The sequence below is a fragment of the Luteimonas sp. Soil_C_16 genome, assembly GCF_057657295.1.
Genome location: NZ_JBDGIS010000004.1, coordinates 222,888 through 279,220 on the forward strand (window position 1 = coordinate 222,888; position 56,333 = coordinate 279,220).

At 61.0% G+C, this 56,333-nt stretch carries 56 protein-coding genes, 1 tRNA gene and 1 pseudogene (1 of these 58 only partly in view); 34 read left to right on the forward strand and 24 right to left on the reverse strand.

What is annotated here, in order from left to right; genetic code table 11:
- Positions 1-15 precede the first annotated feature (15 nt).
- Positions 16-420 (forward strand): DUF4124 domain-containing protein, encoded by a 405-nt coding sequence (locus AC3A5T_RS09675; RefSeq protein WP_487628379.1) that lies wholly within the window; start codon positions 16-18, stop codon positions 418-420.
- Between the two features lie 169 nt (positions 421-589).
- Here the strand turns inward: AC3A5T_RS09675 and AC3A5T_RS09680 are convergent, their stop codons facing one another.
- Entirely contained in the window at positions 590-1,597 is a 1,008-nt protein-coding gene (locus AC3A5T_RS09680) for an NADP-dependent oxidoreductase (protein ID WP_487628380.1), read from the reverse strand.
- Between the two features lie 66 nt (positions 1,598-1,663).
- The gene (locus AC3A5T_RS09685) at positions 1,664-2,452 is read right to left on the reverse strand and encodes an SDR family NAD(P)-dependent oxidoreductase (RefSeq protein ID WP_487628381.1); all 789 of its coding nucleotides are present in this window, start codon (positions 2,450-2,452) and stop codon (positions 1,664-1,666) included.
- A gap of 220 nt (positions 2,453-2,672) precedes the next feature.
- Here AC3A5T_RS09685 and AC3A5T_RS09690 point away from each other — a divergent pair, with 220 nt between their 5' ends.
- The 3 genes from AC3A5T_RS09690 to AC3A5T_RS09700 all read left to right on the forward strand — a co-directional run bounded on the left by AC3A5T_RS09690 (position 2,673) and on the right by AC3A5T_RS09700 (position 4,570).
- Positions 2,673-2,993: a DUF2523 family protein gene (locus AC3A5T_RS09690; protein WP_487628382.1), complete on the forward strand. Its 321-nt coding sequence runs from the start codon at positions 2,673-2,675 to the stop codon at positions 2,991-2,993.
- Entirely contained in the window at positions 2,990-4,183 is a 1,194-nt protein-coding gene (locus AC3A5T_RS09695; RefSeq protein WP_487628383.1) for a zonular occludens toxin domain-containing protein, read from the forward strand. The genes AC3A5T_RS09690 and AC3A5T_RS09695 overlap by 4 nt, the downstream gene beginning before the upstream one ends.
- A gap of 105 nt (positions 4,184-4,288) precedes the next feature.
- Complete coding sequence (locus AC3A5T_RS09700) at positions 4,289-4,570, forward strand: hypothetical protein (RefSeq protein WP_487628384.1); 282 nt, start codon at positions 4,289-4,291, stop codon at positions 4,568-4,570.
- Between the two features lie 447 nt (positions 4,571-5,017).
- Here the strand turns inward: AC3A5T_RS09700 and AC3A5T_RS09705 are convergent, their stop codons facing one another.
- Positions 5,018-5,332: a DUF3653 domain-containing protein gene (locus AC3A5T_RS09705; RefSeq protein WP_487628385.1), complete on the reverse strand. Its 315-nt coding sequence runs from the start codon at positions 5,330-5,332 to the stop codon at positions 5,018-5,020.
- A 346-nt stretch (positions 5,333-5,678) separates the two neighbouring features.
- Complete coding sequence (locus AC3A5T_RS09710) at positions 5,679-6,671, reverse strand: DNA-binding protein (protein WP_487628386.1); 993 nt, start codon at positions 6,669-6,671, stop codon at positions 5,679-5,681.
- Positions 6,672-6,775: 104 nt separating this feature from the next.
- Here AC3A5T_RS09710 and AC3A5T_RS09715 point away from each other — a divergent pair, with 104 nt between their 5' ends.
- The 3 genes from AC3A5T_RS09715 (at position 6,776) to AC3A5T_RS09725 (ending at position 15,170) form a co-directional block, all read left to right on the forward strand.
- Complete coding sequence (locus AC3A5T_RS09715; RefSeq protein ID WP_487628387.1) at positions 6,776-7,858, forward strand: site-specific integrase; 1,083 nt, start codon at positions 6,776-6,778, stop codon at positions 7,856-7,858.
- A 348-nt stretch (positions 7,859-8,206) separates the two neighbouring features.
- Positions 8,207-14,641, forward strand: a complete 6,435-nt coding sequence (locus tag AC3A5T_RS09720) for a hypothetical protein (RefSeq protein WP_487628388.1) — start codon at positions 8,207-8,209, stop codon at positions 14,639-14,641.
- Between the two features lie 40 nt (positions 14,642-14,681).
- Positions 14,682-15,170, forward strand: a complete 489-nt coding sequence (locus AC3A5T_RS09725; RefSeq protein ID WP_487628389.1) for a hypothetical protein — start codon at positions 14,682-14,684, stop codon at positions 15,168-15,170.
- 220 nt (positions 15,171-15,390) lie between these two features.
- Here the strand turns inward: AC3A5T_RS09725 and AC3A5T_RS09730 are convergent, their stop codons facing one another.
- On the reverse strand, positions 15,391-15,660 hold the full coding sequence (locus tag AC3A5T_RS09730) for a hypothetical protein (protein ID WP_487628390.1): 270 nt from the start codon (positions 15,658-15,660) through the stop codon (positions 15,391-15,393).
- A 119-nt stretch (positions 15,661-15,779) separates the two neighbouring features.
- On the opposite strand from AC3A5T_RS09730, the gene AC3A5T_RS09735 reads away from it, so the two are divergent.
- The 3 genes from AC3A5T_RS09735 to cho all read left to right on the forward strand — a co-directional run bounded on the left by AC3A5T_RS09735 (position 15,780) and on the right by cho (position 18,326).
- Positions 15,780-16,259 carry an ABC transporter substrate-binding protein gene (locus AC3A5T_RS09735; protein WP_487628391.1) on the forward strand — a complete coding sequence of 160 codons (480 nt, stop codon included), beginning with the start codon at positions 15,780-15,782 and terminating at the stop codon, positions 16,257-16,259.
- On the forward strand, positions 16,256-17,227 hold the full coding sequence (locus AC3A5T_RS09740; protein ID WP_487628392.1) for a cation efflux transmembrane domain-containing protein: 972 nt from the start codon (positions 16,256-16,258) through the stop codon (positions 17,225-17,227). The genes AC3A5T_RS09735 and AC3A5T_RS09740 overlap by 4 nt, the downstream gene beginning before the upstream one ends.
- A 238-nt stretch (positions 17,228-17,465) precedes the next feature.
- On the forward strand, positions 17,466-18,326 hold the full coding sequence (gene cho / locus AC3A5T_RS09745; RefSeq protein WP_487628393.1) for an excinuclease Cho: 861 nt from the start codon (positions 17,466-17,468) through the stop codon (positions 18,324-18,326).
- Between the two features lie 156 nt (positions 18,327-18,482).
- Here the strand turns inward: cho and AC3A5T_RS09750 are convergent, their stop codons facing one another.
- The 7 genes from AC3A5T_RS09750 to AC3A5T_RS09780 form a co-directional block, all read right to left on the reverse strand.
- Positions 18,483-18,821: a hypothetical protein gene (locus AC3A5T_RS09750; protein ID WP_487628394.1), complete on the reverse strand. Its 339-nt coding sequence runs from the start codon at positions 18,819-18,821 to the stop codon at positions 18,483-18,485.
- Between the two features lie 471 nt (positions 18,822-19,292).
- Positions 19,293-19,715, reverse strand: coding sequence for a hypothetical protein (locus AC3A5T_RS09755; protein WP_487628395.1), 423 nt, complete (start codon positions 19,713-19,715; stop codon positions 19,293-19,295).
- Positions 19,684-20,001, reverse strand: coding sequence for a hypothetical protein (locus AC3A5T_RS09760; protein WP_487628396.1), 318 nt, complete (start codon positions 19,999-20,001; stop codon positions 19,684-19,686). Before AC3A5T_RS09760 ends, AC3A5T_RS09755 begins: the two co-directional genes overlap by 32 nt.
- 8 nt (positions 20,002-20,009) lie before the next feature.
- Complete coding sequence (locus tag AC3A5T_RS09765; RefSeq protein WP_487628397.1) at positions 20,010-20,468, reverse strand: hypothetical protein; 459 nt, start codon at positions 20,466-20,468, stop codon at positions 20,010-20,012.
- On the reverse strand, positions 20,468-20,731 hold the full coding sequence (locus AC3A5T_RS09770; RefSeq protein WP_487628398.1) for a hypothetical protein: 264 nt from the start codon (positions 20,729-20,731) through the stop codon (positions 20,468-20,470). The genes AC3A5T_RS09765 and AC3A5T_RS09770 overlap by 1 nt, the downstream gene beginning before the upstream one ends.
- A gap of 43 nt (positions 20,732-20,774) precedes the next feature.
- Positions 20,775-23,342, reverse strand: coding sequence for a DNA ligase D (gene ligD / locus AC3A5T_RS09775; protein WP_487628399.1), 2,568 nt, complete (start codon positions 23,340-23,342; stop codon positions 20,775-20,777).
- An 8-nt stretch (positions 23,343-23,350) separates the two neighbouring features.
- On the reverse strand, positions 23,351-23,527 hold the full coding sequence (locus AC3A5T_RS09780; protein WP_487628400.1) for a DUF3606 domain-containing protein: 177 nt from the start codon (positions 23,525-23,527) through the stop codon (positions 23,351-23,353).
- Positions 23,528-23,701: 174 nt separating this feature from the next.
- Between AC3A5T_RS09780 and AC3A5T_RS09785 the strand changes: the two genes are divergently transcribed.
- On the forward strand, positions 23,702-23,938 hold the full coding sequence (locus AC3A5T_RS09785; protein ID WP_487628401.1) for a hypothetical protein: 237 nt from the start codon (positions 23,702-23,704) through the stop codon (positions 23,936-23,938).
- On the opposite strand, the gene AC3A5T_RS09790 is transcribed toward AC3A5T_RS09785, so the two are convergent.
- The 3 genes from AC3A5T_RS09790 to AC3A5T_RS09800 form a co-directional block, all read right to left on the reverse strand.
- Positions 23,935-24,909: an SOS response-associated peptidase family protein gene (locus AC3A5T_RS09790; RefSeq protein WP_487628402.1), complete on the reverse strand. Its 975-nt coding sequence runs from the start codon at positions 24,907-24,909 to the stop codon at positions 23,935-23,937. The genes AC3A5T_RS09785 and AC3A5T_RS09790 overlap by 4 nt on opposite strands.
- A 2-nt stretch (positions 24,910-24,911) precedes the next feature.
- Positions 24,912-25,346, reverse strand: coding sequence for a hypothetical protein (locus tag AC3A5T_RS09795; RefSeq protein ID WP_487628403.1), 435 nt, complete (start codon positions 25,344-25,346; stop codon positions 24,912-24,914).
- Between the two features lie 121 nt (positions 25,347-25,467).
- Positions 25,468-25,716, reverse strand: coding sequence for a hypothetical protein (locus AC3A5T_RS09800; protein WP_487628404.1), 249 nt, complete (start codon positions 25,714-25,716; stop codon positions 25,468-25,470).
- A 255-nt stretch (positions 25,717-25,971) separates the two neighbouring features.
- On the opposite strand from AC3A5T_RS09800, the gene AC3A5T_RS09805 reads away from it, so the two are divergent.
- The 18 genes and pseudogenes from AC3A5T_RS09805 to glgX all read left to right on the forward strand — a co-directional run bounded on the left by AC3A5T_RS09805 (position 25,972) and on the right by glgX (position 41,667).
- The gene (locus tag AC3A5T_RS09805) at positions 25,972-26,565 is read left to right on the forward strand and encodes a hypothetical protein (RefSeq protein WP_487628405.1); all 594 of its coding nucleotides are present in this window, start codon (positions 25,972-25,974) and stop codon (positions 26,563-26,565) included.
- 78 nt (positions 26,566-26,643) lie between these two features.
- The gene (locus tag AC3A5T_RS09810) at positions 26,644-27,300 is read left to right on the forward strand and encodes an RES family NAD+ phosphorylase (protein WP_487628406.1); all 657 of its coding nucleotides are present in this window, start codon (positions 26,644-26,646) and stop codon (positions 27,298-27,300) included.
- A 106-nt stretch (positions 27,301-27,406) separates the two neighbouring features.
- Positions 27,407-27,670: a hypothetical protein gene (locus tag AC3A5T_RS09815; protein ID WP_487628407.1), complete on the forward strand. Its 264-nt coding sequence runs from the start codon at positions 27,407-27,409 to the stop codon at positions 27,668-27,670.
- A 118-nt stretch (positions 27,671-27,788) separates the two neighbouring features.
- Positions 27,789-28,553 carry a response regulator transcription factor gene (locus AC3A5T_RS09820; protein ID WP_487628408.1) on the forward strand — a complete coding sequence of 255 codons (765 nt, stop codon included), beginning with the start codon at positions 27,789-27,791 and terminating at the stop codon, positions 28,551-28,553.
- A gap of 160 nt (positions 28,554-28,713) precedes the next feature.
- Positions 28,714-29,484, forward strand: coding sequence for a response regulator transcription factor (locus AC3A5T_RS09825; protein WP_487628409.1), 771 nt, complete (start codon positions 28,714-28,716; stop codon positions 29,482-29,484).
- Positions 29,485-29,610: 126 nt separating this feature from the next.
- On the forward strand, positions 29,611-30,351 hold the full coding sequence (locus AC3A5T_RS09830; RefSeq protein WP_487628410.1) for a DUF4142 domain-containing protein: 741 nt from the start codon (positions 29,611-29,613) through the stop codon (positions 30,349-30,351).
- Between the two features lie 32 nt (positions 30,352-30,383).
- Positions 30,384-30,578, forward strand: a complete 195-nt coding sequence (locus AC3A5T_RS09835) for a hypothetical protein (RefSeq protein WP_487628411.1) — start codon at positions 30,384-30,386, stop codon at positions 30,576-30,578.
- Between the two features lie 246 nt (positions 30,579-30,824).
- Positions 30,825-31,049 carry a hypothetical protein gene (locus AC3A5T_RS09840; protein WP_487628412.1) on the forward strand — a complete coding sequence of 75 codons (225 nt, stop codon included), beginning with the start codon at positions 30,825-30,827 and terminating at the stop codon, positions 31,047-31,049.
- A gap of 295 nt (positions 31,050-31,344) precedes the next feature.
- Entirely contained in the window at positions 31,345-32,019 is a 675-nt protein-coding gene (locus tag AC3A5T_RS09845; RefSeq protein WP_487628413.1) for a hypothetical protein, read from the forward strand.
- Between the two features lie 617 nt (positions 32,020-32,636).
- Entirely contained in the window at positions 32,637-33,038 is a 402-nt protein-coding gene (locus AC3A5T_RS09850) for a LexA family protein (protein WP_487628414.1), read from the forward strand.
- A gap of 99 nt (positions 33,039-33,137) precedes the next feature.
- Positions 33,138-33,941, forward strand: a complete 804-nt coding sequence (locus tag AC3A5T_RS09855; protein ID WP_487628415.1) for a hypothetical protein — start codon at positions 33,138-33,140, stop codon at positions 33,939-33,941.
- Between the two features lie 12 nt (positions 33,942-33,953).
- On the forward strand, positions 33,954-35,216 hold the full coding sequence (locus AC3A5T_RS09860; RefSeq protein WP_487628416.1) for a Y-family DNA polymerase: 1,263 nt from the start codon (positions 33,954-33,956) through the stop codon (positions 35,214-35,216).
- A gap of 277 nt (positions 35,217-35,493) precedes the next feature.
- Positions 35,494-36,225, forward strand: a complete 732-nt coding sequence (gene gntA / locus AC3A5T_RS09865; protein WP_487628417.1) for a guanitoxin biosynthesis heme-dependent pre-guanitoxin N-hydroxylase GntA — start codon at positions 35,494-35,496, stop codon at positions 36,223-36,225.
- Positions 36,222-36,854, forward strand: a complete 633-nt coding sequence (locus AC3A5T_RS09870) for a DUF1989 domain-containing protein (RefSeq protein WP_487628418.1) — start codon at positions 36,222-36,224, stop codon at positions 36,852-36,854. The genes gntA and AC3A5T_RS09870 overlap by 4 nt, the downstream gene beginning before the upstream one ends.
- Before the next feature lie 147 nt (positions 36,855-37,001).
- Positions 37,002-37,187, forward strand: coding sequence for a hypothetical protein (locus tag AC3A5T_RS09875; RefSeq protein ID WP_487628419.1), 186 nt, complete (start codon positions 37,002-37,004; stop codon positions 37,185-37,187).
- Between the two features lie 235 nt (positions 37,188-37,422).
- Positions 37,423-39,345, forward strand: a pseudogene (gene treY, locus AC3A5T_RS09880) (malto-oligosyltrehalose synthase); the annotation flags it as partial.
- Position 39,346: 1 nt separating this feature from the next.
- The gene (locus AC3A5T_RS09885; RefSeq protein ID WP_487628420.1) at positions 39,347-39,523 is read left to right on the forward strand and encodes a DUF2934 domain-containing protein; all 177 of its coding nucleotides are present in this window, start codon (positions 39,347-39,349) and stop codon (positions 39,521-39,523) included.
- Positions 39,523-41,667, forward strand: a complete 2,145-nt coding sequence (gene glgX, locus AC3A5T_RS09890) for a glycogen debranching protein GlgX (protein ID WP_487628421.1) — start codon at positions 39,523-39,525, stop codon at positions 41,665-41,667. The genes AC3A5T_RS09885 and glgX overlap by 1 nt, the downstream gene beginning before the upstream one ends.
- Before the next feature lie 51 nt (positions 41,668-41,718).
- On the opposite strand, the gene AC3A5T_RS09895 is transcribed toward glgX, so the two are convergent.
- The 4 genes from AC3A5T_RS09895 to AC3A5T_RS09910 form a co-directional block, all read right to left on the reverse strand.
- Positions 41,719-42,228, reverse strand: coding sequence for a ferritin-like domain-containing protein (locus tag AC3A5T_RS09895; protein WP_487628422.1), 510 nt, complete (start codon positions 42,226-42,228; stop codon positions 41,719-41,721).
- 64 nt (positions 42,229-42,292) lie between these two features.
- Positions 42,293-42,520 carry a hypothetical protein gene (locus AC3A5T_RS09900; RefSeq protein ID WP_487628423.1) on the reverse strand — a complete coding sequence of 76 codons (228 nt, stop codon included), beginning with the start codon at positions 42,518-42,520 and terminating at the stop codon, positions 42,293-42,295.
- 82 nt (positions 42,521-42,602) lie between these two features.
- Positions 42,603-43,100 carry a YciE/YciF ferroxidase family protein gene (locus tag AC3A5T_RS09905; RefSeq protein WP_487628424.1) on the reverse strand — a complete coding sequence of 166 codons (498 nt, stop codon included), beginning with the start codon at positions 43,098-43,100 and terminating at the stop codon, positions 42,603-42,605.
- A 104-nt stretch (positions 43,101-43,204) separates the two neighbouring features.
- Positions 43,205-44,101 carry a manganese catalase family protein gene (locus AC3A5T_RS09910; RefSeq protein ID WP_487628425.1) on the reverse strand — a complete coding sequence of 299 codons (897 nt, stop codon included), beginning with the start codon at positions 44,099-44,101 and terminating at the stop codon, positions 43,205-43,207.
- 286 nt (positions 44,102-44,387) lie between these two features.
- On the opposite strand from AC3A5T_RS09910, the gene AC3A5T_RS09915 reads away from it, so the two are divergent.
- Positions 44,388-45,128 (forward strand): DUF4142 domain-containing protein, encoded by a 741-nt coding sequence (locus AC3A5T_RS09915; RefSeq protein ID WP_487628426.1) that lies wholly within the window; start codon positions 44,388-44,390, stop codon positions 45,126-45,128.
- A gap of 197 nt (positions 45,129-45,325) precedes the next feature.
- Here the strand turns inward: AC3A5T_RS09915 and AC3A5T_RS09920 are convergent, their stop codons facing one another.
- The gene (locus AC3A5T_RS09920) at positions 45,326-46,489 is read right to left on the reverse strand and encodes a YbhB/YbcL family Raf kinase inhibitor-like protein (protein ID WP_487628427.1); all 1,164 of its coding nucleotides are present in this window, start codon (positions 46,487-46,489) and stop codon (positions 45,326-45,328) included.
- A 21-nt stretch (positions 46,490-46,510) separates the two neighbouring features.
- On the opposite strand from AC3A5T_RS09920, the gene AC3A5T_RS09925 reads away from it, so the two are divergent.
- Both AC3A5T_RS09925 and AC3A5T_RS09930 read left to right on the forward strand, forming a co-directional pair.
- On the forward strand, positions 46,511-46,963 hold the full coding sequence (locus AC3A5T_RS09925) for a transporter substrate-binding domain-containing protein (RefSeq protein ID WP_487628428.1): 453 nt from the start codon (positions 46,511-46,513) through the stop codon (positions 46,961-46,963).
- Positions 46,960-47,949: a cation efflux transmembrane domain-containing protein gene (locus AC3A5T_RS09930; protein WP_487628429.1), complete on the forward strand. Its 990-nt coding sequence runs from the start codon at positions 46,960-46,962 to the stop codon at positions 47,947-47,949. Before AC3A5T_RS09925 ends, AC3A5T_RS09930 begins: the two co-directional genes overlap by 4 nt.
- A 731-nt stretch (positions 47,950-48,680) precedes the next feature.
- Here AC3A5T_RS09930 and AC3A5T_RS09935 read toward each other — a convergent pair.
- Together AC3A5T_RS09935 and AC3A5T_RS09940 are read right to left on the reverse strand one after the other, a co-directional pair.
- Positions 48,681-49,184: a hypothetical protein gene (locus tag AC3A5T_RS09935; protein WP_487628430.1), complete on the reverse strand. Its 504-nt coding sequence runs from the start codon at positions 49,182-49,184 to the stop codon at positions 48,681-48,683.
- Between the two features lie 14 nt (positions 49,185-49,198).
- Positions 49,199-49,301 (reverse strand) — tRNA-Ile (locus AC3A5T_RS09940).
- A 636-nt stretch (positions 49,302-49,937) separates the two neighbouring features.
- On the opposite strand from AC3A5T_RS09940, the gene AC3A5T_RS09945 reads away from it, so the two are divergent.
- Both AC3A5T_RS09945 and AC3A5T_RS09950 read left to right on the forward strand, forming a co-directional pair.
- A complete protein-coding gene (locus AC3A5T_RS09945; RefSeq protein WP_487628531.1) occupies positions 49,938-51,524 on the forward strand; it encodes a Mu transposase C-terminal domain-containing protein in 1,587 nt (528 codons plus the stop codon).
- A 6-nt stretch (positions 51,525-51,530) separates the two neighbouring features.
- Entirely contained in the window at positions 51,531-52,445 is a 915-nt protein-coding gene (locus tag AC3A5T_RS09950; protein ID WP_487628431.1) for a TniB family NTP-binding protein, read from the forward strand.
- 1,135 nt (positions 52,446-53,580) lie between these two features.
- Here AC3A5T_RS09950 and AC3A5T_RS09955 read toward each other — a convergent pair.
- A complete protein-coding gene (locus AC3A5T_RS09955; RefSeq protein ID WP_487628432.1) occupies positions 53,581-54,408 on the reverse strand; it encodes a copper resistance protein B in 828 nt (275 codons plus the stop codon).
- 395 nt (positions 54,409-54,803) lie between these two features.
- Positions 54,804-56,333, reverse strand: the 3' portion of a protein-coding gene (locus AC3A5T_RS09960) for a copper resistance system multicopper oxidase (protein WP_487628433.1). Its footprint extends 324 nt past the window's final position; the window shows 1,530 of its 1,854 coding nt (coding positions 325-1,854); the start codon falls outside the window, past its right edge — the gene reads right to left on this strand; its stop codon occupies positions 54,804-54,806.

Here is a 56,333-nt window from a genome sequence, read left to right on the forward strand (position 1 = left end):
CAACGAATGGATTCGATGTCGAAGCGGCTTGCGCTGCTCGTCGTGCTGGCGTGGTCCGGCCCGGCAGCCGCACAGCACGTGTACAAATGCGTCAACTGGCAGGGCGCGGTGACCTACCAGTCCGAGCGTTGCAGTGATCGCGACCGGATCGATCGCGTATACGACACGAACCGCGAGATCGAGGTCGACGGCCGCGTCGTCCGCAACTTCGTGCCCAGCACGGCCGCAAACGATCCCGGACTGTCGCGGCGCTACGGCAGCCCGCAGAACGCCGATGGCAGCTACAAGTCGGATGCGCTGTGCAGTGTTGTGACCGCAGCGACCAATGGCCACCGGCGTTACCGGAACATCGAAACACTCGCGGGAGATGCGCGGCTGCGTTCCGCGCATTGCAATCACACGCGCGGCCCGGGCGGCTGAAAGTCCGCGAAGTCGGCACGCTCGCTCGCAACAGGTGCAGCCGTGCAGCGATCCAGCCTTCGTCCATCGAACGCCGATGTCCGGAGCTGGATCGGGACTGCCGCGCGGGTAGTCGACGGACGTCTTCAATCGTGTCGTGCCGCGAGACGGCAACTGTGCGGATGCCGCGTCAGTCCTGTTTCACCTGCACGACGACCTTGCCTCTCGCGCGGCTCTTGCCCAGATGGACGAGGGCCGCGTGCGCCTGGTCGAACGGGAATACCCGGTCGACGACGGGCCGGATCCGGCCGGATTCGAGCAGCGCGGCGATCTCCGTGAGTTGCGCGCCATCCGGGCGCACGAACAGAAACGAGTAGGCGAGACCACGCTGCTTCGCGAGGCGCCGGATCTTCCGGCTCATCCATCCGAACACCAGCGCCAGCAGACCATTGAGCTTGCGCGCACGGGCGAACGCCGGGTCGAGCGGCCCGACCAGCGAGACGATGCGGCCACCGGATTTCAGAATGCCGACGGACTGTTCGATCACGTCGCCACGCAGCGTGCCGAGTACGACGTCGTAATCGCGCAGCACCGTGTCGAACGTGTCCCGCCTGTAATCGACGATTTCATCCGCGCCCAGGTCACGCACCAGCGACACATTGCCGGTGCTGGTGGTCGTGCCGACGTGTGCGCCCAGATGCTTCGCCAGCTGGATCGCGAACGTGCCGATGCCGCCAGACCCGGCGGGCACGAACACCTTCTCGCCAGGTTCCAGATTCGCCCGCTCGCGCAGCGCCTGCCAGGCGGTCAGGCCGACCATCGGGATCGACGCGGCCTGCACGAAATCGAGATTGGCCGGTTTATGGGCGGCGACGCGCTCGGGCACCGCTGCGAACTCCGCGAGTGACCCCTTGCCCAGATCGAACAGACTCGCGTAGACCGCATCGCCCGGCTTGAAGCGCGTCACGCTCCGGCCGACCTTCACCACGGTGCCCGACAGATCGCTGCCGAGCGTCGCCGGCAGATCGAACTTCAACACGGCCTTGAAGGTGCCGGTCGGTATCACGTTGTCGATCGGGTTCAGACCCACCGCGTGGATCTGGACCAGCAGTTCGTCCGGGCCGGGGACCGGGCGCGGCACATCGCTGAACCCGATGTCCGGCGACTTGCCGTAACGCTTGAACGTGAGTGCCTGCATCGTGGTGCGTCCTTGAACTTGCGTGGGTCCGGCCGCTCGCGAGGCCCCGGCCGAATCGGAAGTGGATCAGCGCGTGGCGTGATACCGCTCGGCGGCATGCGCCTGGCGCAGATCCGACATCAGGCCCACACGCGCGCCTTCCAGCGCATCCCAGCGTTCGGCCACGTGCAGCGGCGGAATGGTCACGGCTTCGCGCCGGTCGAACCCCACGAGCGCGGCATCCACCAGTTCGGCGGTGTCCATCAGATCGGGGAGGGTAGTGGGATCGACGCCTGCCCGCTCCCAGATCTCGGTGCGCGTGCCGGCGGGCAGCACCGCCTGCACGTAGACGCCCTTCGGGCCGAGTTCCAGACGTAGTCCCTGCGACAGGTACAGCAGGAATGCCTTGGTCGCGCCGTAGACCAGCGCGCCGAATTCCGGTGCGAAGCCGACCACCGATCCGATGTTGACGACCGCGCCTGCACCCGCCTGGGCGAGGCGGGGCGCGATGGCCGCCGCGAGTTGCGTCGGCGCCGTCGTATTGAGCGCGATCAAGCGCGCGACGCTGTCGCTCGACTGGTCGAGAAAACCGCCGGACTGGGCCGCGCCTGCGTTGTTGATCAGGATGCCGATGCGTGCGTCGATGCGCAGGCGCGCGGACACCGCTTCGAGATCCTGCGGATGCGTCAGATCGGCACGCAGTACGTCGATCTTGACCCCGGTTTCGGTGTGCAGACGGGCAGCCAGTGCTTCGAGGCGGGACTGGTCGCGCGCAACCAGCACGAGATCGTGGCCCCGCTGTGCGAAGCGTTCGGCGTAAACGGCACCGATGCCACTGGAGGCGCCGGTGATCAGAACTGCGGGAAGGTCATTCATGGCATCGGCTTCGCTTTGATTGATCGATCGAGGTCGGCCCGTTCCGGGTCGGTTGAGCCGCTCATGCCCAAGGTTCGGTGTGCTCGATTTCGGCATTTTCGGCACCGTCGATATCGACGCGTTTCCTTGGTTCTGCGACTTCATCTACATAGCCGGCGGAACAATTCTGTTCATGGCTGCCTTCACCGCGCTCTGCATTCTTCTTCCGCGAGGCTGACCCGTGCCCGAGATCATCATCAAATTCGTCGGCCATCTTCTGGCCGGCTTGAAGCTCGCCGCCGCCACCATCGTCGCTCGCACCATGGTCGGACTCGGCCTCACGTGGGTCAATTTTGCGGTGGCTCTACCGAGTCTCAAAGGATGGCTCCAGCAACAGCTGAGCGGCCTCGGCGCACAGACGCTCGAGATCATCGGCGCATTCCAAGTCGATAAAGCAATGGTCATCGTGCTGTCCGCGATCGCGGCACGCGTTGGCCTTCGTACCTTCATGGCCGTGACCGCTTCGCTCAGCGGCCTCATCAGTCAGGAGCAGGGGACTTGATCTACTTCTACACAGGCCAGCCCGGTCACGGAAAGACGCTGCACGCGCTCGATAGGCTCCTCGAATTCAAGGAGCAGGGCAGAGCGGTCTTCGCCTGCAACGTCCGCGATCTGCAGTACGAGAAGCTCGGCATCCAAGAGATGACGCCGGAGCAATTCAAGACGTGGCCTGAAACCCTTCCCGGCGGTGCTGTCGTGCTCGTCGACGAGTGCTATGAGCACGGCATGCTTCCCAAGCGCGCACCTGGACAGAAGGTTCCGCACTGGGTCGAGCAGCTCGCCAAGCATCGCCATAGCGGCATCGATTTCATTCTGGTCTGCCAGTCTCCGACCAAGCAGGTCGACAGCTTCGTCCACGACCTGTGTGAGCGACACATCCACGTCCGCCGTCGATTCGGCACCAAGTTCGTGCACCTGCGCGAGTTCGATCGATTCGAGGCCAAGCCCGAGAAGGCGCACCCTCTCGTTCTCAAGCGCACTACGCTGCCAACGCGTCCGATGGGTTCCTACACGTCGACGGTGCTCGACACCACCGAGAAGCGTGTTCCTTGGTACTACTACGCGGCCGCCGTCATCGTCATCGGCGTCGTCGGCGGCATCGTCTACTCGGTGACGGGCGTGAACCGCGTGCTCGATACCGACGCACTCCCAGCAGCGAGAGGGCCGGGGCCGGACGGAGCGTCAGCGACGGCTGGCACCGGCCCATTCGTGTCGGGAGAAAGGAGCCTCGGAACACCGGAGGACTACGCCCGGCTCCACACCCCGCGGTTCGCCACCGCGCCGTGGACCGCACCGGTGTACGACGGCCGCGGCGTCACTGCCGATCCGATCCTTATGTGCATGTCTAGCCTCGGCGGTCTCGATGCACAGGGCGAAATGAAGGAACCGTCGTGCACCTGTCGAACCGAGCAGGGCACCATCTACGACGAGCTGCTCAGCCTTGAGCAGTGCCTATCCGTCGCCAAGCGTGGCATGCCCTACAACCCGTACAGGGCACGCGAGGAGCGTCAGCTAGCCCAGCGCTCTGACGAAGCCGGAGATCCGCAGCACCGGCCGCTCAGCGGCCCTCAGCGCTCCGCCCGCGCCGTTGGTGTCGGACAGGGAGCCGGGGGGTACGAAATCGCGTCCTACGGCGACTACGGCGTGCAGACCGGCAGCTATAAGGGACAGGGCGTCTCCATGGGACGCTGAAACAAAATGCCAGCTGAATATCACGCCCTGTTTCCGGGGTGAAGCTCGCGTGGATCAGCATTACCGTGCGCTTGCACACTCCGTGCAACGAATGGAACTCACGCTATGGCCGTCTATGTCGTCACATGGAATCTCAATAGAGAGCCAAACTACGCAGCCAAGGAGAGAGCTTTCAAAGAGAGGCTCAACAGACACGACAACATCTACGACACGGGTTTAGAAACAGTTCGTTTTGTGGATACGAATGTTTCTCTGGTGCAGCTCGACAATGAGCTGAAAGAAGTCCTCGACGGAAATGATCGGCTGTTTATCACTCCGCTCAGGAATGGTTATGCCGTAGGCATTCTTGCCGAAGAGGTTTGGGCTTGGATCAACGCGAGGAGCTGACGCACTTTGCTAACAGCTGCCCATACTTGACCACGCGCTCGCTCGCCTAACCATGAGTGTCGAGCCGTAGCAGCGGACGTTTGCCTTCCCGTATTCCGCCTCGGCGTGCTCGAGCAGCAAAGCACCGTTCGCTCGAGCACGCTGTTCCCGCAAATCTGCTAACCCAGCTGCCGCTTCGGCCTGCATGTTCGCGTCCCTGTAGACCACTCGCTCTTCGACTCGCACAGCCGGCGGAGTCTGTGCCGCCTTTAGCGCGGCCGCGTTATCGTTTGCTGTGATTCTGCTCGAAAGGAACCACGCTGAGTTGGTCAGGGCCAGCAAGCCGGCGAGGGCATATGTCCAGGCCTGATATCCGTTTCCTTGCTGCTTCCGTGCCATGGCTTCCGCTCCTTTGAACTGCGCCCGCATCGTACACCGGGTGCAGGGCAGCGCCCTGCGGATACGCTCCTACGCCGCGCCCGTTCCGAAGTGACGCCGGCGCCAATCCCCGAGATCCACGACCACGACCTTGACCAGCTCACGGTGACGCCGTTCCTCTCGAGCGTTCCGCGCTCGAGCGCGCTCGAGTCTCGCTTCGGCTTCGAGCCGGAACAGGACGCCACGCATCCGCGTTGGTGATACTCGAGTACCGTCCGGAGCAACGAGGTCTTTGCCGGCCATCCGCCAGCCTGCCCATGGCCCATGCAGTGGCGTCTTGTTGTGGACCACGCGTTCGTGGTGCTCGATGTCCGTCTCGATCTCACAATGCCGGCAGCGGGGCATGATGGCCTCCGATTCGGTGGGCCAATGTCACAAAGTGCCGCGCAAGGTCACGTAGATATTGACGGAACTTCGCATAATGTACATTATGTAAGAAATGGAGTGATGCTGCGGAGTCGCAGGCGGCGCCCATTCCGGGCGCCACTGTCGGTAGTACCCAAACTCCGTCGTCTGATCCCTAACCATGACATGACCCGTAACCGTGTCATCTCCCTACAACCGCTTCTAGGTCGATCAACCACTTAGAGCTGAAAGCATCCAATGACTGTACAGCCCGCTTCGGGCAACATTTCCTTTAACCATGTCGTGCTCCGATACGACGGCGCGTCCCGACAAACCTACAGCTGCATCAATCGGCCACTTTGGTAAGACGTCGGATTGGTTCTGGCGGTTTCGGCTGCTTCTTTGGTTCGGTCTGTTTCGCGGCCGCAACTTTGGCTCGACGGCGTGGCTTCCGAGCCGTTGGGTGAGCATCAGAGCGTCGGATTGCCGCTTCAAGCGCCGCGGGTAGATCGCCCAACGCGCCCAATTGGCCCTCAAGCGCGTCCGCACGAGCCCGCTGGGCTACAGCATCCCGAGACGCTTCCACCGCCCTCAAGTTGGCTTGGTCGATCAACTCACGCAGCGACTTCTCGGCAGCCGACGATTGGCGGGAGGACGCAAGCAGTCGCCCCTTCACTTCCTTGGTTTCCTGACGTGCTCGGTCAATCTCGCTGAGGGCTCGATCCTCAACTGCACGGACATGCTGGCTAAGTGACTCGCGCTCGGCCTGAGCAGCGTCCTGCAACGACTGGATCCGCGCCTCCAGGACTTGCCGGGTGGTTTCGCCATCCGCCGCCTGGGCGATGGCCGCATCGCGCTGCCGGCCGACTTCATTGAGCTGCTCCTCAAGCCGAACCGCCAAACGCTGAAGTTCGGCGGTCTGGGCGATAGCCAGCTCCGCCTTGTGGTTCGCTCCCGATACCTGTTCCCGCAAAGCAGCGGCGTCGGCGGCGAAGGCCTCTCGATCGCGTTTGAGAGCTTGGACTTCACGTTCGAGAGCTGCGCGGTCTGCTGCCAGCGCAACTTCCGCAACGCTTCGCGCGTGTTCTATGGCCAACGCCCACCACTCTCCTGCCAAGCCAGCCACTGCTTCGGGGGCCTCTGGAACGGCAAGACCGCGATGATGAGTGTCCAGCCGGCCGCCAAGCCCTCGCCACCAGGTCTCCAGCCACTTGATAACCGTGTTCGGCGAACCGGTACCCAAGTGGGCACGGATGCGTTCGACAGTTGGTCGCCCGCCGCCGCCAACGATCTCGTCAGCAGCCGCGTGAACGTCGGATTCAGTGATGCCACGAGCCATGGAAGTGCCTCCTACGGAAGTGCCCTACTCTGTTGATTGCGTACTCGCGATAAGTGATGATTATCACTAGTAAGCACCCTTTTTCATAACGTACATTACATAGTATGAATCGAAAAACCACCCTGTCTACGGTTGCAGCGACCGCCGCCGCACAGTTGGTGCTGCCGGAAATGCTTGCACAGCAAGCCGCCGATGCGGTCCGTGAACTACTCGCTGAGGCCGCCGCGGCCAACACCACCCGCAGCTACGCGGCCGCCTTGCGCTACTGGGCCGGCTGGCACCAAGGCCGTTGCGGAGTCGAAATGGCACTGCCCGTGAGTGAGGCTGTGGTGATCCAATTTCTGGTCGACCACATCCAGCGAGCGAGCAAAGCCGGTCTTGTCAGCGAGCTGCCGCCGGCGCTGGATCAAGCCTTGGTGGTGTCTGGTCTCAAAGCCAGGGTCGGGCCATTAAAGCTATCGACCGTGGTTCAGCGTGTCGCTGTACTGTCCACGGCCCACAAACTGAAGCGTCTGGCCAATCCATGCGAGCTACCTAGCGTTCGCACGCTGCTCAGCCGGGCCCGTCGGGCTGCGGTGAAACGTGGCGAGCGACCCGCCAAGAAGACCGCTATCACACGTGCAGAGCTCGAGGCCATGCTGACCACTTGTGACGACAGCCTCGAAGGCCTGCGTGATCGCGCCCTGCTCTGCTTCGGGTTCGCCAGTGGAGGACGTCGGCGTAGTGAGATCGCAGCGGCGGACATGCGCGACCTGCGTAAGGTGGGCGGCGATGGCTACATCTACAGGCTGGAGTACTCGAAGACCCAACAGGCAGGGGTGAAGGCGGATTCGACGCCAGACAAGCCGATCCTAGGGCGCAGTGCAGAAGCGCTCGCAGCCTGGCTCGATGCGGCGGGGATTCGCGAAGGGGCAATGTTCCGGCGGATCTGGAAAGATCGCGTTGGTCCCGCCCTGTTCCCCGGCTCAGTGTCCACGATCGTGAAGCGCCGAGCGCGGCTGGCTGGGTTAGAGGGAGATTTTGGAGCGCATAGTCTGAGGTCTGGGTTTGTGACTGAGGCTGGCAAGCAAGGCGTCCCACTTCCGGCCGTAATGGCGATGACAGAGCATCGTTCTGTAGCGAGCGTAATCGGTTATTTTCAAGCAGGTGCAGCAGAGGACAATCCGGCAGGTCGGCTCCTCAAATAGGCTTAGCGCGCACCAATTGCCGCGTCCTGGGCTCGGGACCTTCCGGCATCACCACCACCTCGTCCTAAGACTTGGACGCAAAACTGATCGCACCGGCGCGCCGCCGCGAACCTATCAGTCGTCGAGGTGTTGGCGTCGATAAGTGTCGAGCAACTTCCTTCTCAAGAAGGAATTGTTTCGAAGGGCTCTTGGTCTTCTTCGAGAGCTGACTTGCAATCGGGCGCCGCCGTCTTGGAGTGACACTGGCTGCAGGCGGATGCTCGCAAGCCCAGCCTGGTGCTCTGTGTTGACGGGGTCGCTGAATGCAAAGGACGATGCGGAAGAGCATGCAACCTGAGAGAGCGCTTAGTGTCGCAGTCCGAATCTCAAATTGACTACACCTCCGCACGAGGATCAAACACTGGCGACGAGTTCCATGAGTTGTGGGCTGCGCGCCAGGCACTGAAGTTGCTCGATGCCGGCAATTCTCTATCGGTCGTGACAGTTGAGGGATTGACAGCGAATGAAGGCACGGACAAAACCTGGGACGGGGTGGATTGCAGCCTGCTGTTTGGGGGCGACGACGCGGCTAGCGCAGAGCGGGTCGAGATTCAACAGCTAAAGTATTCAGCAGCGAACCCGAGCACCGCGTGGACGACGTCGCGGCTCTGCGCGGGAAAGAATGGTGGACCCAAGACGTCGCCTATCCGTCGACTGGCTGATGCGTACAAGGGCTTGCTCGTCAAGCGTCCAGGCAGGCCAAACAATTCGTTGCGCATTGTTCTGGTCTCGAACCAGCCGGTCGCGTCCGAACTGCTGACACTGGTCGAAGAGGCGCGCAGCACAGTACCTAGCACCTATGGCCGCAGCTGGAAACCTAACCTGCCCGACCTTCACCGACTGGTCCACGCCAGCGGACTGAAGCCAGCAGAGTTCGTCGAATTCGCCAGAGTGCTCGATCTGCAGGGCTCAAGCGGCTCACGCTTCGCGGTTGAAGACGGCATGCTGAAGGAGATCGCGGGTTGGACTGACGCCGAACTGCTCGCATCGGCGAACCGCGTGCGCGACTACATCCGAAAGCGAATGCTTCCCGAGGCGGCTGGCGAAGCGATTACGCGCGAGAAGGTCTTGGTCCAGTTTGCGGGTGTATCGGAAGACTACGCGCTGTTCCCTTGTCCCTCGAAGATCGACCCGGTGACTTGGGCGGTACCTCGGCCGGTCTCGGCAGAAATCGCAGCCAGGATGAAGGCAGGTGCTCGGCATCTGTGTCTGCATGGCAGCGGGGGCGCAGGCAAGACTACCGCTTTGCAGCAGATCGACCAGGAACTGCCCGCAGGCTCGCTGATGGTGGTTTTCGATTGCTACGGCGCTGGCTCCTACCTCGATGCCAGCGCGCTTCGCCATCGTCCCCAGGATGCGTTCGTACAGCTCACCAACGAGATTGCGTATCGACTTGGCCTCCCACTCCTGCTCGTGCCTCAGGCATTACGCGACTATCCGCGAGCCTTCCGTAAGCGCTTGGATTCGGCCGCCGCCGCGATGGCTGCAACGTCGCCAGGCGCCTTGCTGGTCGTAGCCATTGACGCGGCGGACAACGCGGTACTGGCGGCACAGACGCGATCTCCGCCTGAGGCCAGCTTCGTCAGCGATCTAGTAACGATGGACGCGCTGCCTGAAAACGTGCGTGTGTTGATCAGTGCGCGCACCGGCCGGCTACCGGACCTCTCGCTACCCGCAAACTTCGAGAGATTTCCGCTACCGTCGTTTTCGCCGGATGAGACTGCCTTGAACGCCCGGCGGTATTGGGCGGCGCCACCGCCTTGGGTCGAAGACTTCCATCATCTTTCCGGTGGCGTGCCCCGGGTGCAGGCCTACGCCTTCGAGAACGCAGCCAACACGCCCGAACGTGCGCTGGACGCACTTCTTCCGATGGGAAAGAATCTGGACCAGGTGTTCGGCGAACAATTTCTGCTCGCGCTTCGCAAGAACGCGCGCGAGAACGATTTGGCGCACCTCTGCGCAGGACTGATATCGCTCCCACGCCCGATTCCCGCCGACGACTTGGCCATCGTCTTGGGGCAGACAAAGGCCATGATCAGCGACATCTGCGCTGACCTCGCGCCGGGTGTGCGGAATACTGGCGGGCTGATTAGTTTCGCCGACGAAGACTTCGAGGCCTTTGTCAGAAACGCTGCGCAGCCAGCGATCGAGGATGTACAGGCTCGTGCGGCTGAATACCTCCACAGCCGATCGGGTATCGACACCTACGCGGCCCTGAACGTCGCTCCTGCATTACTCACCGCCGGCAGAAGCAAGGATCTCCTGGAGCTCGTGGAACGCGAGCCGCTCCCGCCTGTCGCACTCTTGCCTGATCCAATCCGCAGGCGTGAGGTACAGGTACAACGGCTGCAATTGGCGATCCGCGTGTGCAGAGATTCGAAGGATGCGGCCCAAGCGCTGCGGTTCGTGCTGATCGGCGCCGAGGCTATGAAGACGGAAGAAGCGACGCTAACGCAACTCGTGGCCAATCCCGATCTCACCTCGCGCTACGCCAAGGACACCGCGAGTCGGCTCGTCCTCGGCAATCCGGAGAGGATCGCCGACCACGGCCCGCTCCTGCTCCATCTGCTGGCTGAAGACGCCGCGCGTGGCGACGCGATCTCCGTCAGGGAGGGATGGCGTCGCATTCGCGCATGGGAACGCGCGCGCAGGGATGACTTCGACGACAAGATCAGGCGCTACAACCACGCGACAGCGTGGCAGGTCTCTCCAAGGGATATTGGCGCCGCCATCCACGCGACACTGCTACTGGAAGGGGCTGTGGCGGCCGTTGGACACTACCGCCGCATTCGGTCGCGTCACGTCGCCCACTGCTCGGCGAAGGACCTTATCAGTCGCCTGCTCGCAGAGGGAAGGACTGAGGATCTTGAGAAAGCAGCGGAGCGCCTCAACGATGTTGAGGCACTGTTCCTACTGATCCCGATGGCGGCCGCGGGACGCAACGTGGACTTGCAACGTGTAGCGTCCGGCCTTCGTCGGATCGGGCGCTGGACGCGCAAGGCGGGGACAATCTTGGCCCGCGCTGAACTCACGCAGGATGAGGTAGGGCTGTGGACTGTCGAAACAGCGCTGACTGCTGCTGAGATCCTGATCGCACGCAATGGGAACCTGTGCGTTGCTATGGACGCGCTGTCGCCTTTTCTGGACCCCGAGCTTCGGCGCATCGACAAGGTCCACGAATCGCACCACCTGATGATCGATGCCTTCTTGCGCGTGGTAACGCTGACGGACGTCCTCTCCGGAGGTAACGGTGCGGCCCAACCGATCCTCACGCCAAGGCCTGAGCGGTCTCAGGAAGAGAAAAGGAAGGCGCGTTACGACAGCCACGCCGACGATCATGATCGCAAGATACGCGAGCTGATCGACGCGTTCCTCGAACTGTACGCCGCACGCGCAAAGATGCTTATCGCATCGACCAACCATGCGGCCATCGACGCCGGACTGCTCGAAGAGGCAACTAGACGGTTGGAGCGCGAAAGCTGGCGCATTGATCGTCGCTACGGGACCGCCGCGATGCGGACCAAGGCTGCGCAGAGCTTGTCGTTGCTGCTGACAACGGATTTCCAGCCAGCCTTGATTATGGACTGCGTACTCGCGGTCGGTCGTGGCTGGTCGTCAAGTGGTGGGCGTGGGCTATTTTTTCGATTGGCCGCGGTCCCGTCACTGCACGACCCCCTGATCGCCTGCATCGCGCAGGCCGCCTCTGTTAAGCGCACCGAGCGCAGTCCGGCTGGAGATCGGTCGGAGGCACTGTCCTCCTACGCATCGCTAATGGCAATGATCAGCCCGTCGGATGCCGATGTCATCTTCCAGTGGTCCATAGAAGTCGCTGGAGAGCTGGACACGGAGGTTGTCGACCAGCTTCGCCTGATCTCGCGGATGACCATGCAGAGTCATGGCAGTGTCAGTACCGGCGGGCACGTCCTCGCCTCGGAACTCACCGAGGTCATCCAGGATGCCGCGATCCGCATCGACAGCGACGACCACTTCCCTTGGCCCGATTCGATTCGATGCCTCGCGCAGCTGGACTTTCCTACCGCACTCGCCGCAGTCGCTCGCTGGGACGATTCGGACTTGGCCGACCTGCGCTTTACCCTCGACAGCGCGCTCAAGGCCGGGCTCGAATTGGAAGCGGTGTCTGCAGCGCAAGCCGCATCGTTCGTCGTGCTGCTGCAGGATATCGACAATGATGCTTTGACCCAGATTTGCGATCAGGCCGAACGCGACGGAAGCGATGCGTCCGCCGCCATGGCCGAAGAACTCGCGCGTGACTGCCTGCTCGGTCGCCTTGGCAATGAACGCTCGATCCGTGCCTTCGCTGCCGCGCATGCCCGGGGAGATTGGTCCAAGCGTTTGGGTGCCCAGCACGCTTTCCGTCGCACGCTGGCCGCGACGCCGACTACGGACGTAACCGCCGGAGAATCGACTCGCGACACGGATGTCCAGCAGCCCTCTCAGCCTCCCTTATGGGACGCAGCGGTGCTGGTCAACGCGGCCTTGCTCGGGGCTGAACTTCGCCGGATGCAGGAACAGTCCCGCGAAGATGGGCACTACCGCTCTGCCGAAGACTTCCTGTCGCAGGCTGCGCAGCAAGTGCCCGGTCGCCTTCGCATCGGTCACCTCGAGGCGCTTCTGGAATTGGATGCGACGTGGAACGAGACCGGAGTTCTGCATGCTCTGCTGGCCCGACTCGAGACGTGGGCTGGCAGCCCCTCGGTTGCCCAATGGCGGGATCGGCAAATTGCGGATTTGCTATCTCGACGGCTGGCGGCGCTGTGCCGATACCTTCCCCACCATGACGACGAACTACAGTCTGCGTTGACTATGGCGCGCTCCGCAGGGATCGAACTGGGTGACGTGTTGCTACGCGGTATCGAGCTCAACTTCGATCGGTTTCGTGCGTCTGACCTCTTTGCCGTGTCTGGTGTCGTTACAGGCGAACTGCAAAGCAAGGAGGTCTCGGAACTTTCTGGCTGGTACATACAGCGTCTCGCCAGCCGCATCGTTGACCGAGACAGGGAAGGCGTTGCGGCAGCCACGATCCCCAAAAACATCATTGAAGCCCTGGGCCGCTTCTTCTACGCCATGCTAGGCGATGTCGATGTCCGCGTTCGCTGGCGCTGCGCTCACGCACTCCGGCGCCTCGCTCGCTTGGGAGAGCACGCCATCGTAGATGCCGTCGTCGCCCAGTATGCGCGCACCTCGGATTCGGCTTTCCGTATGCCTGGAGCACCCTTCTACTGGGTGGCAGCACGCCTGTGGCTAACCATCGCCTTAGACAGGATCGCGCTGGAATCGCCAGAGACGGTAGCCAAGCATGGACGCTGGCTCCAGCAAGTTGCTTTGGACGAAGAATTCCCCCACCTGCTGGTCAGGGGCTTTGCACGCGACGCCTGCCTGAAGCTCATTGAATCGGGTCATCTCGTCGACGACAACGGGAATAGAAGAGCACTGGCCCAAGTCAATTGCACCCAGCTGCCCCGCAGCCGGAAGAAGCGCGACTACGGTAGGAGCTTCGATTCCCTCCATAGTCACGATGAAGGCCTGCGATTCCATTTCGATGGTATGGATACGTTGCGATATTGGTACGACGCATTGCTCCGTGCGTTCGGGGATGTGACGCCGCGCGAGTTCCTTACCATTGCTGAGCGATGGATCGTGGATGCATGGGACGCGCGACCGGATGATTTCCTCCGTGCTCACGACCCTAGGAAGCATCTCTTAAGAGAGCGAAACTGGCATCTCTACAGCAAGAGCCATGGCAGCAATCCAACGCTGGAGGACTTCCAGACCTATCTGGAGTGGAACGCGATGTGGTGTACCGCTGGGGAACTGCTGTGCGATCGACCGCTGGCTGCACGCAGCTATGGCGTGGATGAGCTCGCGGAGCGCATCGATTACAACTCGCTCACCATGCCACCCCTCTGGCTGGCCGACCTAGCTGGACCGGCACCGCTACAGCCAATGCGTTGGCAGACGCCCACCCACATGACCGAGTGGATTAAGAATGTGTCGGACGATGAGCTCCTTTCAGAGCTTATGGCATGCGACGCGCCTGGCTACGTCGTGGCCAACGCCTACATCGACGACCGGTCAAGTGAGCATCACCAGACCGTGCGCATCTCCACGGGGCTGGTATCGCCGGAGACCGCGGTTGCGCTGGTTCGTGCACTACAGACCACTCATGATAGCTCGGCGTTCTATATCTGCCCCGAGGGCCACGATTTGGAAATCGACGAAGCCGGTTTCCAACTGAGCGGATGGCTGACTTCCCCGGGGGGCGACACAATGCTCGACGAAAAGGACGTGTTTCGAAATGGCGTTGGACGCCTCGACTACCGTCCTGGTAAATCCGCCGCCCAACTGCTCGGGCTGACGCAAGGTTTCGCGCCAGAGATCGGCTGGTACCGTGCGGGCGAACAGACGCCGAGTTTCGTGTACCAGGCTTGGGGCACTCAGGAGACTGAAACGGAGCGCGACCGCCGCTATGGTCTGCAGACCGAGTCTTCGGGGCATCGCCTGCTCGTCAGCAAATGCGCCTTGGCCGAATTCTTGGGCAAAAGAAAGCAGGATCTAATTGCTGAAGTGGAGATAACGCGTCGTGAACCAAGAAGATCCCGATACTCCGATCACGAAGAAGAACCCCAGGAGGTCGAGTTTGAAAGGATCTTCCTCCTCCGACAAGACGGCACGATCAAGGGCGCCGAACGAGATTTTGGCACTTGGGGACCGGCTTGTTCATGAGTTTGGATTAGAAGACAGCACTGACACCGCAGGTCGCTGGATGGCCCACTATCTTGCCGATCTTCTCGAACAGTCGAGAACGCTGAAGGGCACCAAGCTTAAGCAGGCGGAGAAGGCGGCGACAGACCTGATCCTGAAGCTCTGGTCGCGCCGAGAGGTCCTGCCTGGCGGGGCCTATCCGCTGAAGGCTTTGGGCAAACCGCTTTCCGTTTTAGGCCTGCTAGGAGAACCGTCGTCGTCATTCAGTTCGATGCATTCGCGGACAGAAGAGGCGCTCTTGGCCGATGCCTTTGACGGTTTGCGCAGACTAGTTGCTTACGGGGTGCTGCTGTTCTCCGTGCGGCTGGAAGAGCACCCAGACGACAACGTCACGGCCCCGTTTCTAACGGAGGAGGAGCTTCGCTCAATCGAACTATTGAACTTGTGGGTACGGCATTTCCAGCAGACGCGACGGCCTCGCATTTCGATCGTAGACTTATCAATCGCGTCCGCCGATGCTGAGCCCGAGGACTGTACCGAAGAAGATTGAGCTAAGCGCGCCTTCTCAGAGGAGATCGACAGGCTCCAATACACACTTTCGGAGCTTAGAGGCCTTATCGAATCGGCAGACGATTCGCGGGCGTGCTCTACCCCCTATAAATCTTCCTAATCCCACTGCGCTAGACGATTTCGCTTCCGGCCAGAGGCGGCCGGTTTTGAGAACGGATGCGTCGTTACGCGTCTCGACAGTCAGACAAGCCGGTCCATCGCTATTCCCCGAAGACAACCTCCACAAACAGTGGTTGCCCTAAGGTTTGTATCGCCTGCAGCAGCGCCTGCCGGCTCATTGTCGACAGCACGTAGGTCACATGACTGTCGGAGCGCAACGTAGGCAGGCCTGCAAACTCGCCTGTCGGCTTGAACTTCTCGTAATGCTCGACCGTGCCGTCCAGACCATTTCTCTCGATCAAGTCTGCAGGCTGGTTCAACAGTTCGCGCCGGCTGTGCCAACTACCGCCGATGAAGGTCGCGTATCGCATCGCCCGGATGCCTGCTGGGGGGACTGATGAATATACAGATCGATGCAGACCCGGAATGCATGCGCCATTGGGCGGTCGGCGTGACGCATTGTTGACCTGGACCGGCGCATAAGACCCGTATGCTCGCGACCCTGATTCGACTCTCTGCCTTTGCCGTGCTGTCCCTCGTCTGCGCGGGATGCGCACCCTATCCGCGCGATACAGCTGACTCCTCAAGCCGAGGCGCGCATTACGGCATGACGGTGGGCGCAAGCGCCGATCCGCCGCACGTGGTGATCGGTCCGGACGATACGGTGAGTGGCAGCGATGCGGCGATCGTGGAGCGGTTCGCCCGCGCGCATGGGTTCCGCGTTCACTGGATCGTCGGCGGGCACGATGCCTTGATGGCCCAGCTGGAGGAAGCTCGCCTGCACATGGTGATCGGCGGTCACGCGAAGGACTCCCCTTGGAAGCCCCGCGTGGGCTGGTCGAAGGAAGTCCCGACCCGAGAAGCACGTCCATCACCGCTCGCGCTTAGACGCTTCGCCCTGCCGCCAGGCGAGAACGCATGGCACCTTCTGTTGGATCGTTATCTGGTTGCCCACGAGTCGGCCCGATGAACGTCAATCGTCGACCAACACCGCGTGCGCTCCCTCAGGAGCAGCAAGCTGCCCTGCATCGCGCAGAACGTCTGTGCACCTGGACGCTGTTCTGGATGTCGCTTGTCTCGGTGATGATGTATCTCGCTTTGGGTGGCTCGCAGGCGATGAAAACAGCGCTCATCGAGGACCTGTTGAGCATGCTGCCCGCGTCGGCCTTTCTGGTGGCCAGCTGGTTCCGCAGAAAGGATGTAGACGCCGAATACGTCAATGGCCGGGAACGCGCCTTCGACGTGAACTTCCTGATTTCGGCGGTGGCGCTGACCGGCGTGGGTCTGGCCTTGGTCTTCGAGAGCCTGCACACGTTGATCTCCGCAACCCGGCCAGTTGTTGGTTCGGTACGCATCGGCGACGCGGTGATCTGGCAAGGCTGGGTCATGATGGCGGCCCTCGCCGCCTCGGCGATACCGCCCATCATTTTGGGCCGCAAGAAGCTCGCCTTGGCGAAGGCACTGTCTCTCAAGCCGCTTCGAACAGACGCGGATGTCGGGCGTGCAGACTGGCTGACTGCGCTCGCGGGCATCGTCGGTATCGCAGGCATCGGCTTTGGCTTCTGGTGGGCAGACGCAGTGGCCGCGCTTGTCATTTCAGGCAGCATTCTTCTTGACGGCGCGACGAATCTTCGTGGCGCCGTGCGTGATCTTCACGACGCAAAGCCGCAGGCACTCGAACGCGACAGCACCGACCCGGTGACGTCGCAACTGTGCGATGCGATCTCGCAACTGCCTTGGGTAGAGGGATGCGCGGTACGGTTGCACGAAGAAGGGGTGCATCTGTCAGGCATGGTGTATCTGAAGAACATTGACCTGACGGCGGCGCAGGTACAGGAAGTTCGCAACGTTGCACGCGCATCGAGCTGGCGTATTGATCAGATCGATGTCTCTCTAGATGGCCAAATTTCTGCCAAATCTGCAGATGACGCTGAATAAATCGACTTGCATTCGAGAGTTCTTATGCGCCTAAAGACTCACGATGGCCATCTTGAATTGCGCTAATGCATGTCCATCCACGCGTTGTGACTAGGGAGGACATCGCAGTGTTTTTTCCCCGCAGATGCTCTGTCTCAGTCTTTGCGACAGAACTTGACCATCATTTCTCCCCTTTTTATCGGTCGGGTTGTTGCTGTGGTCGTTCGTTGCAATGTGCTGCCGGAAGTAGGGTTCGCAGATGCGTCCTGTTCGTGATCGTCGCCGAGAGGCCGCTGCGCTCTACGAATACCCCGAGCACCTTCGCGGTCAGCTCGACGCCCTGCCGCGCGCTCCGGGGGTCTACACGTTCCATGGCAACGATGACGACGTGCTGCCGCTCTACATCGGAAAGTCCGTCGACATCCGAGGGCGGGTGATGGATCACCTTCGCACCCCGGAAGAAGCCCGGCTGTTGCGTCAATCACGCCGGATCAGTCATGTCAGAACGGCCGGTGATATTGGAGCGCAGTTGCTCGAGGCTCAGCTCATCAAGGCCAGCAATCCGCTCTACAACCGCAAGTTGCGTCGGACCACCCGACAGTTCTCACTTCAGCTCCACTGCGGACAAGTGTCGGTCGTCAATTCATCCGAGCAGGACCCTGGGAAAGCCCAAGCGCTCTACGGGCTGTATTCCAGCCAACGTTCCGCCATGACGTCGCTGCGCCGTATCGCCGACGACAACCGCCTTTGCTACACCCTGTTGGGGATCGAACGGGGAACCCCCGGCAGGCCATGCTTTCGCTCGATGCTCAAGCAATGCGCGGGCGCCTGCCACGGGCAGGAGAGCTTAAGCGAGCACGAAGAGCGCTTACGCGGGGTCCTGGACGACCGACAGGTAGCGGCTTGGCCGTTTCCAGGCGCGATCGCTTTGGAGGAACGCGGCGCGGACATGCGCCAACTCCACGTGGTGTTGGATTGGCGCTACATGGGCAGCGCACCGACGCTGACAGCGGCTCGGCGCATCCGACTCACCGACGGGCAATTCGATCGAGACGCCTACCGCGTGCTGCGAGAACCGTTGCTCAGCAGTCTCAGTCGGGTAGTGAGTCTGACCGGATAAGGAACGATCGTTGAGCCGAGATTGCCCCGGCCGTCACAACGTCGACCGTTCTGACCGGAAACCGACGCGAGTGACACGGCCGGGGCATCGTCACCCTACCGACCCTTGCTGAAGCTGCGATTACACCCAGCAAAGCTTTTCGAAGCCAAGCACCCTTCAGAGGCTTCCGTCCTCGTAGTCCTTCAGGAAGTCTGCCAATGGCACCAACTTCGAGGGCGGCGTGTGCTCGTCCGACATCGGCGAGTTCTTGCCACACGCAGCCAGCCAACGCCCCATGAAACGCTTCGCCTGTCTCAATGACGCAGCTTTCCCTTCGTGCACGCGTTCGCGCCATCGCAGGCTGTATTTCCCATCCGCTTGAATCCTTGCGATCGCGTGCCCCTCGTAAGTGAGCACCCACACTCCCATGACGTCCGACCAGACGTAGGGAGAGGGCTTCCCGTGCTCGGGCGCATCGATCTCCTCCCGAAGCAGTGGATTGGTGTCCCACTCCATCGCCGAGCCTATTTGCCCTGCTCGGCAACGGGTGGACCGTCTTCAACCCACTCCATCCACGTGGACCAGCTCGGGCTGGCCTCTGCTTCGATGGCACCAACACCATGGACACATCGGAACGTCGCAACCTCTTCCCGCGTTTCGGGCCAATAGGGCCCCAGGCCGTAGCCGAACACGAACCAGTCGCCTTGGACTGCGTCGCAGTGGACGCAGTGGTGCGCCAGGTAGCTCGTCGGCTTCGCATGCCACATCCGCAGCCATGGAGCGTGCTCCTGCAGCTGCTCAGACACTGCGGGCGTTACCCACTCAAGGTTCTTCAGGAGTCCGGGGCCGTAATTCGACAGATCCTCTCCGTCAGGCCCCATGACCTCGACACTTGGGACCCAGAGGGCGCACGTGGGCGTCTTCTGCTGGCAGGCGTGGCAAGTGGTCTCTGCAAGGAGCAGCTTGAAGCTGGGGGCGCCAAAGCGGTCAGTGGGCACGGCCAGTCTGCTCGGCAAGCCGGAGTTTGATCCAGTCGTCCATGTCGATACCTGCCATGCCCTTGGCCAGGTCGCTTGCACAAAGCGCCGCGCCATCGGATCGCACGTTGGCCACCGTGTGGGCGGCGGTGAACGCTGCGGCCATCAGCTCCACCTTGCTGCGTCCACCGTGCGACCAGTCGTTCGGAAGCTCAACCAGCGCGTTGACCGCTTCCTTCCCCGACAAATATTGGATGCACGACAGCCAGGTCCACTGGAGACCGACCTCCTCTTTCAGTCTTCGACCCAGTTGCTTCTGGTCAATCTTCTCTGCCACGAGATCGAGCAGCGCCATAGAGGCAGCAACGGCCTTGCCTTCGGGCTTCAGCTTGCTCTTGCCGCTATGCCGCGGGAACGGTTTTCGCTTGTTCAATGCTTGCGTCTTCCATGAGGCGATCCGCCGATGGTAGCGGCAGCCCGAGCATGTGGCGAAGCGCCCAAGCGCGGTCCTTCCAGGTGTCGATGTGGCGGAACGGGTGATACACCCACGTCATCCAGGCAGACCCACCCTCGTAGTGCAGCGACCACACCTCGCGCATCTCTACGTAAGCACGTCTGTCGTGCCGATGGATGTCCAAGGCCTGGTATGGCGAGACGTCCGTTACGTGCGTGCCATGGGGCAGCTTGTCCCAGGTGAAACGCCCCAAAACGAGGATCACCGTGGGTCTCAGGATAGGAAGAATGCTTCGAACAAGAACGTCCGCGCCACTCTCATGTCACGAATTTCTGGCCGATGGTTGCTGGCCGTGCCTGCCAAGACCTGGCTCAAATTGACGAAGGCGACGCGTTCCCAGGCTTCAGCAGCGGCGGCGGCGGTCGGCGTTCCGCTGTTCGCTAGCAAGCGATCCAGTGCACTGAAAAAAATGCCCTGCCCGGGTGATCGCGACGCAGTCTGCATGCCATCGAAGTGAGAGCGGGCAAAGGGTCGGGTGTCATCTGGTGAATCGGTCATGCCGTCTTCGCGGTAGTGCGACTCTCCCAAAAGCAGCACTCGGTGAGCATCCCACCCTTCTTTGTAACGCCGCCCCACGTAGGGAAGGAATGCCACGTCCGCGGGCCATGCCTCATTAGGAAGCGCAGCGGGGTCCCATCTTCGCGAAAGATCGGTCGATGTCGTGGTGGCCATCAGTGGCTCGAAGCCGGAGGCACTTCAAAGATGGTCTTGTCTGCACCCATCTTTTCCATGTCGGCAAGCAATCGCGGCAGCGCCCCTGCAATGGAAAGAAGCACCTGATAGGGCATGAGGAGTTCGACCGGATCAGTGGGATTAACGCCCGTGGCGGGATGGGCTCGTTGCACAACGAACTGAAAGCATGCGGAGGAGATCTCAGTCCGAATTTCTGGCACATGGATGTGCGTGCATATCAACTGAGCAGCGTCGTCTTTCATGATTGGTCTCGTGCAATCGAAGGCGGAAGCGCTAAAAATCTGGCTACTCGTCGTCATGGGCCCATCGGGCAAGGTTTTGTTCGATGGCATTGATGCCTTCCCAAGGGCCTTTACGCCGCTGTTTCAGCATCGCGGGCACCTCCCGCATCGTGAAGGCATCCGCACGCTTGAGCTTACCCAGGTCGTTCCAGGACAGCGGCATGGCCACTGGGGCACCAGGGCGCGCGCGCAGCGAATACGAGGCCACCGCCGTGGCCCCACGCCCGTTGCGCAGGTAGTCGACGTAGATGCGCTTGTTACGAAGCGCCTTGGTGGAGGTGGCAAGGAATCGGGTGGGCTCGGTCTGGGAAAGGGTCTCCGCGAAGCCTTTTGCAAACCGCTTCGTCAAGTTCCAGTCGCATCCAGGGTTCAGAGGCACGACCACATGGAGCCCCTTGCCCCCAGACACGCGCAGGAACGATTCGAGCTCCAGCTGTGCGAGCAGCTTTCGAATGTCGGTGGCCGCCTTTTTTACCTCGGCGAAAGGCACGTCGGGACCGGGGTCCAGGTCGAACACCACGCGGTCCGCCATGTCGGGGTGGTCGGCGTGCGACCCCCAAGGGTGGAACTCCAATGCATTGAATTGCACGAGTTCCATCAATCCGGCCGCATCTTCCACGACGAGGTAGTGGGCATTGATGCCGCTGTCTTCCTTCAACTTCGCCGACGAGACGAGCTTGAGTCCGGCGGTGTGGTGCTTTTGAAAGAAACACGGCTTCTCGGTCCCACTCGGGCACCGGATGATGGAAAGCGGACGTCCTTCAATTTCTGGCAGCAAGTGGTCCATCACCGCTGAGTAGTAGTCCCACACTTCCTGCTTGGTGCCCTTGATGTCGGGGAAGAGCACCTTCGTGGGGCTCGACATCTTCGGCAGGGATTTCTCGGAGACCTTCTTGCTGGCCTTGGCGGTCTTCCCTGCCGCTTCTTTCGTCCGCGCCTTCGTCTTGGACAGGCGAGGTGCCTTCGCAGGCACTTCACCCCGGTCGCTGTCCGCCAAATCGTCGACGCTCTTGTCCGGACGAACCGCCTTCAGCGACGGCTGACGCAACAGTTTTTGCCGACCAATGCCGCGGTAGAACACTTCCACGACAAAGCGCGGTTCGAACCAGGTCGCAGTGCGCAGATCCGTGTCGGTCGTGCCGACATGGGCCGTGGGCTTCTTACCACCGCCCTTCCCCAGCACCGCGCTGACCTCACGCATCAGCTCGTCAGAAAAGCCTGATCCCACGCGGCCGACGTAAAGCCAACCGTGCTGCGCGTCTGGCTTGGCGAGCAGTAGAGAGCCAAACCCCGTGCGCGAGCCCTTGGGTGCCGTGTAGCCCACCACGGCGAACTCGTCGCTCGCCAGTTGCTTGGTCTTGCGCCAATCGTCGCTGCGCCCACCGTGGTAGGCCCGATCTGCGCGTTTGGAAATGATGCCTTCGAAGTGGCGTTCGCCGGCCAGTTGGTATGCAGCGTCACCGTCGCCCTCGATGTGGGAACTGAAAGCCAAGTGCTTGGAGGCGTCTTTCAAAACCTCCTGAAGAAGTTCCTTCCTCTGCAGGAGCGTTGCTTCCGATACGTCGACTCCATCGAGGTGGAGCAGATCGAACAGGGCATAGGCCAGCGCCCCTTGGCGTTCTCCCGAAAGCGTGGACTGGAGAAGGTTGAAGTCCTCCTTGGTGCCGGCCCCGGCAATGAGCTCCCCATCCAATGCGGCAGACGTCAGGCCCAATGCTTCGACGGCGTCGCGAATGTCAGGAAGCTTGGCCGTCCACTCGATGGCGTTCCGAGACCACAACCGCGCCCTGCCGTCGCTGACGGTTGCAAGGATGCGGTAGCCATCCCACTTGATCTCGTGGATCCACTGCTCCCCCTGGGGAGGCGACTCGCCGAGCTTGGCCAGTTGCGGCTCGAAGGGGCCCGTCAGGGCGCCAGCGCGCTTTGCCCCTGCAAGCGCTAATGCCTTCTTCGCCCAATCATTCTTGCGGCCCTTGCGAACCGGCACGGCCTTGAGCTTTTTCTTGTCAGCCTTGCCAGCCCCGGCCCTCTTCAAGTCCTCGGCGGGCGCAGCCGCCACGTCAGCCAACATGTCGTCGGCTTCCAGCGTGCCCGCGTAGTCATCTTTCTCCTTGAAGAGCAACCACTGGGGTTGCCGGGCACGCTTCCCAGAGCGGACCAGGTGCCAACCGCCCTTGAGCTTGGTGCCGAACAGCTCGAACCGAAGATGGCCCTTGGCCAGTTGAGCTTCCGGATCGCCCTCCGTGGACCACACCCCATTGTCGAACTGCGCGACGTGCCCGCCCCCGTATTGGCCCTTTGGGATATCGCCCTCGAACGTGGCGTAGTCGACGGGGTGGTCTTCCACTTCGACGGCCATGCGTTTGACGCTAGGGTCGTAGCTGGGCCCTTTGGGGACGGCCCAGCTCTTCAGCGCATCCCCTACCTGCAGGCGGAAGTCGTAATGCCTCCGGCTGGCGTGATGGAGCTGGACGACGAAAATGGCGCGCTGCCCCTTCGGAACCTTCTTGCCGGGTTCGGGCTCGCGGGTCTTGTCGAAGCTGCGCTTGCGACGGTAGTCGACCAGGCTCATGTCCCGGCTTATTTGCTCAAGTGTTCGCGCACGGCTTTCGAGGTTGAACCCACCGCTTTGACGGCAGCTCGCAGTTCGTCGGCAGTCACTCCGAGTTCCTTGGTCCAATACTGGACTTCATAGTCTTCCGAGAGATTGATGCGGTCGCGATCGGGGCTGCCGGTCTTGCTCTTGTCGTCAGACATGCGTGCTCTCCTACGGTTTAAGGGATGAACCCTAGATAGGCCCGACCGCGTGAAGCGGACGTCCATCCGCCGATTGACCTACTCCGTGCATGTTTTTGCATTGCGCTTGGCGCTTTGCTAAGCATCCAAACGACACCCCCTTCACTGGTGCCGGAAGAGCGTCGGCCAACGAAGATGACCCGTCTGGAGCTCGACGAAGCCATCGCGGCGCTGGCCAACTGGGTGCCAGAGATGCTGGCGAACACTGAGCCGCACTCGCACATGGATGCCTACGCGTACCACGTCGAGGCGATCGAAGACAGGGTTGCCGACGAGGACCATGATCATTACTGGTCCGCTACACAATGCATCTTGAGAGACAACGGGCTCATCCCCGGAGACGAAGAACCCTGCGACGCGGGCCTGAGCTAAGCCGCTTGCTGGATCACTTCGTAATAGGGGTGACGCTTGTCGTCGAGCAGCGCTAAAAGTTCTTCGGTGCTGCGACCTTGCGGTGTCAACCAGGCGTCCACGTTCTCAGGCTTCAAATTGACGATCGTCCGGTCATGGCCCGCTGCCGCCACTTCGGGCTCAGGGTCATCTGTCACTGCGGCGAATGAATAGAGATCAGGTTCGACGCCGTTCGGATCGGTCCACTTCGACCACAAGCAGGCCACCAGCATCGGCTCACCGGTGCGGGGGCGGAACTGGATTTCTTTGTTACCGCCCTTCCCGTCATCGACGTTCTCGTAGAACGTCTCGGCGATCATGAGCCCATGGGTAGACCCGAATTGATTGCGCCAAAAGCGAGTGAGGTTGTCGCGTCGAGCGTTGTATGTGCCAGACACACGACCATCCCGCGTGCGGTCGATGGAAGGGTCCATGCCAGCAGGCCGGCAGTGGTAGCGCATGGGGCGCACCACCTTCTTGCCGTCCTCGACAATCATCACTGGCAAATACCAGTCGGGGAAGATCCGATTGTCGATTCCGGGCTTCAGCGAGGTGCGCTTGGCGTCCGCGATCCATCGTTCGAGCTGGGCGATTTTGTTCGTAGCAATGCGCTGCTCATTGAGTGCTGTCTTCGTTTCTTTGACCGCCAGCTTCGCTTCGGCCGTAGCCAAGCGCAGCTTTTGTTTTTCAAGCTCGTCGACGCTCTCTGCAAGCTTCCGTCCGTTCCACTCGCCGATGAGGTCTTGGATCTCTCTTTCTTGCTCCGTCTTCGGCCTCAAAAAATTCTGATCCATGCCTTTGGGAATTCTGATGGTGTCGGCACCGCTTTTACGAACGCGATACCGCTCATCTCGCTGCAGATAGAGCTCCCAAAAAGCCTTCATGTCGATTTCGGAGCCGGTCTCCTGCTTGAACGCATCGAGCAAGGTCCAGGCTTCTGCGCTGTAGCACATGGCTAGCCTCCCGTTTTCTTGCTGAGCATGTGGTCCCGCACGACTTCCGCAAGCACGTCGTAACTGACGCCCACGTTCTTTGGCTGCTTGGCCATGAACGCTTCCACCGCGAGGATCGCCGATTCGTATTCGGGCATGTCGTAATAGTTGAGCGGGAAGTCCTCGAAGTAAGACGGCCCCAGCAGCTCCTTGATATCGAGTGTCATCCCAAGCTCCAGGTAAGCACGATCCAGTTCGGCATTACCCTTGATGGTCCGGAGTTCCTGGTCGACTTCGGGAGTCAACCCCAGCTCAACGCGCTTCGCATCCAGCATCTCTTGGAACTCACGAATGGTCGTGCGCTCGCGGAATTCGTCTGAATTTGGAATCGCGTTCACCCACCCGTTCAACGCGTAGATTCGTTCGATGTAACCATCGATGTCTTCGAGGCTAAGCATGTCGGCTCCGGGTGCCAGTCTTCTCGCAAGGGAGGTTGAAACATCGTTCGGTCTGAGCATCTTGGGCCGTGTGGCGTGAAGCCCCGCTGCTGAAAGAACACGGTTAGCGTAGCTTTAAGCCTCACGCCATCGGCAGATCTTGAAGGCTTTCGGGACCATCGAAACCCCGATCGCTTGCGAGGCTCAACAGGTCTACCCAGCGTTCGCGCAATGCCTCATCGGCATTGTCCGCCCACACTTGCTGGGGTAGATCGCCCGCCTGCGCATCGAACGCTGTCCAGAACTGCCGGCGAGTTTTTTCGGCGGGTTGGTAAGTGAGCACCCAGTCCCAGAGCTCACGAAGCCTCGCATCTTGGTCCTCGGTGATCATCACCATCTCCCGTCGAGTTGCCAATTCCTAGCCACGAGCGCAAAGCGGCTGAGGGCCTGATCCGTGTCGCAGCCTTCCCACTGGTGGGCATAGAGCGTCATGCCTCGATACGAGCTAACCATGCACGGGTCTCAATCTGCGAGAACGCAATCCTTATCTGGCCTTACGGTCTGGAGTGAGACCATCCACAGCCCGCTTCTAGGATGGACAGTGTTCCAAACCCTTCTCGGTTACGCCCCCCTGATTTCCGCCGGCATGGCCGGTCTGACCGCCCTGATCTGGGTGGTCTATTTGACCGCCTTCTTGGCCAGCTATCGCCGTCAGCGGCGTCCGTCCATCTTGATTACCTCTGGCGCCGGGCGCGGCATGGGGGCGCATTGTTTCGTGACTAACTTGGGCTTGGAGCCGATCTATGTGCTCGACATCCTCTTGGACCTGACCCGGCCCGATGGGAGCCGCGTTCGAGCGGTCATTCCGGAGCGCAACGAACAATTGCCCAGCGACGACCAGCCGGGACCCGACGATGGCCGTGGCGCCACCAATGTCGGCCCCCTTTGCAGCGGCGTCCAGATCGATATTGGCCGCTTCAAGACAATGATTGAGCGGGCCTGCGCTGAAAACCCAGAGGTGCAGGCAGACATGCCCCTCGCGTCGCTGGAAATCACGGTGGTCACCATCACCGCCGCGCGAGCAGAACTATGCGCGGCTTCGCGGACCTACCGGCTTAAAGATAGAGATGGCGCGCTGCGCCTGTGCGCGACCAGCATCAAGGCCAAGCAGATCCAGGGTTTCTTTGCCCGCCGCCGCTTGGCGCGCGAGCTGGAACAACGCTTGGGCACCCGCCTTTAGAGGGCGCGGTGTGATTGACACATCATTGACGTTCAAGGCGAGAAAAAGCGCACCAAAGCTCATTACGTGGAGTCGAAAATGCAAATCACCCTAGATCTCGTTGAGGCAGCGACGCACAACGCCGGCCAACCCTCGGAGAGCCAAATCGACGACTCGGTAGAGGACACCTTCCCTGCCAGCGATCCGCCTTCGCACAGCGTGCCTGGCACAAGTTCGCCTACCGACGCCTGGCCGCGCTCGACGAAGCAAGAAATCGAGCTCTGGCGCGTCGTAGGAGCGGATGCAGTCGACAACGCATTCCGCAAACCCTGCTCAATGCCAGGCCGATGGACCACGGAAGGCACGTCGGTTGTCTATGCAGCAGACTCAATCGCCACGGCGATCCTCGAATACTTGGCCCACCTGGACGGCGACCCACCCTCGCCTCTCTACTTGGCCAAGGCCACCGTGCCCGGCACGCTAACCCTGGTCGCGGCCGGACTCCCTTCGACATGGCGGTCTCCCGACTACCAGCCCGAGGTTCAAGCCATCGGTGATGAGTGGGTGGAAGCGAGAAGCAGCCTGGTGCTCGAGGTCCCGAGCGCCGTGAGTCCGGAGGCTTTCAACTACCTCATCAACCCCATGCATGAGAGCGCACGTCAACTTCTGGTTGGCGACCCCACGTCGTTCGATTTGGATCGACGTCTGGTTCAAACCGCGCGACCTGATCGGTATTGGGCCATGGGCGCCCCTTGAGAGGAGCTGCCCACTCGTGCCCTCATCCTTCCGCGCCTACCACGACAATTTGAAGTGCACGAAGGTGCCGAAGTCACGCTCGAACGATCCCCCGTAGCCCGACCGTTTGAGCACCGCGATTACCTCGATCAATTTCTCATCGGAAAGCGTGCCGCAATCCACGGTCCACTCCATCGCCCGCTTACTCGCTGCATCGGGCAGCCGCATCCGACATTTCAATTCGTTCGCCACCCTTTTGACACTGGCCGCAGGACCGAAAGCAGAGACGCTCCCTGCAAACTTTTCTGTTGAGCTTCCCACCGCTGCCTCCTTATCAGCAATGGGAAAATTCTTAAAACGATGGTGTGAAAATCGTGTCGAAGAGAGTTGACGCTTCGTGGCAAACCGCACAGAACCTAACGTTGCTGCCGTAGAAATATACTTCACTTGATGTAGATGGTGCCGGGGGTATTTCTCCGCGCCGTCTAAGACAGATGGAGGACCCCGAAATGAGCAGCACCCGACATCGAGAAGTCACGATCTTGCTTGTCGACGACGATGCCCGGCTGTCGGGCCTGGTGGGGGATTGGCTGGAAAACTGCGGCTATACCGTCGACTTTGCTGCTTCTGGCAAAGAGGCACTGACCTTGGCTTCGCAAGACCATTTCGATGTCATCGTGTTGGACCTCGACATGCCTGGCATGGGAGGACTGGCGGTGTGTCGAACGCTTCGTGATTCGTCTAACCCCGAAACGCCCATCATCTTCCTCACTGCCCGAAACACCGTGGAAAGCAAAGTAGAAGGCCTGGCTGCGGGTGCGGACGACTACCTGGTGAAGCCCTTCTCACCCCAGGAACTGTCTGCTCGGATTGAGGCATTGGTGAGGCGCAGCCGTAACGAGGTGGCGCCAGAAGCTTTCGAGATCGACGACGTGCGCGCGGACCCATGGAGCGACACCGTGACCCGGGGTGGCAAGCATCTGCACATCAAGGGAACGGGGATGACCATGCTCATCGAGCTCATGCGAGCCCACCCCCGGGTCGTGACCCGCGATGAGATGCTCAAGAAAATCTGGGGCGCGCGCATCCCGGAATCCGATGCATTACGGAGCCACCTCTACCAGTTGAGGAAATCGCTCAACACTGGATTCGAGGAGGAGCTTATCGCCACCATCCCTGGCGTTGGCTATCGCTTTCGCGAGCCGCGGCCCGGAGATCCATTGATCACCGAATCCTCGCAAGATCTTCAGCAAGCGGTCACGACGCCTGGTTGATTCGTGTGTAACCGGTTTTCTAATCGTTACATGTCGCGGACCCGTGCTTACACGTGTTCCGCGTTTTTCTGAATCGACCGAGCGGCCACATTTCACCATCTCGGGACACAGGCAGGGCTAGTTGTGGTAACCCGCCTCCGTGCGCAACGTCGAGTCGGACATGAGCAGTTTCCACCGCAAACCGGTCATCCTCCTAGTAGACGATGACTCTCGTTTGGCAGCCCTTGCAGGCGATTGGCTAGAACGTCACGGTTTTTCTGTCGACTATGCATCAAGCGGCGCCGATGGTCTTCGACTGGCTGCCGACCAACAGTTCGACGCCATCATTCTGGACATCGAAATGCCAGACGTGGGCGGCATCACCGTTTGCCGCCGGCTGCGCGAACGTTCAAACCCCACGACACCCGTCATCATGCTGACGGGACTTAGCTCCTTAGACATCAAGCTCGAAAGCCTTGATGCCGGGGCCGACGACTGCATGAGCAAACCGTTTGCTCCGGAAGAACTTGCGGCTCGGGTCCATGCATTGATGCGACGGCACCGCCACGAGGTGGCCCCGGAGATCATCGAGATAGACGGAATTGTCATCGATGAAGCGAACAGCTTAGTGATCCGCGATGGCAAGGAGATCAGCGTGCTCCCAATTGGTGCTTCGATACTTGCCACGTTGATGCGTGCCTATCCTCACGTCGTGACCCGAGACGAGTTGTTGCGGAAGGTTTGGGGCGCAGCGTTGCCGGAATCCGACTCTCTACGGAGCCACCTTTATCAGTTGCGCCGTGCGGTGAACTTCGGCTTCGATGAACCCTTGGTTGAGACCATTGCAGGTGTAGGCATGCGGTTTCGCGCACCTCGAAAAGGCGAGTGCATTACGACGCGAATCAATGGAAACGGCGAGCGCTTGGAAGTTTCGAACACCAGTCAGCACTAAAAATGCTTTTGCTTTAGAAATGGCTGAAGGTTCTGCGCTTTAACTCCCATCGGCATCGTCAAATCACGCTCGCCATGCCCGAAATCAGCGCAGCATCAAACCTCATTCAAAAAACTGGATCTGCTCATGAAGCTTTCGAAGACAATGCTCGCCAGCGCGCTCGCCTTAGCGTTTTCGGCGTGCGGCGACAACAACAGCACGATGGTAGACAGCGGAAGCGGTGACGCGACTGATCAGCCCAACAGCACCGGCGACACCGAAGACAGAAGCCGTGGGTTGGCAGCTACATCGGAGATGCCTCCTGCCACGGCCAACGTTGGAACCCCGACTGGGAACACGTCCAGCCTGGCAGAGGGCGATCGCAAAGCATTGATGGCGGTCATGGAAGTCGATCGCCATGAAATCGAGGCGGCCGAAACGGCGCTTGCGAAGAACGTGCAAGGCGAGGTTCGCGCATACGCGGAGACCTTGAAGGCGGAACACACACGCAACCTGGAATCGACGCGCGCGTTGCTCGGCAGCGGCAGCCAGGCGGGTAGCGAGATGACGACCGTCTCGGGTGGCACGGCGACCACCACCGCAAGCACCCCCGCTGATGGAGGCAACACGCCCCCTGATCTGCTTGAGATGCAGCGCAAGCACGAGGCAGAGGGCAAGCGACTCGCTGCTCTTTCGGGAGACAACTTCCAGAAAGCATGGGTCGACGCCATGGCGATGGGCCACCAGGAAGCCTTGACCAAACTCGACTCAGACCTGATTCCAGGCGCCACCAATGAGCGTATCAAGACGCACCTGCAGACGGTTCGCACAGCCATTTCGGCCCATTTGGATACCGCAAAGCGACTACAGCAGCAGGCTGTTAACTAACAGACCTCCAAACAAATAACTCGGAGTTGCACATGCATAACCACAAGAAAAGCGGAAACGAAGGCGCTTTCGCCGATCAGACGGCTGAAGGCCAATCGGATCACAGCGAAGGCTCAAGAAACCCCGGCCAAGGCAGCGAGCCGCTCGGTGGCGAGGATGGCGACAAAGGCCACGACAAGGCCGGCTCGCCATCAAGACAAGGCAAGTTGCCCGATCAGAAGAAGTGACACCGCTTTTGGGTGCGGACTCGGGGGCAAGATGCACCGGTCGCTCGCACGAAGCAGAGCGTTCGCCGTAAATAAAAAGAATACTTGGCATCGCTACGGCGCCCTTCTACGGAAATCAAACCGCTCGCGGCGCTCGAGTAGCGCCCTGCCGCCCATGAGAGCCCTACGCGATGCTGTGGCCAACCGAGGGCCGTTAATCACGTCGGCTATAATTCTTTCTGAATAAGAAAATGGTAGAAAACGCGCGTGAGTATTCTGTCAGAGATCGAAGGCAAGATCTTGGTCATGATTTCGCAGGGCAAGTCAGTGAGGCGCGTGCGTGTTCCAGTCCATCGCCGGGCCGAGCTCGAGATCGACATGAAGCGTTCGCAAGGCGTGCGCCCCGACAATGACCGACCGCTGCACGTCCTCGGGACACTCGTGGTCTTCGAGGGCAACAAGATGCTTATCGAAGAGGACGTTGCGCCGTAACCATAGTTCAAGATTTCTGATTTGCGACTACATCACTCTTCGAGTTTTACCACCTAGACGTTAGACGTTAGTGCAGCCATCTGCTCTTACAAGGAGCGTTTTTTTCTGGATGCTCGATTCAACGTTGATCGCTTTTTGTCCTCGCAAAGTGTGAAACATGTCCAATCGCCATCCTCGCCGGGAGCAGCTTGCTGAGCCCGGTTTTTTTTGCCCGAGATGCAGCTCTAAATTATTGGCGAGCGTTTGCTGAGAGGAAAATCTAGTTGCATATCCGCCAGTCGAGTAGGATAGACCGGTGCGCAACATCGAAAACGAACAGCGAGAACAGCTTCGCTTCCTCATCGCTTCCGGAAACATCCGAGCGGCTCTGGAGCTGCTGAACGACGAATCAAAGTTGCGATTCACAGCGCTTTACCTGCTTGAAGACACCTACGCTGTCAACTTTATGCTGGTCGATCGCGACAACACGCCCACGGGCTTGCCGGACAACATTCCGTTGGACGGGTCCTATTGCAGCCTAGTCAAAGCGGCTGCCGCGCCAATCGTGATCACGAATGCCAGCCTCGATCAAAGGCTTAAAGGGCACCCTTCCCGCAAGTCTATGGCCGCTTATTGCGGAGTTCCCCTGCTCGACTTGAACGGAGTGGTGCTGGGCACGCTGTGCCAGTTCGACCCCGTCGCCACTCCTATTTCAGGCCAAACAGTGGCATTGATGACAGAGGTGGCAACTGGGTTGGGATGCGACGCCGCAGCCGATCTGCTCATGAAGCATTTGCACGTGCGCGTTGAGCGTCTGTCTGACATGCAAGAGCTTCTGGCATCCGTCGACGCCGATGATGCACGCGCGGTTTTCGATGACTTCGCGGCACCGTTGCTCGTAGAAGCGAATCGCAGATTGAGCCCAGATGCTGCGTTGGCCGTAGAAGCACGCATCAGCGCGATCTGGTGGAACATCCGTCAAGGTTCCTGACAGCTGATTTGGGATGTTCGACGGCTGCCACGAGTAGGGGGCCGAACTAACGCAATTTCCACTTCGGTCTTCGTAGGTTCCCGCGCAAGGAGGAACTTATGACCACACTTAGCGACGCGCAAGCCACTCTTGAAGATCTCGACGCAGACCTCGGTCGCTATGACTCGAGCGAGGACGGCAACCTTAGAAAGCTGTCGGCTTTCAGCCGGGCAGCGTTGTATCTCCACGACTCGACACCCTCTCCCGAAGAGCGGGCGCAGGTCGATGAGGGCTGCATCGCATCGTCCAGAAGCACGGCTTACCCGCTGAGTGCGTTGAGGGGCATTGGACCGCCAAGCGAACTCCTGAGACGTAGCGGTGGATTATCAGCGCGGAAGATCATAGCCGGCCGTGCCTCGGCCTAGCTTTGAAGCGATTGAAGCTGAACATCTGCGACCTCTACCGGTTCGTAAGCCCGTTCAGCTAAATACGAGTGGCGAAGGTTGAAAGCACCTCCCTAAGCTGTTGACCCGGTGGAAGTCTCACTGGGTGATACGGCCCCTTCGGAGACTCCGCCTATGTCCACTCACTCCCTACCCCTTGGATTTCTTGGCGCCGCAGACCTCCGCGCCCTCCCGATGCCCTTGCCACTCTTGCCGGTGCGCGCGACGTGCGGCTTCCCATCGCCCGCGGAGGATTTCTACGGACCTAACGACGTCCTCGACCTCAATCAGCGGTGCATCGACAACCCAGTCGCCACTTTCTTCGTTGAAGCAGACACCGGCACTTCGATGGTCGACTTCGGGATCTTTCCGGGCGACACCTTGGTGGTCGATCGCAGTAAGACCGCTCGCCCCGGGGACATCGTCTTGGTCAACTGGGAGGGAGGCTTCACCGTCAAGCTCTTGCGCCTGCGCGCGGGCTGTTACGAGCTCCATTCGGGCAACCGGGAGACGGCGCCGATACGCGTTTCAGAGGACGTAGAGCTTGATGTTTGGGGTGTGGTGACTTGGTCGTTTCGCAGGCAGCTTCGCCGCTGAGGCCATATCCGTAAGGCTGAAAAAACTTTGTTTTCAGATGCCGACTCCTGCTGACCTCTCTCGTAGACTTCCAGCGAACCCCAATCCGACGCCTGCGCCATGTCTTCCAACCAATCCCGGGAATTCTTCGAAAACTGCCTTCAAGGCAAGATCGACTACAACGACGAACACCACGTCGCGCCCTTAGAGACAGCGCTTGCCCGTCGACTTCTGGCTCGCGGCCTTGAGCTCAAAGGCATGTATGACGACGCCTATGTCGGTTTGCAGGACGACTTCGCACGGCGCACGTTTCTTGACTGCTGTGTTCTTGGAGTGGGCCTGTGCTGGACCGAGGCCGACGGGAGGCAAGCTCGGGACGACAAGAAGCGCCTGGAGGAATTGAACGCGGCGATCGCGGAGCAAGCGGATGACCTGTCCAGGCTGCTGGACAAGCGCGAACGCCTCAACAACGGGTCGGCAGTCACGACCGACGCGGCGTATCACATCCTCGATATCTTCAATCAGGCCAATCCGGGCGGCGGTCTATACCAATCCTTTTTGCGTGAGCCCTTGGATGCACTAAGAGGCCGATTCGACTTGAAATACTGGCCGAAGCTTCCCGATATCGTGCAAGCAATCGGAGAGGACGCTGCCCGAGCTGAGGTGAAGCCCAGTGACCCTTTAACCGCTGCCATGTGTGAGTCCACCCGCTCATCGAAGGCAGATGTGGTGCGTGCGATCCAGGCGAGTATTGCGGACAACAAGCATGGCGGTATGGGCTGCCTGTCCAGATCCTTCAAGCTGACCGATGACGCGCTTGCTTCTTTAGCCAGTGTCCTGCTCGACCTGCCTCCTGACGCGGTCGTCGATGCGAAATATGTGAGGAACATTGGCAAGCGTGCTTTAAAGCGGCGCGAAGGCTAAGCCGTGCAACCAATGTTCGGCCTCGTCGACGGCAACAACTTCTACGCATCGTGCGAGCGGGTTTTCGACCCGACGCTACGCGGCAAGCCGGTTGTGATATTGAGCAATAACGACGGCTGCGCGATCGCTCGTTCGAATGAAGCAAAGGCGCTGGGCATTCGGATGGGAGAGCCCATCCACCTGGTCGAGCCCAAGGTGCGCCGACGGCTCAAGGTGCTCTCCGCCAATTTCGGCCTCTACGGGGACCTATCGGGACGTGTCGTGTCGGTGCTGCGCGACCTGTTTCCACACGTCGAGGTCTACTCGATCGACGAATCGTTCCTAACATTCGATGGCATTCGCGAAGCAGATCGCGAACGTGTCGCGAGCGAAGCGCGAGCCCGCATTCTGAAATGGACAGGCATCCCGTGTTGCGTCGGAATTGGCCCAACGAAGACCCTGGCCAAGCTCGCGAACAAGCGGGCTAAGAAAACGCAGCACGGCGTGCTCACTGCCCTGCCCGGCTCTCCAGAGCTCGAAACCTTCCCAACTGATGACCTCTGGGGCGTGGGACGAAAGTGGGCAGCGCGCCTCGGGAGCGACGGCATCCTGACGGCCGCTGACTTGGCACGAGCCGACGGAGACACGCTGCGATCGCGGTATGGCGTCGTGCTTGCGCGCACGCAGCGCGAACTCCAAGGCGTCGTGTGCGCCGACCTCGAGGAAGCTGAGCCGGACCGCAAGCAGATCGTTGTGTCTCGATCATTCGGGCGCGAGGTTGAAACGCTGGAGGACTTACAACAAGCCGTCTCCACATTCGCTCAGCGAGCGTGCGAAAAGCTTCGTGCCCGCTCGCTGCAGGCGGGCGGCATGTGGCTCTTTTTCCACACCAATCCCTTCAAACCGGGCGCTCCACAATACCACCCCACTAAGGCGTTTCACTTCATCCGCTCAACGCAAGACACGCGCGAGGTGCTGATGGTCGCAAACGGTCTTGCGAAGGTGCTCTGGAAGCCTGGCTATCGCTGGAAGAAAGCTGGCGTTGGACTACTCGACTTGAGTTCGACCGATGTCCAACAGGGGGACCTGTTCTCCGGTATTGATCAGCGGACCTCACCGCTCATGCATGTGCTGGATGAGGTCAATCAAAAGTTCGGTCGGCGCACGATGCAGTTCGCGGCTTCTGGGTGGCGCCCAAAGAACAAGTCTCTCCAAGCACCGGCATGGCGAATGAACGAGATCGCCTTATCGCCCGCCTACACAACGCGGTGGGATCAGCTGATGCGCGCGAGATGAGGGATCTGGTGATCTAAATCAGATTCGTCGCGCTAGGCGCCGACGTAGAAGCTGGCTGTTTGCGTGGGACTCGCGCGGACATCTCAAGCTGCGAGCGCTGACGCGCGACGGAAGTGAGAGGAGCGCGTGTGCACGCTATTCATTTGGGTGCGGTTCGCGCTCTGTCCACAACGCCTGCCCAGGGATGAACGCGCGGATGCAGAAATAGCTCGGATTACACGGCCACGTCTTTCGCGCATGCATAGCCTGCGAGCCACTCAAGCTCCTCAGCATATCCATGACACCCGCTCCCGCCCGCTGTCCCCATGCTCTGCACACCGCTGCGGCGCAAAGCCGCCCTGCGAGCAACCTCCCTGAGCGCCTCTTTGAAAAGATCCGCGCAGCTGACTGGCCATGTGTGGGATCAAAAGCCGCGCTGGCAAAGGGTGCGATCGAGCCGCACGTTTATGGACGCATGGGCGATCGAACAAACGATGTGCCGTTGCTCGATGCGCTAAGCGCCTTTGCAAGAATGGTTGAGAAGCAGCCCGAAGACAGCACGACCGTCCACTCGTTCGCAGCTCTATTTCAGAGCCCGATCGATACGGACGAGCTGAGGTTCGAGGCAATGCTGTGGTCGCAGCTGCAGCGCTTGCACGATCTCGATACGAAGCGCGGAACGCGGTGGGCACAGGACGTGAGCCGAGACCCTAACGATCCGCATTTCAGTCTCAGCCTCGCAGGACATGCGTTCTTCGTGATTGGCCTGCATCCAGGCGCGTCTCGCCTGGCTCGCCACTTCGACGCGCCTGCCTTGGTGTTCAACTCGCATCAGCAATTCGAAAAGCTACGCGCTGACGGTCGTTATCAGAAGATGCAGGCAGCGACCCGAGAGCGCGACACTGCGCTGCAAGGATCCATCAATCCCAATCTTGCAGATTTTGGTGCTGCAGCCGAGACGCGCCAATATAGCGGTCGCAGAACAGAAGCCAGCTGGTCATGTCCCTTCCACGTCAGGAGCTCCAAGTGACTTCATCTGATTTGAACGCTGCACGCATACCACCTTGCTCTGGCCGTGCGGTGGTTCTCGAAGAAGGCGATGAGCTGATCATCATCGACCCGATGGGTGAGCAGGTCAGCGACCTGACTGCATTTGCGCGTGGCGACACTGCGGAATACCTGTCGTCCGGAAGATCCATCGACTACGCATCGAAGCTGTTTCTTACCACTGGGGATACGCTCTACTCCAATCGCAGCAACCCGATGTTCTCGATTGTCGAAGACACGTGCGGGCGACATGATTTCACGCTGACGCCCTGTTCGAAGAAGATGTTTGAAAAGCTCTATGGAGAGAAGGAAGGCCGTCCTGGCTGCGAGGGCAATCTGGCCTCAGCGTTAGAGCCCTACGGTGTAGGCATCGACCGTATACCGACTGCGTTCAATGTCTTCATGAATGTTGCGTTTGACGGAGCGGGCAAGGTGTCGGTGCTCCCGCCGCTCAGCAAGCCTGGCGACTACGTGCGTTTTCGTGCAGAGATGTCTCTAATTGTGGCTATGACTGCTTGCTCTGCGGGCCAGTCCAACAATTTTTCCTACAAACCGATCGACTTCCGTGTGATGCGTGCTGGTACAGACGTGACAGTGGGGGCATTGGCCTAATCGCAGTGCGGAGGGTGTGGGTACTCACTCGATGTCGGCGATCGGTTCGAGCAGCGCCCTGACCGCGGCCTTGTCGGCCCAGACGTCATCGCGAATTTTGGGCAACCCGTTTCTCGCGGGCTATCTCACCGGCGCTGGCTGTTGCACTTGAAGGGCCAAGCTTGCTACGAGACGCGCTTTCTCCCGAAGAACAGCCCGATCACGCTGGCCGCGTTGCTTTTCACCATCATCGCGATGTTCCGTCTCAAGGGTGCCGACCTAGTGCGGATTCCGACGGATGTAGTGCGCATCGCGATTCCGTTGACGCTCTATTTCCTGATCCAGTTTTCGTGATCAGCTTCTGGATGGGCAAGCTGATCGCAAACGACTATCCACGCACCACGGCCATCGCGTTCACTACTTCCGGCAACAACTTCGAACTGGCGATCGCGGTCGCTATGTGCTGGTCGGCATCTCCGCGATCTGGCAGCTGGTCTTGCTCTTCGGCGGCCCTCGCGACGACGCCCGCTTCCATCGCGGCTGATCGCACGTGCACCTGCACGCGGCTACATGAGCTCTATACACAACGTGCCACTACCGGCCGGCGTGGTGGCGCACCGGCAGCCGCCTGATCAACTACCGTCGATTCTTCGACATCGCCGCGCTTGCGGCGCTGCGGGTCGAACACGCGCCGGTCTTCGATGCCGTGCATGCCCTGCCCTTGCGCCTGCTGCGCGAAGGCTGGATCGACGGCGTGCGGATCGACCATGTCGACGGACTGGCCGACCCGCGCGCCTATCTGCAGCGCCTGCGTCGTCAGCTCGATGCAGTGCCCCGCAAGGACGATGCCCGCCCACTGTTGCTGGTCGAGAAGATCCTCGCGCCCGACGAACGCCTGCCGGCCGACTGGCCTGTCGACGGCACCACCGGTTACGACTTCATGGACCAGGTGGGCGGCGTGCTGCATGCAACCGGCGGCGAGGCGGTGCTGCGCGATGCCTGGCGGGCGTACTGCGGACGCAGCGGTGACTTCGCGAGCGAAGAACGGTGCGCCCGCGCCGAGCAGCTCGCCGGCCCGCTCGAAGCCGAGCTGGGACGCACGCTGCGTGCACTCGACGCGCTGGTGGCCACCGATGTGGCGCTGCGCGACCTGGGGTCCGCGCTGCTCGGCGACGCGTTGCAGGCGGTGCTGTGTGAATTCCCGGTCTACCGGACCTATGCCGGTCCGGACGGCCTGTCGCCGGACGACCTGGACCGCTGGCACCAGGCGGCCGGACGCGCCCGGGCGCGCACCCGTGACCCCGCCCTGCACACCGCGATCGACATGTTGCTGGACGCGCTGCAGCGTGACGACGACGCCACCCGCGCGCTGCGGTTGCGCTGCGAACATCTGTCGGCGCCGCTCAATGCGAAGGCCGTCGAGGACACCGCGTTCTACCGTCACGGGCTGCTGCTGTCGCGCAACGAGGTCGGCAGTCATCCGCTGCACATCGGGCTGCCGGTCGATGCCTTCCACGTCGCCGCCGCGCGCCGCGGACCGCGCGCCCTGCTGGCGACGAGCACACACGACCACAAGCGCGGTGCCGATGTGCGCGCGCGACTGTCATTACTGTCGGCGGCGCCGGGCTGGTGGACCGACCAGGTGCGGCACATCGAATCCATGCTCCCGACCGCATGCGCGGCCGTCGAGGGTGGTGACCGCTGGATGCTGTGGCAGACCGTGCTCGGCGCCTGGCCACCGGACCTCGCGGCGGACGACGCAGGCCTCGACGCCCTGCGGGCGCGCGTGGCCACGTGGCTTGCCAAAGCCTTGCGCGAAGCCAAGCGCCGCACGTCGTGGACCCAGCCCGACACCGCATACGAAGACGCCGCAACGGCCCTGCTCGACGCCGCGTTCGCCCATCGCCGGGTGCGTGACGCACTGGCCGACACCGCCGCGCAGATGGCGGCGCCGGGCGCGATCGCCGGACTGTCGCAGGCCGCGCTGCAGCTGTGCGTGCCGGGCGTGCCGGATCTCTACCAGGGCTGCGAAGGCTGGGACCTGAGCCTGGTGGATCCCGACAACCGCAGACCGGTGGATTTCGACCGGCGTCGGCAATGGCTGTCCGCCACCTCGCCGCTGCTCGACGACTGGCGCTCGGGTTGCATCAAGAGCCGACTCTGGCAGCGCCTGCTGCAGCTGCGCGAACAACGCACCGCGCTGTTCGCGCGCGGCGATTACACCCCGTTGCATGCGCGCGGCGCGGCCGCAGGCCGCGTGATCGGTTTCGTCCGCCGGCATGCGCGCGAGGCGCTGCTCGTACTGGTCCCGCGTGCGGTGTTTCTGGACCAGGTGGCGACCGACGCGCCGCGCTGGCGCGCGGCCGCCTGGGGGGATCTGCACGTCGACCTGCCGGACGGCACATGGCGTGACGCAATGACCGGTCGAACCCTCGAGGGCGGCGTCTATGCCGTAGCCGAACTGTGGTCCGAATTTCCCCTGGCGGTGATGACCGCCGAAGCCGAGAACTGAGATGGACGAACAGGAACGCGAGGCCCGGGTGCGGGTCCTCGCCAGGGAAATATGGGAAGCGGAAGGCCGACCCGACGGCCAGTCCGCGCGCCACTGGGCGATGGCCGAGCGTCTGGTCGATGCCGAACAGCGCGCGGCGCGCGAACTTCCCGACGTCGTGCAGGGGCACATGCCCTGATGGCCCGATCGCAGACCACCCGCCCGGTGCCGCAGCGCCTCGTGCAACGCTCGCGCGTGCGCGAAGGGCGTCCCTTTCCGCTGGGCGCGACCTGGGACGGCCAGGGCGTCAACTTCGCGCTCTATTCCGCGCACGCCACCCGCGTCGACCTGTGCCTGTTCGACGCAAGGGGGCGCGAGCAGGAACGCGTCACCCTGCCCGAACATACCGACGAGGTCTGGCACGGCTACCTGCCCGACGCGCGCCCCGGCCAGCTCTACGGCTATCGCGTGCACGGCCCCTATGCGCCGGATGCCGGGCACCGGTTCAACCCGAACAAGCTGCTGCTCGATCCCTACGCCAAACAGATCGTCGGTGAGCTGCGCTGGGCGCCGCATCTGTTCGGCTACACGATCGGCCACCGCGATGCGGACCTGAGTTTCGATCGACGCGACAGCGGCCCGTACATGCCCAAGGCCGCCGTGATCGATCCGGCGCACACCTGGGGCGACGACCGCCGCCTGCACACGCCGTGGGACCGCACGGTGATCTACGAGGCGCATGTGCGCGGGCTGAGCATGCGCCATCCCGACGTGGCCGAGTCGGCGCGCGGCACGTTCTCCGCGCTCAAGAGCGACGCCCTGATCCGTCACTTGCGCGAGCTCGGGGTGACCGCGCTCGAACTGTTGCCCGTCCACGCCTTCGTCGATGACAAGCATCTGCTCGAGCGCGGTCTGCGCAACTGCTGGGGTTACAACTCGCTGGGCTTCTTCGCGCCGCACCCGCGCTACCTCGCCTCGGGCCGCATCGCCGAGTTCAAGCAGATGGTCGCCCACCTGCACGGGGCCGGCATCGAAGTACTGCTGGACGTGGTCTACAACCACACCGCCGAAGGCAACGAACTCGGGCCCACGCTTTCGTTCAAGGGCATCGACAACGCCAGCTACTACCGCCTCGCCGAAGACCGTCGCTACTACATCAACGACACCGGCACCGGCAACACCTTCGATCTGACCAATGCCGGTGCATTGCGCATGGTCAACGATTCGCTGCGCTACTGGGCGTCACAGATGCACGTCGACGGTTTCCGCTTCGACCTGGCGACGATCCTTGGCCGCGAACCCCACGGGTTCGATCCGAGCAGCGGCTTCCTCGATGCGGTCGGGCAGGATCCGCAGCTCGCGCAGGTGAAGCTGATCGCCGAGCCGTGGGACATCGGGCCCGGCGGCTACCAGCTGGGCAATTTCCCGCCGGGCTGGTCGGAGTGGAACGATCGCTTCCGCGATACCTGCCGTGGCTACTGGCGTGGCGACAGTGGGCAGCTCGCCGAACTTGCTGCGCGTCTGTCGGGCTCGGCGGATCTGTTCCACCGGCGTGGCCGCCGGCCGCGCGCCTCGGTGAACTTCGTCACCGCGCACGACGGATTCACCCTGCACGACCTAGTGAGCTACGCCGACAAGCATAACGAGGCCAATGGCGAGGACAACCGCGACGGGCACGCGCACAGCCTGTCCGCCAACTACGGGGTGGAAGGGGAAACCGATGATGGCGAAATCAATACACTGCGCGCGCGCCAGAAGCGCAACCTGCTCGCCACGCTGCTGATCTCGCAGGACACGCCGATGCTGCTGGCCGGCGACGAATTCGGTCACACCCAGGCCGGCAACAACAACGTCTACTGCCAGGACAACGAAACCGCGTGGCTGGACTGGGACCGCGCCTCGAGCGATGCAGGTCGCGCCCTCACCGCGTTCGTACAACGCCTCACACGCCTGCGCCGCGAACATCCGCTGCTGCGCCGCACGCATTTCTTCGATAGCCGTTTCGACGAGACGCTTGGAATCCGCGACATTTCGTGGTGCGCGCCCGAAGGGCGCGAGCTTGCGCCGGAACAATGGGAGGACCCGGAGGCCCGGGCACTGATGGTGCGCATCGACGGTCGCGCGCCCGACAGCGGACTACGCGAACTCGCGTCGAATACCACCCTGGTGATCCTCTCCAACGCCAGCCATACCGCGGTCACGTTTACGGTGCCTGATGATTCGAACGTGCGGTGGCAGGTGCTGTTCGATACCGCCGAACCCGAGACCGCCGCGGTATTCAGCGGCGGCGCGACGCTGGAGCGCTGCGATCGAAGCCTGATGCTGCTGGGCGTTGCCGACTGAAGGCGGTCCGCGGCGTGCCGTTCGCCGGCGCGCCGCGGAACCGGAACGGGCTCAGCGCTTGGCGACGGCGTCGGGATCGGCGCTGCGCTGTAGGAACTGCCGGGTGACCTGCGGCAGGTGATCGAGCAGCCACTGCGCCATCGCCTGCTCCTGCGGCAGGATCTTCTGGCACGCGGCGACCGTCTGGTCATCGCCAGCGGCTTCGGCCGCCGCGATCAGAGCGCAGTAGGTCGAGATCTCGAGATTCTCGAACACGTAACTCGCGATCGCGCCCTTGACCACTTCGTCGGCGTTCGCCGCGCCGCCGATCGCCTGGCCGAACGCGGCGGCGCGGCCCATCAGGTCCTTGACCACGGAAGGCTTGGCGTCGTGACGCTCTAGGCACGCTTCGAGCAGTTGCTGCTGCCCCAGCGTTTCCTGCAGGTGCGCTTCGATGCGCGCCTTGAGGTCTGGATAGTGTTCCAGCCGACCGGCCTGCGCCTTGAGCATCTGCTCGGCCTGCTGCTCCATCGCATGCGCGTCGCGCAGCCAGTCCACGAGGTTTTCTTCGATCGTTGCCATGTGTGTGCGCTCCTTGTCGTTTGACCAGCGAATTAAATAATCTGAAAGAAATGCAGGCCGGGCTCTATAGATTCCGAGGCTTTGTGCCCTCGGGAAGCTTCCGGGTGGACGCCACCACAATGGTGGCCACCCCGAGCAGAATGCTGGAGACCATTGCGCCGACTGCCAGCAGACCCGACGTCGTCAGCGACAATCTGCCCTCGATCGCGTGTTCCCGACCGCGCAGCGTCAATGTCAGCGTGTGCGCACCGCCGTTGTCTGCCGCGGTTTGATCCGCCGCGTCGTTGCGCATCAAGTGCGCCTTGAAACGGTTGCGCACTTGCTTCGCAGATGCCCGTCCGTGGGCACGCTGTCCTGAAACGCATTCACCAGCATCAGCCGGCTTCGGCCGCCATCTGGTTGCCGCCCGACTCGGCCAGCATCGTGAGCTTCTCGTCAGTGGACTTTTCCTCGTCCAGCGTCGTCTTCAGCAGCTTCACCGCATCGGTGTGGCCCAGCTGCTTGGCCAGCGCGCACAGCGTGCCGTAGGACGCGATCTCGTAGTGCTCGACCTTCTGCGCGCCGCCGATCAGCGCGGCGTCGCGCAGCGGGCCCTTCTCGATGGAGTCGATCACTTCCTTGCTCTCCTCGACGAGGCCTTCCATCGCAGCGCACTTGATGCGCTTGAGACGGATGCCGAGCAGCTCGACGACCTGGTCGAGACGTTCGATCTGCAGGTTGGTCTCCTCCAGATGCGCTTCGAATGCCGCTGCCAGATCCGGATTGTGTGCGGCGCGTGCCAGTCGAGGCAGCTGCTTCGCCATCTGCCGTTCGGCCGAATGCGTATCCGACAGTTCATGGACGAGAAGGTCTTCCAGCGTCTTGATTGCCATTGTGGGGTCCTGTTGGATGAAGTCTTTTATTGAAGAAACGGCATCGTGATTCGAACGTGACTTTGCGCGAATTTCGGCGGCCATCGCGTCGGCGTCGCGGCTCGTCAGAGCGCTTTCTTGACCGCGCCTGCGCCCGGGCCTGCACCCAGCTCTGCGCCCGTCAGGGGATCACTGTCGGGCAGCGACGCCGTGCGCGTGGCAAACGCTTCGGCCGCGGCCTGCTGCGGCGCAGTCAACGTGACGCTTGCGGTGCCGTCGCCGCCGTCCACTGCCGCCTGGGCATCGCGGTCTTCGACGCGCTCCCAGAGTTCGCCCGCATTCCACGGACCCAGCGCATCGCCGCCCTCGCCTTGCGACATGTCGAAGTACAGGTCGGTATAGGCCGGATCGCCGGGCAGCTTGCCCGCGGGGAAATTCGGCTTGATCGCATAGAGGGCTTTTTCGAACGACTTCTGATGCGCCACCTCGCGCGTCATCAGGAAGGTCAACGCGTCCTTGACGCCCGGATCGTCGGTGAGATTGATGAGTCGCTCGTACACCATCTTGGCGCGCGCTTCAGCAGCGATGTTCGAGCGCAGGTCGGCCGTAGGCTCGCCGATCGTGTCGATGTACGCGGCTGTCCACGGTACGCCGCTGGAGTTCACCAGCGCGGGACCGTTGCCGTAGAGGATCGCCTGGGTCTGGCTGGTGCTGTTGCCGGTTAGGTGACGCATCTCGGCCATCTCCTGCATGCCCTCGGCCAGTTCACCCTTCGCACCCTTGTTGAGCATAGTGATGATGGAGCCGATGATTTCCAGGTGGCTCAGCTCTTCGGTCGCGATATCGAACAGCATGTCCTTGCGTCCGGCATCGTCTTCGGCCAACGCCTGGGTGAAGTAACGCATCGCGGCGGCGAGCTCCCCCTGTGGCCCGCCGAACTGCTCGAGCATCAGTGTGGCAAGTTGCGGGTCGCCGTTCGCGACGCGAACGGTGTACTGCAGTTTCTTGTTGTGCATGAACATAGAGTTGATCCTGTGAGTGGCGGCTTTAGCAGATCCCCTGCGCCACGCTGGAACCCTCGAAGTGACCCAACCGTGATTCGATCAGCAAAAGAAGCTGGACCGGGCGATGGCGTGACGCCCATCACGACGGCTCCCGTCGCATACCGTGATCGCCCCACGAGCAATCGGGACTTTTTCCCGACCGCAGTACGTCCGGCTCTGTCGTCGAAATTTTGGGGATTATTCACGGTTGCCAGACCCGGCCGCGGCGCAGCATCGCCGCACATTCGACCGTGAGACCTGCACCATGACGATTTCCAAAAAGATCCTGGCCGCTGCACTCGCGTTGGTGTTCGCAGCCTGTGACAACAACAGCACGATGGTTGACAGTGGAAGCGGCCCATCAGCCGACCCGCCGAACAGTGCGGGCGATACTGAAGACAGAAGCCGTGGCGTTGCGGCAACAGCAAACGCGCCGGCCGCACCTTTGGGCACGGCCACTCCAACTGTTGACGGCAGCACACTGACGGACGGCGACCGCGAAGCACTCATGGCCGTGATGGAGGTCGACCAGCATGAGATCGAAGCGTCGGAATCCGCGTTGTCCAAGGACCTGCAAGGTCCGGTCCGGGCTTACGCCGAAACGCTGCGCCGGGAGCACACCCAGAACCTGGAAGCGACCCGCACCCTGCTGGGCGCCGAGGTCCAGCAGACCGGTCGCGAGGTGACCACGGTCGCTGGCGGTACAGCCACCACAACCGCAAGCGCCACGTCGGCCGCACCCGGCGTATCGCCGGATCTCACCGAAATGAAGCGCAAGCACGAAGCCCAGCGTGAGCAGCTCGCGATGCTGTCAGGTGAGCGTTTCCGAACGGCGTGGATCGATGCCATGGTCAAGGGTCACCAGGAAGCGCTGACCAAGCTTGATTCGGAGCTGATTCCGGGGTCCAGCGACGCGCGCGTCAAGGCGCACCTGCAGTCGACCCGGACCGCGATTGCCGCGCATCTGGAAACCGCCAAGCAGTTGCAGTCGCAGACCGGCAGCTGAGCGCCGGTGCGTTCGTCTGCCACGGACGGCGGACGATCGGGAAACTTGTTGCGACAGTCGCGCAAACTCGTTGAAGATCATCGCGAGTCCAGTCGCACACGCCGCAACTGCTGATTGCCGCGCCGGAGTCGAAAGGAAAAGCCCCGGCATTGCCGGGGCTTGATGTCGAACTTCAGGGCGCAACCAGCGTCATCGGCTCACGGCGCCGCATAGGTGCCCACAAGCCGCGCCTTGCCGATGACGTGCCCGCGCATCGCCTTGAGCAGGGTGTCGCGGTCGGCGCCGGGCGGCACGTCGTCCAGCACGGTGTCCAGCGCAAAAAGCTGGAAGTGGTAATGATGCACGCCGCTGCCCGGAGGCGGCTTGGGGCCGTAGTAGCCGGTGGCGCCATAGCTGTTGCGACCCTGTCGCAGATCTTCGGGAGTGGTGAGGCGCGGCGACTTCGCCAAGCCTTGAGGCAACCCCGTGGCGTCGGCCGGGATGTTCCAGGCCACCCAGTGCACGAACGGCTTCGGCATGGCCGCGTCGGGATCTTCCATCACCAGCGCATACGACTTCGCGCCATCGACGGCCTGCCAGCCGAGCGCGGGCGGGACGCCTTCGCCGTACTCGCTGTAACGCAGCGGGATGGTCTGCCCCTCGCCGAATGCCTCTGATTGCAGAGCCGACGTGTCTTGCGCCCGGGTGCGCGTTTCGGAGCGATCGAAGGCCAGTGGCACGTCGTGGCCCTGGCTCGCCTGCTTGCGCATGGGTTCGGCGGGAATTGGCGGCTCTGCGCGCGTGCCTCGTGCATCGCGCGGCGGCGTGCCGCTGTAGGCGATGCGATAGATCACGCCGTTGCCGTCGTCGCTGAGCAGCAGCGCACCGTCGGGCATCACCGCAAGGCCCACCGGCCGGGCGATCTGGGCATTGCCGTCGTCGACGAGAAATCCGCTCGCAAACGGTTCGATCGACGTCGGCTTGCCGCGCTCGAAACGCACGCGGGCGATCTCGTAACCAGCCGCCGGTTTCCGGTTCCACGAGCCGCGCATCGCGACGAATGCGTCACCGTGATACTGGGCCGGAAACGAGCGCCCCTGGTAGAACGCCATCTGCATGGGCGCGGCGTGCGCTTCGTATCCCATCACCATCGGCTCGCTCATGTCCCGCCACTGCGCCTTGGTGATCCCGCCCCCCGGCGTGGTCTGCGGATGCAGTCCGCCATCCGCAAACACGTGCGGCCAGCCGTACTGCTTGCCCAGTTCGATCTGGTTGAGTTCCTCGGGAGGCGACTCGTCGCCGAGGCTGTCGATGTTGTGGTCCATGCCCCAGAGTTCGCCGGTCTGCGGCTGCCAACCGAACCGCGCATCCTCGCCGTGCACCCTGGGGGCATCCGAACGCTCATGCTTGCGGCATTCGCGTTCGCAATTGCAGGCTGCGCACCCTTCCCTCGCGATACGGGCGATACCTCAGGCGAAGCCGCACGATTCGGCATCACAGTCGGCGCAAGCGGCGATCCGCCTTTTGTCGTGATCGACCAGGCCGGTGCAGTCAGCGGCAGTGATGCCGCGATCGTCGAGCGATTCGCCCGGGCCAACGGTTTCCAGGTGCACTGGGTCGCAGGCGGGCACGACCCACTGATGCAGCAACTCGAGGAAGGGCGCTTGCATCTGGTGATCGGTGGTCACGTCAAGGATTCGCCGTCGGAGTCCCGGGTGGGGTGGTCGATGACTGTGCCCACCCAGGCGGCATCAGGTGCCCCGCACGCCATGCGGCGCTTTGCAGTGCCCCCTGGGGAGAACGCTTGGCACGTGTTGCTGGACAGCTATCTCGTCGCCCACGAGGCCGCGCGATGAATCTGCAGCATCGCCCGGCGCCGCGCGCGCTTCCGGGCGAGCAGGCAGACGCTCTGCGGCGAGCCGAGCGCCTCTGCGCTTGGACGTTGTTCTGGATGTCACTCGTCTCGGCAATGATGTATCTCGCCCTAGGCGGTTCGCAGGCGATGAAGACCGCGCTCATCGAAGACCTTTTGAGCATGCTGCCCGCAACCGCGTTTGTGGTTGCCAGCTGGATCCGCCGAAAGGGCGTGAGCACCGAGTACGTCAATGGCCGGGAGCGCGCTTTCGACGTGAACTTCCTGATATCCGCTGTGGCGCTGACCGGTGTGGGCCTGGCCCTTGTGTTTGAGAGCCTGCATACACTGGTTTCAGCCACCCGGCCGGTCGTCGGCGCTGTGCGCATCGGCGACACGGTGATCTGGCAGGGCTGGATCATGATGGCCGCCCTTGCCGTCTCCGCGGTACCGCCCATCATCCTGGGCCGCAAGAAGCTTGCTTTGTCGAAAGCACTTGCGCTCAAGCCGCTACGGACAGACGCGGATGTGGGGCGCGCGGACTGGCTGACTGCGCTCGCGGGTATCGTCGGTATCGCCGGCATCGGCTTCGGCTTCTGGTGGGCCGACGCCGCGGCCGCCCTCGTCATATCAGGCAGCATCCTCCACGACGGCGCATCCAATCTCCGCGGCGCGGTGCGTGACCTTCATGACGCAAAGCCCCAGGCCCTCGAACGCGACACCACTGACCCGGTCACGGCACGACTGTGCGAGGTGATCTCGCAACTGCCCTGGGTGGCAGGGTGTTCGGTCCGGCTGCATGTAGAGGGCCTGCATCTGTCCGGAATGGTGTATCTACAGAACACCGAGCTGACGACAGCGCGGGTGCAGCAAGTGCGTGAGGTTGCGCGTGCGTCGAGCTGGCGGATCGATCAGATCGATGTCTCGGTGGCTGACGGCATTGCGGATCACCTTGTCGCCGAAATTCCGAGGCGAAGCGAAAGCCCTTGATCGTCCGGCGTAGCACGCCAGCCCAGAAACTCTGGAACAAAGCGCAAGAGCGAGGGCTACGGGTAGTAAGCACAGCGTGGCGCGAGCGAAGCATCCGCGCCGCTCGGGCTTGCAGATGCACATATCTACACACACAAGAAAAAGACAGTGCCTGTAATCACGCGGAAGCGCAGACCGATGGTGAGGTTATGCACTGCGAGGTACGTCGAATCCAAGGCTGAAGCATTGCGGTAGATTTGTGGCGACTGGCAGGACCGGGGACCAGCAAGTGTTATGGGCTTAAAAAGTGGGCGAAGCACAAGCGCTCGCCCGCGTGATAAGCAACTGCAGACGTCGCCCACTGAGCGCGCTGCTTCGGTTCTGGGCGACATCGCAAGCGCGAGGCCTCTTGGCCGCAGTTGGACACCTGCGCGCGATCCTGCACTCACTGTCAGTGACCAGGCGCGCTTGAGCATTTGCGAACTGGTCGAGCGATTGAACCAATCGAATTCCGGATGGCCTATCGATGTCTGCTCTGGCCGGAAGCGGACATGCGCCCTACCCTCGATAACACTGCCTAATCGCCTGCACCCTGATTAACCCAGTGAAATCGCAGATTGAAATATAAGACTTTTAGTATGAATCGCTGCAGGCAGATCATCTGATGTGATATCACCTCATCTGATGTGATATCACCCGATAAAAAAAATGCCGATTAGTAGAGACCGCACGCACTTGCAAGATTCGCGTGTCTAAGGATCGCGATTGGTCGCCAGCATCCATGCGTGTCGAAGCGCCCTAGCGTCGGTCAATGCATGATGTCGGAGCTTCGCCCTCTCAGGAGAAGCAGCGAACCAGCCTTCGATGCGCTGTTGGAAAGCCTGATCCTTTAGCATCTCCGTCATTACGATAGGCTCGACTTGCAGCGAATGCTGTTCTGGTCTCACATCAGCATCGCTCGCAAGAACGTGTTTCAGCAACGTCAGATCGTTGCGGTTATCTGCGAGCACATAAGCAGGCGCAGCTTCACTCAGAAATGCATGGACGCGAGAAGAGATCTCGGCGGCCGAAGCCATTCGTCGGCCACGCTCGAGCAAAGGATAGACAGTCGAGGCGACGAATTCGGTAGGGTTGTCTGGAAGGAGCTCTACTTCGAGATAGAGTTCTCGCACGCCATCGTCGGCTACCAACGCTAGGCTGACCAGGTCGCTGCCGCCAGCGTCTGCCCACTCAGTATCGAGAAAAATGTAGGTCACGCTGGGAATCCGTTTGGTGCCCCTGGTCGGAATCGAACCGACGTGGCCGCGCTTATCTGGCGCGTGCTTTCACCGGGATATAAAGCCGGCGCTTTGACCAACGTAAGCAGCAGGGGCGTGATCGACTTAGGCGATCACGACCGTATTCGGACTGCTTTGAAGGTCTGGATTACAAGCATGGTGAGATCATGATATAGATCTTGCCTCATAGGCGTCGCAAGCCTAGAGCCTGACGCTTAAGCTGCGATAGACCGGTACATCACAGCCACCGAGATCGAAACCGAGACCGAGACCGAGACCGAGCTGACAATCGCGTTCTCGTGCCGCGGGGGCAAGATGAACGGAGCCAGTAGAAAAAAACGTTGCACTAAATATCAGTGTTTTAGTACAACGAAAATATTTGTCTGAATGTTGACTTGAGAGACTAGCCTCACGGTGCTAGCTTCTGTGATCGCGCAGGACGGGGTCGCTGAGCCACAACGAGCAGTAGACCGTAATCAACGCGTGAGCTGTTTGGGAATGGAGTGCTCAGCGACTTGACGCACGCTACCGAAACTATTTGCAGAAGCTGTGGAACTGGCCATGACTCGCTTGCTTACTCCTGGATCGATCTGCGTTGTAAACGGAAAAACAGTGGAGCTGGACGGTCCAGACTCCGCAACTCACATGCGAGTAAGAGAATCGGATACGGGAAAGATTATTTCTGTTCCGAGCTCTAAGATCGAGCCCCTTACTGTCCGATCTGCTAAAAAAATGGCAGACGAGATCAGTGCATTAGAGTGGGAAAGATGCGTGGCTTTGGCTCAGAGCTTTGTGAAATACCTTCCCAGCAGGACCTTAGAAAGATCAGTTTGGAAGCAGCTATCGCAAGAGCATGGAATTAGCACGAGGCAGCTTCAACGATACCGCGCAATATTTCTCGAAGATCCACGAGCTAGTGCTCTGGCTAGAAACGCGGGAGGAAGACCTGAGGGTCATAATCTTCTTAGTGAAGATGTAGACCGGTTAGTCGTACATACAATACATAAGTATTACTTCAAAAGAGAACGCCCGACGAAGTCTTACATCGTAAGCCGTGCCCAGTCTATCGCTCGACGACGTAGATTGGCTATTCCTTCTCGAAAGGCAATTTTGCTGCGAATAGCTCGCGAAGAAGGTTGGAAATCTGATAGATCCCGCCTGGGGTCAAAGGCAGCCAATCAAAAATGGCAGGTGCGTCTTGGAGGTCTACAGGTTTATACGCCTCTAGCGCTGATCCAAATAGATCACACGCCGGCTGACGTGTTAGTTCTATCCGACGACAGGCTGAAAGTACTTGGTAGGCCTTGGGTCACGATTGCGATCGATGTCGCGACTCGCTGCATCTTGGGAATTTACGTTTCGATGGAGCACCCATCCTCTGTGTCTGTAGCACTTTGCATAGAGAATTGCGCGTTCCCTAAGGAAGAAAATGCCATATATCCAAATATATGGCCGGTCTACGGAAAGCCAAAGGAGATTTTGGTTGACAATGCAAAAGAGTTCAGAAGCGAAGCTCTAAAGAGGGGGTGTGAAGAGCACTCTATTGCTCTGAACTGGAGACCACCTCTCAGACCTCATTACGGGGCCCATATAGAGAGGTTGATCGGAAGCTTGATGCAGATCGCACATCTCATTCCCGGCACCACTTTTAGCAATACAAAGGAGCGCGGTGACTACAATAGCGAAAATCGAGCCAGATTCACTTTGGAAGAATTTCGAGCGTGGCTCGTTCAGAAGATTTGCCGCATCTACCACGTCAGAAGACATCGCTCCCTTGGTATTCCACCTATAATTGCTTGGGAGCGCGGATTTTCTAATGATGATGGTCGGCTTGCCGTTCCGCAGCTAATATCCCGCCCCCAAGATTTTAAGCTGGACTTCATGCCCGTTGCCTACCGCAGGATACGTCGAACAGGTATTGAATTCAGCAGATCATTCTATTGGCATGAAGACTTGTCGCCAATGTTAAACATGGACGGCAAGGCGCGTATACGCTACCACCCGCGAGATATTTCGCAGATATGGATAAGACGTCCAGACGGAATGCTTGTCACTGCTCCCGCTGTATCAGGACGCGCCTCGGGTTTTTCCTATACCCAAACGGGTATAGATGATGAAACAGTCTCACGCCTTAACGACGAAATTGACCGGGGCTATGAGGTCACCGATCGGATAGAGGAAGGCGCAGATAGATCTACTTCTAAAGCTCGCGGGTCAAACAAGCGAAGCAAAAATTCGACTGAAGAAGCTTGTGGTGCCCTTGAGTCACTCAGCTACTTAGACGTTCCGGACTCGGCTTTGCCTGTCGAGAACTGGTGACCACCCATGTCGACGCATGATCACCTTGATCCAATCGTGATCCCACTGCTGAGCCTCTCAAGAAATGATCGAGCTGAGTATATTCTTGGTGATCGATTTATAGTCCATGACCGAATCGGTCCGGTTATCGATAAGATCAATTTTCTAGTCGCTCGCCCGCGGCGAAGTAGAGCACGTGGACTTGTAGTTTATGGCCCGCCTGGCTCCGGAAAATCGATGCTTTCGAAATCGATCCAACGAAAATTTCCAATTATTACTTCGGATAAGGACGCCTCGCAGCTGCCTGTAGTTGCTATCGATATGACGAATGCGCGCGAGGCTGAAGTGATCTACAAGAGGCTACTAAGAAAGCTAGGTGTACCAAATTACCAGAGTTACACCGGATCTGATCGAGAACAAATGGTAATCAAGATATGTATTGAGGCGAAAGTTAGGTTAATAATATTCGATGAAATTCAAGATATTTTGACCTCGACCGCCCGTCAGCAAAGGATAGCACTGGACACAATTAAAATGCTGATGAACGAACTGTCGGCGTCGGTTCTGGTTCTAGGCACGCACCAAGCTCATTTAGCTATGAAGCTCGATCCTCATTTGGATTCACGATTCGAGTATCGAGAATTACCAATTTGGAAGAATGATAAGTTTACCTCAAGGCTGCTCGCTAGTCTGGAGCGGTTCTTGCCACTGAAGCAGCAGTCAAAACTCAATGAAGCCACGCTGATGCGTAGAATTTTAGCTTTGTCGGGAAGCTCGCTTAGTGATTTGATAGAACTTGTGACATTCGCGGCCGCCCATGCCGTGGAGTCCGGGGAGGAGCGAGTATCTCAGGATAGCGTCACTCTTGCAGCCGCCGGACCGCCCATGGCTGCAATCCGCAGGGAGCTCGACGCGCTCTCGGTCCGACAAACAGATAAGTAATGGGTAATTACTCATCAGCTTCAATAAGGTTTTGGATAAAACCACCTGAAGTTGACGAGACTATCAGCTCGGTAATTGAACGTGCCAGTCGACTCTACAGGCAAGACAGCGAAAGGATATGGGATTCGCTTAACGAGCTACCTTCATTGAATTATTCTGACGCCGATTACGACGACCCTGACCGAATTTCGTTTTTAGCCCTCGCCTCCGCTCTTAATATTAAACCTGCGAATCTCCATCGCTGCAGAATGCCTGACACACCATGGTTAATTGCGTCCGGCACCCGCAATGTGATGTGTTGCAGATGCTGGAATGAGAGTGTTTTGATGGATAAGCCACTGATTATAATGAGGCAGTGGAGCGAAATTTTCAGGGTGAATTGTCATGTGCATGATCTTCCTTTGGAAAACTTTTTCAAACCATGGGGAAGTCGGCCTCTTGGTCTAATTCACGAGTTGAACTTATCCAGCACAGAAGTTGAACTGTTCAGCTTCATAAATTCCTTTGCGCTTAGGTTGTGGAGTGCTATTCATTCTAAAGGCGAGTGGCCGGAGGCTTGGGGCTCGCCCCTACAGGCGCGAAACCTGCTTGTCTTCGTGAGTTCGAATACGCACTCTTTTAGAGCCCACCCGCGAACCAGCGATGTACGTCTTCGCAGCTTTGCCGCCTCGCAACTAGTGTCCGGACCGCGGTCAATGAGGGCTCCCCTGAAGCGACTGACGTGGGATCGCTTCAGAGAGCTGCCAACGGTTTCTGAACGTAGGTCAGCATTCTGGCTTGTTGCTTGGGATGTCATCCCAGGACTGCCGTGCGATCTGGCACCTCCATATCAACCTAGGGATTCAGGAAGGCGCCAAATTATCGAGAGGTACTTGCGACACCAATGCAAACTGTCTCGTGCGAGTCAACGCATGCTGAATCGTGTGCTGCGGCGCAAGCATCAGCGACCACACAGATCCCCCTAAGCCTGTCGCGGCGTTGAAGATTGGCCCCTAGCCGTGTCACCAAGGAAGTTAGGTGTTCGAATTCTCTAGCAAGTGCTAGAAAGAAATCCTCTTTCATTCAATAGCTTGGGATTGAGCTGAGGCCGGCGTCAGGGTAAGGGTGGTTCCGACAGCCACCTGCTCAACCATCCTCAGAACCAAGTCCGCAACCCGATCACGATCCGGGTGTCGTCCGGTGCTTCACCCATGGCGTCCCGCAGATCCCGGGTATCGCCGTACGCGCGTTCGTGTACGACGCCGATGTAAGGCGCGAATCTGCGGGTGAACTCGTAGCGCAGTCGCAGGCCAGCTTCGGCCTTGGCCAGTCCGCTGCCGATGCCGCGTGCCGGATCGTCGCGGCGCGCCAGTTCGAGTTCGACCACGGGCTGCAGGATCAGGCGATTCGTCAGCAGCAGTTCGTATTCGAGTTCGAGCTCGCCGGTGACCTGGCCGCCTTCGCCGGCATACGCCATCGCCGAGACTTCGAACATGTACGGCGCGAGCCCCTGGATGCCGACGGCCGCGAAGGTCTGTGACGGCCCCGGCCGGAACGACTGCCGGGCGCCGGCGACGACGTCCCACCACGGCGAGATGCTGCGTCCGTAGAGCATGTCGAGATCCGCGGCATGGGTGCGCCCTGCACTGCGCTCGCCGCTGGCCTTCAACCACAATCGATCGGTGTCGCCGCCGATCCAGGCATCCGCTTCCCAGGCCTGGCCGCTGCCGTGGTCGCCATCGAATGCCTCCAGCCGGTCGATCCGTACGAAGCTGCGGATCGCGTCGCCGTGCATCTCGTGACCATGCAGATGCGCGGGAAACGCGGCGGCGCGATCGGCATCGGTGATCGGTGGCAGCGGTTCGCGCGGCGGATGGTCGGCTGGTAGATCGCCGGCTGGCTGCGCGGCTTCACTTCGATGATGGGCGTGCGGGTCGTCGGTTGCGGGTGGCGTCTCCGGCTTGCTGGATTCCGGATGTCCCACGTGACCTGTGTGAGCTGCTTGCGCCGAATGATCCTGCGCAGTGTCGGATTCGGCACCTCCGCGATGCTGCGCATCCGGGTCATCTGCACGCTTGTCGTTCCCGGGCGCAGGGTCCGCGTGACCGCTTCCATGTGCCGGATGCGCGGCCGCCGGGGCCGCTTGGGGGCGAGGTGTCGCGGCGGGTTCTGCGGGCGTGCGGTGATGTGCGTGGGGATCCGTAACCGGTGGCGTTGCGGGTTTCGACGCGCTTGGTCGCTGCGGCGTCGGCTTCGCTACAGCAGGCTTGGTGGCCGGCGGATGATGCACATGCGCGCTGTGCTGCGCGTGGGCACTTCCGATCGCGGCACACAATGCGGCGGCCAGCACGCTGGTGCGCAGGAGTGTCGATGAGGCGCTCATTCGACCACCTGCACTTCGCGGAACATGCCCGCTTCCATGTGGTACAGCAGGTGGCAGTGGTAGGCCCAGCGTCCGAGCGCGTCGGCGCGTACGCGATAGCTGCGCTTTGAACCGGGCGGCATGTCCACGGTGTGTTTGCGCAACTGGAAGTCGCCCTGCGCGTCTTCGACGTCGCTCCACATGCCATGCAGATGGATGGGGTGCGTCATCATCGTGTCGTTGACCAGCACCACGCGCAGCCGCTCGCCGTAGTTGAGTCGTAGAGGTTCCGCATCAGCGAACTTGATGCCGTCGAACGACCACGCGAACTTTTCCATATGACCGGTCAGATGCAGCTCGATCTCACGCCCGGGCGCGCGGCCGTCGGGATCCTCGAACAGGCTGCGCATCATCCCGTAGGTCAGCACGGTGCGACCGTTGTCGCGCAGGCCGATGCCGGGATCGTCGAGCCGGTGCGTCGGCGCCATCGCCTGCATGTCGACCAGCGGATTGTTGCGTTCGCTGTCGGGATGCGTCTGCATCGCCCCGGCGCCGTGATCGCCCTGCGCCATCGCAGCATGCCCCATCGACGCATGATCCATCGAGGCGTGGCCCATCGCAGCGTGATCCATGCCATGCCCCATCGCCGCATGGTCGGATGCACTCCCCTGCCCCGCGCCATGTCCGGCATGACCGCCGCCGTGCATGCCACCGTGGCCCATGTCGTCCATCGTGAGGATCGGCCGCGCGTCCACGTCCGGAACCGGCGCGCGCAGGCCTTCGCGCACGGCGAGCGTGCCGCTGACGAAACCGGTGCGGCCCATGTCCTGGGCGAAGATCGTGTAGGCGTCCTGTCCCGACGGCTCGACGATCACGTCGAAGGTTTCGGCCACCGCGATGCGGAACTCGTCGACGCTGACCGGATGCACGTACTGGCCGTCGGCCGCGACCACGGTCATCTTCAGGCCCGGAATGCGCACGTCGAAATACGTCATCGCCGAGCCGTTGATGAAGCGCAGGCGGATCCTCTCGCCGCTGCGGAACAGCGCGGTCCAGTTGCCCGGCGACGTCGTGCCGTTCATCAGATAGGTGTAGGTGTGCGCGTTGACGTCGGAGATGTCGGTCGGCGTCATCCGCATCTGCCCCCAACCGCGGCGATCGGCCATCGTGGCCCGCAGGCCGTCCTCGCGTGCGTCGCGGATGAAGTCACCGAGCGTGCGTTTGTAGTAGTTGTCGTGCTCGGCCATCTTCTTCAGCCGCGCGAACAGCGCCTGCGGCGGCAGATCGGTCCAGTCGGTCAGCAGCACGACGTAGTCGCGGTCGAACGCGAACGGCTCCGGTTCGATCGGATCGATGATCAGCGCGCCGTACATGCCGGCCTGTTCTTGGAAGCCGGAATGGCTGTGGTACCAGTAGGTGCCGCCCTGACGCACGTCGAAGCGGTACTGGAAGGTCTCGCCGCGGTGGATACCGTCGAAACTCAGGCCCGATACGCCATCCATGTTCGACGGCAGCAGGATGCCGTGCCAGTGGATCGAGGTCATGTC

Excerpts from the sequence above, each read along its gene's own strand:
- AC3A5T_RS09675 (WP_487628379.1), top strand. The coding sequence starts at position 16 with ATGTCGAAGCGGCTTGCGCTGCTCGTCGTGCTGGCGTGGTCCGGCCCG.
- AC3A5T_RS09680 (WP_487628380.1), bottom strand. The coding sequence starts at position 1,597 with ATGCAGGCACTCACGTTCAAGCGTTACGGCAAGTCGCCGGACATCGGG.
- AC3A5T_RS09685 (WP_487628381.1), bottom strand. The coding sequence starts at position 2,452 with ATGAATGACCTTCCCGCAGTTCTGATCACCGGCGCCTCCAGTGGCATC.
- AC3A5T_RS09700 (WP_487628384.1), top strand. The coding sequence starts at position 4,289 with ATGGCCGTCTATGTCGTCACATGGAATCTCAATAGAGAGCCAAACTAC.
- AC3A5T_RS09705 (WP_487628385.1), bottom strand. The coding sequence starts at position 5,332 with ATGCCCCGCTGCCGGCATTGTGAGATCGAGACGGACATCGAGCACCAC.
- AC3A5T_RS09710 (WP_487628386.1), bottom strand. The coding sequence starts at position 6,671 with ATGGCTCGTGGCATCACTGAATCCGACGTTCACGCGGCTGCTGACGAG.
- AC3A5T_RS09715 (WP_487628387.1), top strand. The coding sequence starts at position 6,776 with ATGAATCGAAAAACCACCCTGTCTACGGTTGCAGCGACCGCCGCCGCA.
- AC3A5T_RS09725 (WP_487628389.1), top strand. The coding sequence starts at position 14,682 with ATGGCCCACTATCTTGCCGATCTTCTCGAACAGTCGAGAACGCTGAAG.
- AC3A5T_RS09730 (WP_487628390.1), bottom strand. The coding sequence starts at position 15,660 with ATGCGATACGCGACCTTCATCGGCGGTAGTTGGCACAGCCGGCGCGAA.
- AC3A5T_RS09735 (WP_487628391.1), top strand. The coding sequence starts at position 15,780 with ATGCTCGCGACCCTGATTCGACTCTCTGCCTTTGCCGTGCTGTCCCTC.
- AC3A5T_RS09740 (WP_487628392.1), top strand. The coding sequence starts at position 16,256 with ATGAACGTCAATCGTCGACCAACACCGCGTGCGCTCCCTCAGGAGCAG.
- cho (WP_487628393.1), top strand. The coding sequence starts at position 17,466 with ATGCGTCCTGTTCGTGATCGTCGCCGAGAGGCCGCTGCGCTCTACGAA.
- AC3A5T_RS09750 (WP_487628394.1), bottom strand. The coding sequence starts at position 18,821 with ATGGAGTGGGACACCAATCCACTGCTTCGGGAGGAGATCGATGCGCCC.
- AC3A5T_RS09765 (WP_487628397.1), bottom strand. The coding sequence starts at position 20,468 with ATGGCCACCACGACATCGACCGATCTTTCGCGAAGATGGGACCCCGCT.
- AC3A5T_RS09770 (WP_487628398.1), bottom strand. The coding sequence starts at position 20,731 with ATGAAAGACGACGCTGCTCAGTTGATATGCACGCACATCCATGTGCCA.
- ligD (WP_487628399.1), bottom strand. The coding sequence starts at position 23,342 with ATGAGCCTGGTCGACTACCGTCGCAAGCGCAGCTTCGACAAGACCCGC.
- AC3A5T_RS09780 (WP_487628400.1), bottom strand. The coding sequence starts at position 23,527 with ATGTCTGACGACAAGAGCAAGACCGGCAGCCCCGATCGCGACCGCATC.
- AC3A5T_RS09785 (WP_487628401.1), top strand. The coding sequence starts at position 23,702 with ATGACCCGTCTGGAGCTCGACGAAGCCATCGCGGCGCTGGCCAACTGG.
- AC3A5T_RS09790 (WP_487628402.1), bottom strand. The coding sequence starts at position 24,909 with ATGTGCTACAGCGCAGAAGCCTGGACCTTGCTCGATGCGTTCAAGCAG.
- AC3A5T_RS09795 (WP_487628403.1), bottom strand. The coding sequence starts at position 25,346 with ATGCTTAGCCTCGAAGACATCGATGGTTACATCGAACGAATCTACGCG.
- AC3A5T_RS09800 (WP_487628404.1), bottom strand. The coding sequence starts at position 25,716 with ATGATCACCGAGGACCAAGATGCGAGGCTTCGTGAGCTCTGGGACTGG.
- AC3A5T_RS09805 (WP_487628405.1), top strand. The coding sequence starts at position 25,972 with ATGGCCGGTCTGACCGCCCTGATCTGGGTGGTCTATTTGACCGCCTTC.
- AC3A5T_RS09810 (WP_487628406.1), top strand. The coding sequence starts at position 26,644 with ATGCAAATCACCCTAGATCTCGTTGAGGCAGCGACGCACAACGCCGGC.
- AC3A5T_RS09820 (WP_487628408.1), top strand. The coding sequence starts at position 27,789 with ATGAGCAGCACCCGACATCGAGAAGTCACGATCTTGCTTGTCGACGAC.
- AC3A5T_RS09825 (WP_487628409.1), top strand. The coding sequence starts at position 28,714 with ATGAGCAGTTTCCACCGCAAACCGGTCATCCTCCTAGTAGACGATGAC.
- AC3A5T_RS09830 (WP_487628410.1), top strand. The coding sequence starts at position 29,611 with ATGAAGCTTTCGAAGACAATGCTCGCCAGCGCGCTCGCCTTAGCGTTT.
- AC3A5T_RS09835 (WP_487628411.1), top strand. The coding sequence starts at position 30,384 with ATGCATAACCACAAGAAAAGCGGAAACGAAGGCGCTTTCGCCGATCAG.
- AC3A5T_RS09850 (WP_487628414.1), top strand. The coding sequence starts at position 32,637 with ATGCCCTTGCCACTCTTGCCGGTGCGCGCGACGTGCGGCTTCCCATCG.
- AC3A5T_RS09855 (WP_487628415.1), top strand. The coding sequence starts at position 33,138 with ATGTCTTCCAACCAATCCCGGGAATTCTTCGAAAACTGCCTTCAAGGC.
- AC3A5T_RS09860 (WP_487628416.1), top strand. The coding sequence starts at position 33,954 with ATGTTCGGCCTCGTCGACGGCAACAACTTCTACGCATCGTGCGAGCGG.
- gntA (WP_487628417.1), top strand. The coding sequence starts at position 35,494 with ATGACACCCGCTCCCGCCCGCTGTCCCCATGCTCTGCACACCGCTGCG.
- AC3A5T_RS09885 (WP_487628420.1), top strand. The coding sequence starts at position 39,347 with ATGGACGAACAGGAACGCGAGGCCCGGGTGCGGGTCCTCGCCAGGGAA.
- glgX (WP_487628421.1), top strand. The coding sequence starts at position 39,523 with ATGGCCCGATCGCAGACCACCCGCCCGGTGCCGCAGCGCCTCGTGCAA.
- AC3A5T_RS09895 (WP_487628422.1), bottom strand. The coding sequence starts at position 42,228 with ATGGCAACGATCGAAGAAAACCTCGTGGACTGGCTGCGCGACGCGCAT.
- AC3A5T_RS09900 (WP_487628423.1), bottom strand. The coding sequence starts at position 42,520 with ATGCGCAACGACGCGGCGGATCAAACCGCGGCAGACAACGGCGGTGCG.
- AC3A5T_RS09905 (WP_487628424.1), bottom strand. The coding sequence starts at position 43,100 with ATGGCAATCAAGACGCTGGAAGACCTTCTCGTCCATGAACTGTCGGAT.
- AC3A5T_RS09910 (WP_487628425.1), bottom strand. The coding sequence starts at position 44,101 with ATGTTCATGCACAACAAGAAACTGCAGTACACCGTTCGCGTCGCGAAC.
- AC3A5T_RS09915 (WP_487628426.1), top strand. The coding sequence starts at position 44,388 with ATGACGATTTCCAAAAAGATCCTGGCCGCTGCACTCGCGTTGGTGTTC.
- AC3A5T_RS09925 (WP_487628428.1), top strand. The coding sequence starts at position 46,511 with ATGCTTGCGGCATTCGCGTTCGCAATTGCAGGCTGCGCACCCTTCCCT.
- AC3A5T_RS09930 (WP_487628429.1), top strand. The coding sequence starts at position 46,960 with ATGAATCTGCAGCATCGCCCGGCGCCGCGCGCGCTTCCGGGCGAGCAG.
- AC3A5T_RS09945 (WP_487628531.1), top strand. The coding sequence starts at position 49,938 with ATGGCAGACGAGATCAGTGCATTAGAGTGGGAAAGATGCGTGGCTTTG.
- AC3A5T_RS09950 (WP_487628431.1), top strand. The coding sequence starts at position 51,531 with ATGTCGACGCATGATCACCTTGATCCAATCGTGATCCCACTGCTGAGC.